Below are 57671 nucleotides of genomic sequence, written 5' to 3' on the forward strand. Positions count from 1 at the left end.
TATGACCAGCGGGTCATCGCCGAGCAGCTGTCGGTGGAGATACCCGACAACTCCTTCACCGTGATCGTCGGCCCCAACGCCTGCGGCAAGTCCACACTGCTGCGGGCCCTGTCCCGGATGCTGAAGCCGTCGCAGGGTCGGGTGCTGCTCGACGGCCAGGTCATCCAGTCGATGCCCGCCAAGAAGGTGGCGCGGACGCTCGGTCTGCTGCCGCAGTCCTCGATCGCGCCCGACGGGATCACCGTCGGCGACCTGGTGGGCCGGGGCAGGTACCCGCACCAGGGGCTGCTGCGGCAGTGGTCCCCCGAGGACGAGCGGATCGTGCGCGAGTCGATGGAGTCGACCGGGGTCGCCGAGCTGGCCGACCGTTACGTCGACGAACTGTCCGGCGGCCAGCGCCAGCGTGTCTGGATCGCCATGGCGCTGGCCCAGCAGACGCCGCTGCTGCTGCTCGACGAGCCGACCACCTTCCTGGACATCCAGCACCAGATCGACGTGCTCGACCTGTGCGCCGAACTCCACGAGGAACAGGGCCGCACGCTGGTCGCCGTGCTGCACGACCTCAATCACGCCGCCCGTTACGCCACCCACCTCGTCGCCCTGCGCGACGGCTCGGTGATCGCGGAGGGCGCCCCCTCCGAGATCGTCACGGCCGAGCTGGTCGAGGAGGTCTTCGGACTGCGCTGTCAGGTCATCGACGACCCGGAGACGGGGACGCCGTTGGTGGTGCCGGCGGCCCGCGTGGCACGGATCGGTGCCGGGCGGATCGTGGAGTCGGCCGCTACAGCAGCTTCCTGAGCTGGAGCAGGTCCCGGAACCCCGCCTCCAGCTTCACCCGGCCGGAGCCCCAGGCCTTGGCGAAGTTCAGTTCGCCGCCGACGAGGGCCACGAGGTCGTCGCCCGTCATGGCGAGCCGGATCTGGGCCTTCTCGGCGGGCGGTCCCTGGAGGGTGTCGTGCACCTCGATGCGCCCGTCGCGCATGCGTCCCACGAAGGTGACGTCGAGATCCCTGACATGGCAGCTGACCGAGCGGTCGAGGGCCGTCGCCTCGCCCACGTGTCCCTGGGCGCCTGCCATGGTGTCCGAAAGCTTTTCGAGTGCGGCGCGGCACTCCTCAATCGTTGCCATCGCGGTCGACGGTACCCCAGAGCTTCGCGGTAGCGTCTGGGCATGAGCGACTCTTTGCCCGAGGTCGAGGCCGGGGTGGAAGCGGTGGTTCCGGCGGCGGCCGGCGAGTCCGTCCCCGCGTCGGAGCCCCGGGTCGCCGAACCCGGGGACGACCCCGCCGGCCCGGCCCCGCTGAACGTGCCCCGCACCCCCACCGGCCACCCCGAGGTCGACACGGCCCTCGACCGGCTGGCCGACGCCGACCACCTCGCGACCGACGGCCATGTGGAGGTGTACGAGGATGTACACCGGGGGCTGCGCGACGCGCTCACCGCGCTCGACGCCCGCCCGGGACCTCCGGGGCCCCCACGGCCATACGAGAGCAGGAGCTGAACCCACCGTGGCAGGAGTCGCACGCCGCCGTCTGGACGCCGAACTGGTCCGGCGGAAGCTCGCGCGCTCGCGTGAGCACGCGAGCCAGCTGATCGCCGCCGGGCGGGTCACCGTCGGCAGGACCGTCGCGACGAAGTCCGCCACCCAGGTGGAGACCGCCGCCGCGATCGTGGTCGTGGCCGACGACGGCGACCCGGAGTACGTGTCCAGAGGCGGCCACAAGCTCGCGGGCGCCCTCGCCGCCTTCGTGCCGCGTGGGCTGGCCGTCGAGGGCCGCCGCGCGCTGGACGCCGGCGCCTCCACCGGCGGCTTCACCGACGTCCTGCTGCGGGCCGGCGCCGCGCAGGTCGTCGCCGTGGACGTCGGATACGGACAACTCGCCTGGAGTCTGCGCAGCGATGAACGCGTCACTGTCAAGGACCGTACGAACGTACGCGAGTTGACGCTCGAAGCGATCGATGGGGAGCCTGTGGATCTTGTCGTGGGGGATCTGTCCTTCATCCCGCTCGGCCTGGTACTGCCCGCACTGGTGCGGTGCGTGAAGCCGGACGCCGATCTGGTGATGATGGTCAAGCCGCAGTTCGAGGTGGGTAAGGAGCGGCTGGGCAGTGGGGGAGTGGTACGGAGTCCGGAGCTGCGCGCCGAGGCGGTGCGCGGGGTGGCCCGGCGGGCCGGGGAACTGGGGCTCGGGGTGGCGGGTGTGACGGCCAGTCCGCTGCCCGGACCCTCGGGCAATGTCGAGTACTTTCTTTGGCTGCGTGCCGGCGCTCCCGCGCTGGACCCGGCCGACGTCGACCGAGCAGTGGCGGAGGGGCCGCGTTGAGCAACGACCGATCTCGAACCGTTTTCCTGCTGACCCACACCGGGCGGCCGGCGGCGATCCGCAGTGCCGAACTCGTCGTCAAGGGGCTGCTGCACCACGGCATCACGGTGCGTGTCCTGGAGCACGAGGCCGAGGACATCCCGGTGCCGGAGGAGGTGGAACTCGTCAAGGAGGCCACCCCGCAGTGCCTCGACGGGTGCGAGCTGCTGATCGTCCTCGGCGGTGACGGCACGCTGCTGCGCGGCGCCGAGTTCGCCCGCGCGTCCGGGGTGCCGATGCTCGGCGTCAACCTCGGCAGCGTCGGCTTCCTCGCGGAGGCCGAGCGGGACGACCTCGACAAGGTCGTCGACCGGGTCGTCACCAGGGCGTACGAGGTCGAGGAGCGGATGACCGTCGATGTCGTCGTTCATCAGAACGGGAACATCGTCCACACGGACTGGGCCCTCAACGAGGCGGCGGTGCAGAAGGCGGGCGCCGAGAAGCTGCTGGAAGTCGTCCTGGAGATCGACGGCCGGCCGGTGACCGGGTTCGGGTGCGACGGGATCGTCCTGTCGACGCCGACCGGGTCCACGGCGTACGCGTTCTCGGCGGGCGGGCCCGTGGTGTGGCCCGAGGTGGAGGCGCTGCTGATGGTGCCGATCAGCGCGCACGCGCTGTTCGCCAAGCCGTTGGTGACGTCACCGGATTCCGTGCTGGCGGTGGAGGTCCTGCCGCACATCCCGCCGGGGGTGCTGTGGTGCGACGGGCGGCGGACCGTGGAGCTGCCGCCGGGGGCGCGGGTCGAGGTGCGGCGAGGGGCTGTGCCGGTGCGGCTGGCCCGGCTGCATCACGCGTCGTTCACGGACCGGCTGGTGGCCAAGTTCGCGTTGCCCGTTTCCGGGTGGCGGGGGGCTCGGCACTAGCGCGAGGTGAGGGGGCGGGGACCGTCGGGACCGCGAGCTCGTCGTGGTGGTTCGCGCCCGCGCGGCGGAGCCGCGTATCGACGCAGTCCCGCGCCCCTTCCCGAGCGCGCTGTAGCTCTCCGGGGTGACATAGGTGCCGGGGCGCGTCGCGGTCCGCCTCCCCGACCTCGTATGGTCGTGTCCGTGTTGGAGGAGATGCGGATACGGTCGCTCGGAGTCATCGACGACGCTGTCGTCGAGTTGTCGCCCGGCTTCACCGCCGTGACGGGTGAGACGGGCGCGGGCAAGACCATGGTGGTCACCAGCCTCGGCCTGCTGCTCGGCGGGCGGGCGGATGCGGCGCTCGTGCGGATCGGCGCGAAGAACGCCGTCGTGGAGGGCCGGATCACCGTGCCCGAGGGCGCGTCGGCGATTCTGCGGGCCGAGGAGGCCGGGGCCGAACTCGACGACGGGGCGCTGTTGATCAGCCGTACCGTCTCCGCCGAGGGTCGGTCGCGGGCTCACCTGGGCGGGCGTTCGGTGCCGGTGGGCGTGCTCGCCGAGCTGGCCGACGAACTGGTCGCCGTGCACGGGCAGACCGACCAGCAGGGGCTGCTGAAGCTGTCCCGGCAGCGGGCGGCGCTCGACCGGTACGCGGGGGACGCGGTCGCCGTGCCGCTCACCAAGTACGGCGAGGCATACCGCCGGCTGCGGGCCGTGGCCGGCGAACTCGACGAGATCGTCACCCGCGCGCGTGAACGGGCCCAGGAGGCCGACATGCTGCGCTACGGCCTCGACGAGATCGCCGGGGTCGAGCCGCGGGCGGGTGAGGACGTGGAGCTGGCCGAGGAGGCCGAGCGGCTCGGGCACGCGGAGGCGCTGGCGTCCGCCGCCACGGCCGCGCACGCGGCGCTCGCGGGCAACCCCGAGGACCCGGAGGGCGTGGACGCCACCACGCTCGTCGCGGGCGCGCACCGGGCGCTGGAGGCCGTGCGGTCGCACGACCCGGCGCTCGCGGCGCTCGCCGAGCGGATCGGGGAGATCGGGATCCTGCTGGGCGACGTGGCGGGGGAACTGGCGGGATACGCCGACGACCTGGACGCCGACCCGCTGCGGCTGGCGGCCGTGGAGGAGCGCCGGGCCGCGCTCACCGCGCTGGCGCGGAAGTACGGCCAGGACATGACCGCCGTGCTGTCGTGGGCCGAGGAGAGCGCCCAGCGGCTCACCGAACTCGACGGCGACGACGAGCGGATCGAGGAGCTGACCGCCGAGCGGGACGCGCTGCGGGGGGAACTGGGCGGACTCGCGCAGGCCCTGACCGACGCGCGCACCGAGGCCGCCGACCGGTTCGCCGCCGCCGTCACCGCGGAGCTGGCCTCCCTCGCGATGCCGCACGCGCGCGTGTCGTTTCAGATCCGGCAGAGCGACGATCCCGAGGGCGTCGAGGTGGACGGGCGTACGGTCGCGTACGGGCCGTCGGGCGTCGACGAGGTCGAACTGCTGCTCGCCCCGCACCCGGGGGCGCCGCCCCGGCCCATCGCCAAGGGCGCGTCCGGGGGTGAGCTGTCGCGGGTGATGCTGGCCGTCGAGGTCGTCTTCGCGGGGACCGACCCCGTGCCGACGTACCTCTTCGACGAGGTCGACGCCGGTGTCGGCGGCAAGGCCGCGGTCGAGATCGGCCGGCGCCTCGCCCGGCTCGCCCGGTCGGCGCAGGTCGTGGTCGTCACCCACCTGCCCCAGGTGGCCGCCTTCGCCGACCGGCAGCTGCTGGTGGAGAAGACCAGCGACGGGTCCGTGACCCGGTCCGGTGTGAAGGTCCTGGAGGGCGAGGAGCGGGTGCGGGAGCTGTCGCGCATGCTCGCCGGCCTGGAGGACTCCCAGACGGCGCGCGCACACGCGGAGGAGCTGCTGGCGGCGGCCCGCGCGGACGCGTAGGGCCGGACTCCGGCCGCCGCTCCGTCGGCCCTGAGCGAACAGGGCCGGGGGCAGGGCGGGAAGGAGCGCGGCGGGAGGGGCGCGGAGGGGCAACCTCGTACGGGAGTTCACTCGTGTGGGTGACCCTGGGTCCGAGGTTGCCCGCCCTTCCGGTTCTCCCGCCGTCCGGCTGTGCCGGAACACCCTTGCGACCTGGCATCCTTGGACAGGAGCGACGTAGCAGGACGTGCCGCGTGGACCGTGCGGAAGTACCTCGAACGGTCCACCCCCCACCGGCCGGTCCTTCGATACGTTTCTTCGTGACCGTCCGACCCCGAGCCAGGAGCCCCGGCCACGTGAGCCACGTGAGCAGCCACTCACCGCACGGCCAGTCGCCGCTGCGAACCGTACAAGTGCTCGGCGGTGGCAGCGCGGTGAGCAGTGCGCATGTGCGGTCGCTGGCCTCGGGACTGGTCGCCCGGGGCGTGCGGGTCACCGTGTGCGCCCCCAGTGACGCCGACGGCCGGTACGACTTCACCGGCGTCGGTGCCCATCACGTCCACGTGCCCCGCAGCAGCGACCCCGCCTCGGTGGCCAGCCTGCGCAGCGCCTGCGCGGACGCCGACCTGGTGCACGCGCACGGCCTGCACGCCGGCTTCCGCGCCACCCTCGCGCTCGGCCGGCGCACCACCCCGCTCGTCGTCACCTGGCACACGCGTTCGTACGCGGAGGGGGCGCGGGCGCATCTGCTGCGGCTGCTGGAGCGCCGGGTCGCCAAGGCCGCGGCCGTGGTCCTCGGCACCTCCTCCGACCTGGTCGACCGGGCCCGCAGCCGGGGCGCCCGCGACGCCCGGCTCGCCGCCGTCGCCCTGCCCGGGCCGGGCCGGACCGGCACCGGCGACGACCAGGACCGGCCCGCCTGCAAGGTCCGGGCCGAACTGGGTGCCACGGCACGCCCGTTGCTCATGGCCGTCGGTGCGCTCGACCGCCACCGGGGATATGACACCCTGCTCGACGCCGCCCGGGCCTGGCGCGGCCTCGACCCGGCGCCGCTGCTCGTCGTCGTGGGCGAGGGGCCGCTGCGGAGCGTCCTGCAGCGCCGTATCGCGCAGGAGGAGCTTCCCGTACGGCTGGCCGGGCGGCGCGACGACGTGGCCGAGCTGATCGCGGCCGCCGACCTCGCGCTGCTGCCCGGCGGCCCCGAGGCCCGCCCCGTCCTCGCCCAGGAGGCGCTCCGCGCGCGCGTGCCGCTCGTCGCCGCCGCCGTCGGATCGGTGACCGACCTGGTCGGCGACGGCGCCGAACTCGTCCCGTACGGCGACGCGGGGGCGCTCGCCGCGGCCGTCACGCGCCTGCTCGACGACCCGGCCCGCTGTGCGGGGCTGCGTGAGCGGGGCACGCGGCAGGCCGCCACCTGGCCGACCGAGGACGAGACGGTGGCCCAGGTGCTCAGCGTCTACGACGAGCTGACCCGGCCGCGGCCCCTCGGCTGACGCACACCGGCCGATCCGCACCCGAGGGGGCGCACCCTCAGGAGACGTGCCGACGGGCCCGCAGGGCCAGGCTCAGGGCCAGGACGGCCTGCGGGTCGTCCAGGTCGGTGCCGAGGAGTTCGCCGATGCGAGCGAGGCGGTTGTAGAGCGTCTGGCGGTTGAGGTGCAGTTCACGGGCCGTCTCCGCCTTCCTGCCCGCGTGCGCCAGATAGGTCTCCAGGGTCGGCAGCAGCGAGGGTTTGGCGCGGTCGTCGTGGTCGCGCAGCGGACCGATCGCGCGGTCCACGAAGGCGGCGAGGTCGGGGTGGTCGCGCAGCCGCCACAGCAGCAGGTCGATGTCCAGGCGCCGGGCGTCGTACCAGGGGCGGTCGGCCAGGCCCTGGGCGGCCGTCGCGGTCTCCGCCGCGTGCCGCAGGCCCGCCGAGGCGGCCGTCCAGCCGCCGGGCACGCCCACGACCACCACGGGCGGCCGCCCGCCCGGCCGCCGCATCCCGGCCCGCTCCGCGCCGGCCCGCAGCGCCGCCGCGGCCCGGTCGGCGACCGCCGTGCGCTCCGACTCCGCGCGCAGGCCCAGCAGCAGCGGGACGCGGCCCTCCACGGGGCGTACGCCGAGCAGGAGGGGCGCACCCACGCAGGCCAGCTCCTCGGCGACCGCGCGGGCGAGGACGGCCCAGCCACCCCCGTCGGGGGCGAGACCGTCGGCGAGCTTCATGACGACCGGGAGCAGGGGACCCGAGCCCGGCCGGAAGCCGAGGACGCGGGCCTGCGCGGGCGCGTCCTCCGCCCGGACCCGGCCCTCGGCGAGATCGGTGAGGAAGTCGCCGCGTCCGCGCGCCGCCAGCTCCTCCTCCTGCCGGGCCTGCATCAGGACGACGGCGAGGACCCCGGCCGCGCGCTCGGCCGCCATCCGGTGCACGGGGGCCAGGGGGCCGACGACCGGGAGGAGCACCAGGCGGGCCCGGACCGAGCCCGTGGCGGGGCCGCCCCCGGGCACGTCGACGAGGGTCGTCCCGGCCGGCGGCGCGTCCTGGTGCCGGTCACGCACCCCCTCCCACACCTGGAGCGGATCGGTGTCCGCCGGGCCGGTCCCGGCGGCGTACAGGAGCTGGCCGTCGGCGGTCTCCAGGAAGACCGGGTTGCCGCTGAAGGCGGCCAGGATGTCCAGGACCTGGGGGATGCCGCCCCCGCCGAGCAGGGCCTCGGTGCAGCGGCGGTGCACCTCCTCGGCCTGCTGGAGGAGCGCGTAGTGGCCGTTGACGATCTCGGTGTGGATCTCCTCGGTGACCGTCACGAAGGCCACCTCGCGGTGCAGCTGGACGAGGGGCAGGCCGGCCGAGCGCGCCGTCTCCACCAGGGCCGCCGGGAGCCGGGCGAAGCGCGGGCCCAGCTCGACGACCAGGGCCGAGATGCCGCGCTCGGCGAGGGTCCGCACGAACGCGCGCTGGTCGGCGGGGCGCGTGCCGAGCCCGTACCCGGTGGTCAGCAGCAGCTCGCCGCCCTTGAGGAGCGAGGCGATGTTCGGGACCTCGCCCGCGTGCACCCAGCGCACGGTCCTGTCCAGCCGGTCGGCGCCCGCCAGGACCTCCGGCAGCCCGCCGCGCAGACCGGGCAGCTCCAGGGCCCGCCGCACGGTGATACCGCCCTGCGCCTCGCGGCCGTCACCTGGTGCGCGGCTGTCACGGGTGTCCATGCAGCGGACGGTACCCGGTCGTCAGGCCGGGGGGATGTTGTGGTTGTAGCGGAAGACGTTGTCGGGGTCGTACCGGGCCTTCACCGCCGTCAGCCGCCGGTGGTTGTCGACACCGACACCGGCCACCACACGGTCGACGCCCTCGTCGCCGACGAAGTTGAGGTAGACCGCGCCGGTGCTCCACGGCCGTACGTCGGCGCGCACGTCTCGTACCCACCGCACGCACCGTTCGTCGTCCGCCGGATCCGACCAGACGCCGAAGGGATGCACGACCCAGGGGGCGTCGCGGTAGGGCACGGGGTACTGGCGGGGGCCGTCGGCGATGGCGCCGCCCAGGGGGAAGAGCACGTGCTGGGTACCGGTCGGCACGGGCATCGACCAGGCGCGGGCGGTGAAGACGTCCACCACCGCGTCCGGCAGACCGGTCAGATGCTCCGCCGACCAGTAGTTCCGCATCCCCGGCGGGTCGTCGATCATGCACTGCACGTCCGCGTACGGCATCGCGCCGACGATCTCGGCCTCGTGCGGCATCGCCAGCAGCGGCTGGGCGGTCTTGAGCATGTCGTCCTCGGTGCCCGCGTACGTCAGCAGGACGCCGCAGACCAGCCTGCCCACGAGGTGTTCGGGCACGAACTCCTCGGGCGGGCCGGTGAAGTACAGGACACCGCCGCTCGCCTCCCGCGGGCCCGTCTCGATGACCTCGCGGTAGACACGCATCACCTCCGGGCCGTGTTCCGGGAGGTAGAGCAGCAGGGCGATGGCGAACGCGGGCAGTTCGTGCAGCCGGAGGGTGAGCGTGGTGGCCACGCCGAAGTTCCCGCCGCCGCCGTGCAGCGCCCAGAACAGGTCCGGGTTCTCCTCGGCGCTCGCGTGGACCGCCTGACCGTCGGCGGTCACCAGGTCGACGCCGAGCAGGTTGTCGACGGCGAGCCCGAATGTGCGGTCCAGCCAGCCGCTGCCGCCGCCGAGGACGAAACCGCCGACGCCCGTGGTCGACGCCCGGCCGCCCGTGGTCGCCAGGCGGTGGGGTTCGGTGGCGCGGTCGAGATGGCTCATGGTGGCGCCGCCTCCGACGCGGGCGCTCAGGGAGCCGGGATCGACCGTGACGGCGTGCATCCGGCGCAGGTCGATGACGAGCCCGTTGTCGTTGAGGGCCATGCCGGCCACGCTGTGACCGCCGCCGCGCACCGCGATCGGCAGGTCCAGGTCACGGGCGAAGCGCACGGAACGGACGACGTCGGTCTCGTCCGCGCACTGCGCGATCACGGCCGGACGCCGGTCGATCATGGCGTTGAAGACCGTACGGGCCTCGTCGTACCCCGGATCCTCCGGCGCGAACACGTCGCCGGTCAGGTCCTCGCGCAGCGCGGTGAGAGCCGCGCGCGCCTTCGAGAGGGGAGCCATGGTGAGCCGCCCCCTTTCGTTCGGGGGACTGGGCTCCTTCCAGGCTAGGCGGGGGCGGTGGATCGGTCCTGTTCGGCGGAGCCACCTGTGCCGACGGGCGCGAACGGTTGCCGTACGCGCCCGCCCGCGCACGGGACCGCCGCCGCGCGCCCCGGTCCGCCGCCGTGCGCGCCGGACCGGAGGGCGCGTTCAGCCGCCGTACGCCCCCGAAGCGGTCAGCCGCAGGGCCGTGTCGATGAGGGGGACGTGGCTGAAGGCCTGCGGGAAGTTGCCGACCTGGCGCTGGAGGACCGGGTCCCACTCCTCGGCGAGGAGACCCAGGTCGTTGCGGAGGGAGAGCAGCTTCTCGAAGAGCTTGCGGGCCTCGTCCACGCGGCCGATCATCGCCAGGTCGTCGGCCATCCAGAACGAGCAGGCGAGGAACGCGCCCTCGTCGCCGGGCAGCCCGTCCACGCCCTCCTGCGCGCCGGAGGTCGGGTAGCGCAGGATGAAGCCGTCCGGGGTCGACAGCTCGCGCTGGATCGCCTCGATGGTGCCGATGACCCGCTTGTCGTCCGGCGGCAGGAAGCCCATCTGCGGGATCAGCAGCAGCGAGGCGTCCAGTTCCTTGGAGCCGTACGACTGGGTGAAGGTGTTGCGCTCCTTGTCGTACCCCTTCTCGCACACGTCCCGGTGGATGTCGTCGCGCAGCTCGCGCCACTTCTCCAGCGGGCCGTCCGCGTCACCGGACTCGATGAGCTTGATCGTGCGGTCCACCGCGACCCAGGCCATGACCTTGGAGTGCACGAAGTGCCGGCGCGGACCGCGCACCTCCCAGATGCCCTCGTCCGGCTCGTCCCAGTGGTCCTCCAGGTAGCGGATCAGCTTCAGCTGCAGGAGGGCGGCGTAGTCGTTGCGGGCCAGGCCCGTCATGTGGGCCAGGTGCAGGGCCTCGGTGACCTCGCCGTACACGTCCAGCTGGAGCTGGTGCGCGGCGCCGTTGCCGACCCGGACCGGGCCCGAGTTCTCGTACCCGGGCAGCCACTCCAGCTCGGCCTCGCCCAGCTCCCGCTCACCGGCGATGCCGTACATGATCTGCAGGTTCTCCGGGTCGCCGGCGACGGCCCTGAGCAGCCACTCGCGCCAGGCGCGGGCCTCGTCGCGGTAGCCGGTGCGCAGCAGCGAGGAGAGGGTGATGGCCGCGTCCCGCAGCCAGGTGTAGCGGTAGTCCCAGTTGCGGACGCCGCCGATGTGCTCCGGGAGCGAGGTGGTCGGCGCGGCGACGATGCCGCCGGTGGGCGCGTACGTCAGGGCCTTCAGCGTGATCAGCGAGCGGACCACGGCCTCGCGGTACGGGCCGTGGTACGTGCACTGGTCCACCCAGTCGCGCCAGAACTCCTCCGTGGCGACGAGCGAGGGCTCGGGCTCCGGCAGCGCCGGGGGCTGCTTGTGCGAGGGCTCCCAGGAGATCGTGAAGGCGATCCGGTCGCCGGGCGTCACCGTGAAGTCGGCGTAGGTGGTCAGCGCCTTGCCGTACGTCTCGCACTCGGTGTCGAACCACACGGAGTCCGGTCCGGCCACGGCCACCGTGCGCCCCTCGTGCTTGTGCACCCAGGGCACCACCCGGCCGTACGAGAACCGCATGCGCAGCGCCGAGCGCATCGGCACCCGGCCGCTGACGCCCTCCACGATCCGGATCAGCTGCGGGGCGCCGTCACGGGGCGGCATGAAGTCCGTCACACGGACCGTGCCGCGCGGGGTGTCCCACTCGGATTCCAGGATCAGCGAGTCGCCGCGGTACCGGCGGCGGGAGGCCGTCGGCGGCTCGGCGTCCGACGCGTGCGCGGGGCCCAGTCTCCAGAACCCGTGTTCCTCGGTGCCGAGCAGTCCCGCGAAGACGGCGTGGGAGTCGAAGCGGGGCAGGCACAGCCAATCGACCGTGCCGTCCCGGCAGACCAGCGCCGCTGTCTGCATGTCTCCGATGAGTGCGTAGTCTTCGATGCGCCCGGCCACGTGCAACTCCAGTCGAACGGCCACGTCGTCGCCCCCCGAGGGGCGGTCGCTGTGCGGTGTGCGGTCAAGGGACCCATGGGATCGGCAAAGGAACCATGTTTCCAGAGTGATCCAAGGGACGGTGTCATGCGATGTCGCTCAACGATCCTCAACGCATAGGAGGCGATCGTTGCTCAACGGACTGACGAACTCTTGTGATTGCCGGAGACGGGCTGGGGTGGTGCCGTCGCGCCGGCCGCGCTCGGCAGCGAGTGTCCGAAGAGGATACGACGCGCCGGAGGGCTCCGCGTGCCGCTCCAGGCAACACAAGTGGGCCGAACGGGTGAGCCAAGGGTGGAGGCCGGCCCAGGTTCACCGACTGTCGTAAGAGCTCCGTGTCGGCCCGTGCGCGGAGCGTGGCCGGAAGCGATCGTGTTCTGTCGCTGATACCCTGGTAGCCCGTGGACCGGTGGGCGCCCCAGTCGAAAAAAGTCGCACGAGGAACCCCCGAACCGCAGCGAAGGCACCCCCGACGGATGAGTTCGGGCGGCGGCCGACCCGCATACCGAACCGCGACCACGGGAGCCCCCTCTTGGCCATGCCGCCCGCTGCTTTTCGAAACACGACGACCAAGCACATCTTCGTCACCGGGGGTGTCGCCTCCTCGCTCGGCAAGGGTCTGACCGCCTCCAGCCTCGGCATGCTGCTCAAGGCCCGCGGTCTGCGCGTCGTGATGCAGAAGCTCGACCCCTACCTGAACGTCGACCCGGGCACGATGAACCCCTTCCAGCACGGTGAGGTGTTCGTCACCAACGACGGCGCCGAGACCGACCTGGACATCGGCCACTACGAGCGCTTCCTCGACCGTGACCTCGACGGCTCGGCCAACGTCACCACCGGCCAGGTCTACAACACGGTCATCGCCAAGGAGCGGCGCGGCGAGTACCTCGGCGACACCGTGCAGGTCATCCCGCACATCACCAACGAGATCAAGCACCGCATCCGGCGCATGGCCTCCGACGAGGTCGACGTCGTCATCACCGAGGTCGGCGGTACGGTCGGCGACATCGAGTCGCTGCCGTTCCTGGAGACCGTCCGGCAGGTCCGCCACGAGGTCGGCCGTGACAACGTCTTCGTCGTCCACATCTCGCTCCTGCCGTACATCGGGCCGTCGGGAGAGCTGAAGACGAAGCCGACCCAGCACTCGGTTGCGGCCCTGCGCAACATCGGTATCCAGCCGGACGCGATCGTGCTGCGCTGCGACCGTGAGGTGCCGGCCGCGATCAAGCGCAAGATCTCCCTGATGTGCGACGTCGACGAGGACGCCGTGGTCGCGTGCCCCGACGCCCGGTCGATCTACGACATCCCGAAGACCGTGCACCGCGAGGGCCTGGACGCCTACGTGGTCCGCAAGCTGGACCTGCCGTTCCGTGACGTGGACTGGACGACCTGGGACGACCTGCTCGACCGCGTCCACAACCCGCTCCACGAGATCAACCTCGCGCTGGTCGGCAAGTACATCGACCTGCCCGACGCCTACCTCTCGGTCACCGAGGCCCTGCGCGCGGGCGGCTTCGCCAACAAGGCCCGCGTGAAGATCAAGTGGGTCACCTCGGACGACTGCCGGACCCCGGCCGGCGCCGCGGCCCAGCTCGCCGACGTCGACGCCATCTGCATCCCCGGCGGCTTCGGCGACCGGGGTGTCTCCGGCAAGGTCGGCGCCATCCGGTACGCCCGCGAGAACAGGATCCCGCTGCTCGGCCTCTGTCTCGGCCTGCAGTGCATCGTGATCGAGGCCGCGCGCAACCTGGCCGACATCCCGGACGCCAACTCCACCGAGTTCGACTCCGCCACCGCGCACCCGGTCATCTCCACCATGGCCGAGCAGCTCGACATCGTCGCCGGTGAGGGCGACATGGGCGGCACCATGCGGCTCGGCATGTACCCGGCCAAGCTGGCCGAGGGCTCGATCGTGCGCGAGGTGTACGACGGCAAGGAGTACGTCGAGGAGCGCCACCGTCACCGCTACGAGGTGAACAACGCCTACCGCGGGGAACTGGAGAAGAAGGCCGGCCTGCAGTTCACGGGCACCTCGCCCGACGGCAAGCTCGTCGAGTACGTCGAGTACCCGCGCGAGGTCCATCCCTACCTGGTCGCGACCCAGGCGCACCCCGAGCTGCGCTCCCGTCCGACCCGCCCGCACCCGCTGTTCGCGGGGCTGGTGAAGGCGGCCGTGGAGCGCAAGACCGGTAAGTAGAAACCGGGCGGCGCCGGAGCTTGTACGGTGACCGGGGTACGCGTCTTTCGGGACGTGTGCCCCGGTTTCTTTTGTGCAGGTGTGGGAGGACGAGTCGACATGACGATCAAGGACATCGCCGAGCAGTGGGAGGTCCGGGCGAGCGAGACGCCGTTCGTCGGCAAGAAGACCTCCGTGCGCACGGACGACGTGGTCATGCCCGACGGGTCGGTCGTCCGCCGCGACTACCAGGTGCACCCCGGGTCCGTCGCCGTCGTCGCCGTCGACGACCAGGACCGGGTGCTGGTCATCCGGCAGTACCGCCACCCCGTCCGCGAGAAGCTGTGGGAGATCCCGGCCGGGCTGCTGGACGTGCCCGGCGAGAACCCGCTGCACGCCGCCCAGCGCGAGCTGTACGAGGAGGCGCACGTCAAGGCGGAGGAGTGGCGGGTGCTGACCGACGTCTACACCACGCCCGGCGGCTGCGACGAGGCCGTGCGGATCTTCCTGGCCCGGGACCTCTCCGAGGCCGAGGGCCGGCGGTTCGACGTGGAGGACGAGGAGGCCGACATGGAGTTGGCCCGGGTGCCGCTGGACGAGCTGGTGCGGGGGGTGCTCGCGGGGGAGCTGCACAACAACTGCCTGGTGGTGGGCGTGCTTTCGCTGGTGGCGGCGCGGGCGCAGGGCGGCGTCGAGGGGTTGCGCCCCGCCGAGGCGGCCTGGCCTGCGCGACCCTTCGAGGCGTAGGGCGCACGGGGTCGTCGCCCCCTGCGAGGGGATGCGAGCCGTCTTCGCGGCATCCCGTGGGCACCGGTCGTACGATCTGCTGATCCGATCGAGCGACCTCACCGCCCTGCTCCACCCGGATCGTCGCAGAGCGTGAACTAGGCTCGGGAATCGCCCGCACCGGAGTCCCGGCGGGCTTGCTCGTGCGGTGGGACGGGAGAGTGGCCCGTGGCGGATCAGGCGGTGGACCTCGGGGGTGCCCGGGTGTCCGGTACAGGGCGGCCCCCGGCTGTCGAGGCCGCCCCCACGGACAGTCAGTTCCTCGGCCGGGCACGCGAGTTGAAGGAACTGCGGGCCGACATCGACCGCGCGGGGCTCAACACCCTCGCCGGCCGCAAGGCGCCCCACGCGCGCGTGCTGCTCATCGCCGGCCGGCCCGGTTTCGGCCGCACCGCGCTCGCCGAGGAACTCGTCCGGCAGGTTACCGATGGTTACCCCGACGGGGTGCTGCGGACCCGGCTCACCGAGCCCGATGGCACCCGCGTGCCCGTCGAGCGCGCGGCGCGGGAACTGCTCGGGGAGCTGGGGCTGGCGGCGCCGGCCGGCGCCGACGAGGACGACCTCAGCGAAGCCCTGCGGGAGGCGCTCGCCGACCGCCGGGTGGTGCTCCTGCTGGACGACGCGGCCGACGCCGAACAGGTCGACGCGCTGCTGCCGGACACCCCCGACTCCCTGGTCGTGGCGGTCTCCGGGGGGCCGCTGACGGGCATCTCCGACGTCCGCCCCTGCACCCTGGGCGGACTGGACACCAAGTCCGCCGTGGAGCTGCTGGAACGCTTCAGCGGCTCGGTGCGCATCACCGTGGACCCTCGCTCGGCCGAGGGGCTCGCCGAGGTGTGCGGGTCCCAGCCCGCCGCACTGCGGCTCGCCGGCGGCTGGCTGGCCGCCCGGCCGACCGTGGCCGTCTCCGACCTGGCAAAGCAGCTGCGCGCCGAGGACGACGACAGTCCGCCCCTCGCCCGGGTGCTCAAGCTGGCGTACGCCTCGCTGCCGCCCGCCGCCGCCCGGATACTGCGTCTGCTCGCCCTCGCCCCGGCGGGCCTGGTCGACCCGCACATCGCCTCCGGGCTCGCCGGCTGCTCGGTCGGCGCGGCCCGCACCACGCTGGACGACTTCGTCGCCCTCGGCTTCCTGCACCAGGCCGACACGGCGCTCCCGCAGTACGAGATCCCGGGCTGCCTCCAGCCGCTGCTGTGGTCCCTCGCCGAGAGCCAGGAGCGGCCGGGTGAGCTGCGGCTCGCCCGCGCGCGGATGCTGGAGCGGACGGTAAGGCTGCTCCAGTCCTGCCGGGCCGTCACCGAGACCGACAGCCCGCTCGCCCGCGAGAAGCTCCTCGCCATGCCCAAGGCGCTGCGGTTCCCGACCCCCAGGGCCGCCGAGGAGTGGCTGCGCGCCCGGCGGCCCGCGCTGCTGGCCGCCGCACGGCTCGCGGTCGCCGACGGGGAGCTGGACACCCTCGCCCGGCGGCTGATGTCCCAGCTGGTCCGGGCCATGGTCGCGCACTTCGGCACCCAGGCCGCGGCCCCCGATCTGTACGGCATCCACGGGCTCGTCCTCGATGTCGCCGAGCGCCGCGCCCTGCCCCGCGAAGAGGCGGCGGCCCTGCTGAACCTCGGTGACCTGGACGCCCGCACCGGCCGTACGCGGGCGGCACTGGCCCGCTACCGGGCCGCGCTCGACGCCGGACGGCGGGCGAACGACCCGTACGCGACCGGCCGCGCGATGGAATCCGTAGGCGGTGCGCACCAGGAGCTGGAGGACTACGACCGGGCCGCCGACTGGTTCGGCCGCGCGCTCGCCCAGCGGCTCGCCCGGGACGAGCGCGAGGACGCCGCCCGGCTGTACGGCCGGATCGCCACCGCGCACACCTACGCGGGCCGCTACGGCGAGGCGCTGCGCAACTGGAGCTCGGCGCTCACCGGCCACCGCAGACTCGGTGATGTGGGCGCCCAGGCACGGGCGTTGGGCGAGATGGCGCGCGTCCAGGAGTACGCGGGGCGGCCCGAGGAGGCGCTGCGGACGTGTGAGGAGGCGGCTCAGTGGGCCCGGCGCGCCGACGACACCCGGTTGCAGGCCGCGATCCAGCTGCGGACCGCCGACACCCTGGAGCGGCTCGGCGATCCGGCGGCGGCCCGGCTGCACCGGGCGGCCGCCGAGCGGCTCCTCGGCGACGGGGCCCCGGACCCCGAAACCCATGAGATCGAGCCGGAACAGGACGCTAACGCCTGCGAAATCCGTAGTGCATCCGCGAAAGATTGATGCATTGAAAGGCTAGACAGCGGGGACACCTTCATTAAACTGGCTACGCCGCCGGTTCTCCTGCGGTGTCTCCCGGTGCGCTCCGATGCGTACGGGTATGTCCTGCACTGCGTGGGCATGTGCCGCTGTACGGGCGAGCCCCCACACACCCTCCGAGTCAAGGACCGTGATCGACGTGAAGGTCGGCATCCCCCGCGAGGTCAAGAACAACGAGTTCCGGGTGGCCATCACCCCCGCCGGTGTGCACGAGCTGGTGCGCCACGGCCATCAGGTCGTCATCGAGCAGGGCGCCGGTGTCGGCTCGTCGATCCCGGACGCCGAGTACGTCGCCGCCGGCGCCGAGATCCTGGCCACGGCCGACGAGGTGTGGGCCACCGCCGACCTGCTGCTCAAGGTCAAGGAGCCCATCGCCGAGGAGTACCACCGCCTCCGCAAGGACCAGACGCTCTTCACCTACCTGCACCTGGCCGCCTCCAAGGAGTGCACCGACGCCCTCGTCGAGTCGGGCACGACCGCGATCGCGTACGAGACCGTCGAGCTGCCGAGCCGCGCGCTGCCGCTGCTGGCACCGATGTCCGAGGTCGCCGGCCGGCTCGCCCCGCAGGTCGGCGCCTACCACCTGATGCGTGCCAACGGCGGCCGCGGGGTGCTGCCCGGCGGTGTGCCGGGGGTCCTGGCCGGCCGGGCCGTCGTCATCGGCGGTGGCGTGTCGGGCTGGAACGCGGCGCAGATCGCCATCGGCATGGGCTTCCACGTGACCCTGCTCGACAAGGACATCAACAAGCTCAAGGAAGCCGACAAGATCTTCGGCACGAGGATCCAGACGGTCGTCTCCAACGCCTTCGAACTGGAGAAGGCCTGCCTGGAGGCCGACCTCGTCATCGGCGCCGTCCTCATCCCGGGCGCCAAGGCGCCGAAGCTGGTCACCAACGAGCTGGTGTCGCGGATGAAGCCCGGGAGTGTCCTTGTCGACATCGCGATCGACCAGGGCGGCTGCTTCGAGGACTCCCGGCCCACCACCCACGCCGAGCCGACCTTCCCGGTCCACGGATCGGTCTTCTACTGCGTCGCCAACATGCCCGGCGCGGTGCCCAACACCTCCACCTACGCGCTGACCAACGCCACGCTGCCCTACATCGTGGAACTCGCCGACCACGGCTGGGCCGAGGCGTCGCGCCGCGACCCCGCGCTGGCCAGGGGCCTCAACACCCATGACGGCAGGGTCGTTTACCGCGAGGTCGCCGAGGCGCACGGGCTGGAGCACGTCGAGCTGGCGTCGCTGCTCGTCTGACCCGCCGCCCGGCGCGAGCCGTCGCGGGAGCCGCCCGGCGCGGGCCGCCGACCCGCCGGTGACCTGGCGCGGGGCGGATCCCGACCGGCTGCTTCAAGTCACCTTTCGGTAAAAGGCGATACGTCAACACAGGTCGTCAACAGCACCTTCCCGGCCGGATCTTGCCCGACAAGGTCCGGCCGGATGTGTGTATGGTCACTTTGCGACACTCGCGCAACTCGCCTCGAACGTAACCGTTCGGATGTTTCGCGCACCGGTGAATCCTGCCGTGCGACGGCCCTACGCCCTTGACAGCCGCATGTTTCATTGCCGACACATCGGGCCGGGTCCGGCGGATTGTGTTGCTGCGGACCGCCGACACGCCATAGAGTCGCCAGCTGTCGGCATGGTGCCACGCTGACCTATCTAGAAGTTTCCTGGTCACCAAGGAGGTAAGACGACTTGTGAATGAGTCGACATTTACTCCCGGGGGTGGTCAACCAGGAATGCCTGCGCCGGTCTCGGGTCCCACGGGGTTCGCGGCTGTCGGCTCGGTCGCTGTCCGCACCTTCGCGGCCCACCAGAGTCAGCAGCCGGCCGGGCTAACTCCGACAGCACTCCAGAGCATGGATGGCCAACACGTGAACGCCATGGCCGGCGACGGAAGTGGCGGGGTCCACAACCACTTCGCCGACTACGACGAGCTGCCCGACGGGCACTTCTACGACCCCGACGCCGAGTACGAGCCCGATCCGGAGTACGCGGCCACGCTCGCGCCCGACGCGGCCCGCCAGCGCCGCGAGCGCATCGGTCCGACCGGTCGCCCGCTGCCGTACTTCCCGATCCCGGGCCCGCTGACCGACCACGGTCCCGCGAAGATCATCGCGATGTGCAACCAGAAGGGCGGCGTCGGCAAGACGACGTCGACCATCAACCTGGGGGCCGCGCTCGCGGAGTACGGCCGCCGGGTCCTGCTCGTCGACTTCGACCCGCAGGGTGCCCTCTCGGTCGGCCTCGGTGTGAACCCGATGGAGCTCGACCTCACCGTCTACAACCTGCTCATGGAGCGGGGCATGTCGGCGGACGAGGTCCTGCTGAAGACCGCGGTACCCAACATGGACCTGCTGCCGAGCAACATCGACCTGTCGGCGGCCGAGGTCCAGCTGGTCTCCGAGGTCGCGCGCGAGTCCACGCTGCAGCGCGCGCTCAAGCCGCTGCTGGCCGACTACGACTACGTCGTGATCGACTGTCAGCCCTCGCTCGGCCTGCTCACCGTGAACGCCCTGACGGCCGCCCACAAGGTGATAGTTCCCCTGGAGTGCGAGTTCTTCGCACTGCGCGGGGTCGCGCTGCTGACGGAGACCATCGAGAAGGTCCAGGAGCGGCTCAACCCCGACCTGGAGCTCGACGGCATCCTCGCCACCATGTACGACTCCCGCACCGTGCACAGCCGTGAGGTTCTCGCGCGCGTCGTCGAGGCGTTCGACGAGCACGTCTACCACACGGTCATCGGGCGCACGGTCCGCTTCCCGGAGACCACGGTCGCCGGTGAGCCGATCACCACGTACGCCTCCAACTCCGTCGGCGCCGCCGCCTACCGCCAGCTCGCCAGGGAGGTGCTCGCCCGGTGTCACGCCGAGTGAGTCTGCCGGGGGCCGACGAACTCTTCCGTACGACAGGGGGAATGGCGCTGCAGCCGTCCACTCCCCGGCGGGGGGCCAACGGAGAAGCCCGTGTGCCCGCTCCCGCCGGGGACAGCGACGGGGCCGCCGCCGCGGAGGACGCTCCACCGTCCGTGCCCGTGCGGGGCGGTGACGGCGAGGGGGCCGAGCATGTGGCCGCGGACGCCGAGTCCGACGGCGAACAGCCGCGCAGTCGCTCCGCCGCCGCCGGTGCCGAGCGGGCCGCCGCGGCCGGACGTCTGCCGAAGCCGCAGGAAGGTTCAGCCGCCGCCGGACCCCGCAAGAAGGGGCGGGCCTCCGGGCGCCGGCCCAGCGGGCGGGAGCGGCACGACGAGAAGATCACCGTGTACGTCTCCGCCGAGGAGCTCATGGATCTCGAACACGCGCGGCTGGTGCTGCGCGGGGAGCACGGGCTGGCCGTGGACCGCGGGCGGATCGTGCGGGAGGCCGTCGCCGTGGTGCTGGCGGATCTGGAGTCCCGGGGAGACGCGAGCATCCTCGTCCGACGGCTTCGTGGGCGTTAGGGGTAGCCTGCGGGGGCTATGACCTCGTTCGACTCCTCTGGCCCGGCTTCCGGTGGTTCTGCCGGTCGTCGCCGTGCGCTGGGTCGGGGGCCGTCGGCTGCGCCGGTCGAACAGGCTGAGCCGGCCGAGCAGGTCGAGGCGTTGTCGTCGGCCGACGACGGTGGGTCGCACGCGATGGAAGCGGAAGAGGTGCTCCCCGCCGAGGAGGCACCCCCCGCCGAGGAGGCGCTCACCGCCGTCGAGCCCCAGGAGCCGGACGCGCCCGACGACGGGGTCTTCAAGGTCCGGCTGGCCAATTTCGAGGGCCCCTTCGACCTCCTCCTCCAACTGATCTCCAAGCACAAGCTGGACGTCACCGAGGTCGCGCTCTCCAAGGTCACCGACGAGTTCATGGCGCACATCCGGGCGATGGGGCCGGACTGGGACCTGGACGAGACGACCGAGTTCCTCGTCGTCGCCGCCACCCTCCTGGACCTGAAGGCGGCGCGGCTGCTGCCCGCCGCCGAGGTCGAGGACGAAGCGGATCTCGCGCTCCTCGAAGCCCGGGACCTGCTCTTCGCCCGGCTGCTGCAGTACCGCGCGTACAAACAGATCGCGGAGATCTTCAACCGGCGGCTGGACGAGGAGGCGCGGCGCTATCCGCGGACCGTCGGGCTGGAGGCGCAGTACGCGGAGCTGCTGCCCGAGGTGGTCATCAGCATCGGGGCGGAAGGATTCGCCAGGCTTGCCGTGAAGGCGATGCAGCCGAAGCCCAAGCCGCAGGTGTACATCGACCACATCCACGCGCCGCTGGTGAGCGTGCAGGAACAGGCCGGGATCGTCGTCGCCAGGCTGCGGGTGCTGGGGGAGGCGTCGTTCCGGGTGCTCGTCGAGGACACCGACGACACCCTCACCGTCGTCGCCCGCTTCCTCGCGCTGCTGGAGCTGTACCGGGAGAAGGCCGTGGCCCTCGACCAGGAGACGGCACTCGGGGATCTGCTCGTGCGGTGGACCGGTGGGGACGGGGGCGCGGAGCCCGTGGTCACCGACGAGTTCGACCGGCCGCCCGAGCCGCCTATGTCGCCAAAGTCGCCAAAGTCGCCTAAGTCGCCGGAGTCGTCCGAGGAGGAGAAGGCGTGAGCGAGGAGAGAGCCGGCGGGCCCATGGGCCCGCGCACCGTCGCCGACCTCGACCTCAAGCCCGCCCTGGAGGCCGTCCTCATGGTCGTGGACGAGCCCGCGACGGTGGAGCACCTGTCGAAGATCCTGGAGCGCCCCAAGCGGCAGATCGCCAAGGCGCTCAGGGAACTGGCCGACGACTACGCGGTGCAGGGGCGTGGTTTCGAGCTGCGGCTGATCGCCGGGGGCTGGCGGTACTACACCCGGCCCGAGTACGCCGCCGCCGTCGAGCGGTTCGTGCTGGACGGTCAGCAGGCCCGGCTGACCCAGGCCGCGCTGGAGACGCTGGCCGTCGTCGCGTACCGGCAGCCGGTGAGCCGGAGCAGGGTCTCCGCCGTGCGCGGAGTGAACTGCGACGGGGTCATGCGCACCCTCCTCCAACGGGGTCTGGTCGAGGAGGCGGGCGCGGAACCCGAAACAGGTGCGATCCTGTACAGGACGACGAACTACTTTCTGGAGCGGATGGGCCTGCGCGGCCTGGACGAGCTCCCGGAGCTCGCGCCCTTCCTCCCGGAGGCTGAGGCGATCGAGGCCGAGACACTGGAGGGGGTCCCGTCGTTCGATCCGGACGCCCCGGATTCCGAGGACGCAGACGACAAGACGGAACTTTGATGCGAAGCAGCAGCGGCAGGAACAGCAGCGGAAACAACGGCGGGAGCCGTGGTGGCAACAGCGGCGGCCGCGGCGGGAGCAGCGGTGGCCGCGGTAACAACCGCGGTGCCGGGAACGACCGCGACGACAGGCAGGGCGGCCGGCCGAAGAACCCGCGCCCGGAGGAGCGGCGCTACGACGTGGGCCCCGGCGCCTCCCCGGAGGGGCCGAAGTCGGGCCGCGGCGCGTCCGCGCGCGGTGGCGCCAAGGGCGGCCCCAAGCAGTCCCCGGGCAGCGGGCGGGGCCGGTGGGCCCCGGCGACCTCCCGCGAGTACGACGCGCGGGCGGAGGAGCGCAACCGGGAGCGGTACGCGGGCAAGAAGGACGTCAAGCCGCCCAAGACCTTCCCCGGCGCCGAGCAGGAGGGCGAGCGGCTGCAGAAGATCCTCGCGCGCGCGGGCTACGGTTCCCGGCGCTCCTGCGAGGAGCTGATCGAGCAGGCGCGGGTCGAGGTCAACGGCGAGATCGTGCTGGAGCAGGGCAAGCGCGTCGACCCGGAGAAGGACGAGGTCAAGGTCGACGGGCTGACCGTCGCGACCCAGTCGTACCAGTTCTTCTCGCTGAACAAGCCGGCCGGTGTCGTGTCCACGATGGAGGACAACGAGGGCCGTCAGTGCCTCGGCGACTACGTGACCAACCGCGAGACCCGCCTCTTCCACGTCGGACGGCTCGACACCGAGACCGAGGGCGTCATCCTGCTCACCAACCACGGTGAACTGGCACACCGCCTGACGCACCCCAAGTACGGCGTGAAGAAGGTCTACCTCGCGCACATCGTGGGCCCGATCCCGCGCGACCTGGGCAAGCAGCTCAAGGACGGCATCCAGCTGGAGGACGGGTACGCGCGCGCGGACCACTTCCGGGTCGTGCAGCAGACCGGCAAGAACTACCTCGTCGAGGTCACCCTGCACGAGGGGCGCAAGCACATCGTGCGCCGGATGCTGGCGGAGGCCGGTTTCCCGGTCGACAAGCTGGTGCGCGTGGCCTTCGGGCCGATCACCCTCGGCGACCAGAAGTCCGGCTGGCTGCGCCGGCTGTCGAACACCGAGGTCGGGATGCTGATGCAGGAGGTCGACCTCTAGGTCCACCGTCGCGTACGAGCAGTGGGGCCGGTCCCGGGTTTGCCTTCGGGGGCGGCCCTTTGCCGTTCCCGGTGCCGGTCATGGTGTTCCCTTCCCCGTAAAAGGGTTGTGCCGTCACGCCCCGTCCTTTTATAGTCGTTCTGACTATTAGTCACGGTGACCATAAAGAGGGTGGTGGACATGACCTCACCGGCGGGCTACGACAAGCACGCGTACGAACCCTTCGCCGTCACCGTCGACCTGGCCGTCTTCACCGTCCGCGCGGGCACCCTCCAGGTGCTGCTCGTCGAGCGCGGGCAGGAACCGTACGAGGGCCGCTGGGCGCTGCCGGGCGGGTTCGTGCTGCCGGGCGAGTCCGCGGAGGAGGCCGCCTGGCGCGAACTCGCGGAGGAGACCGGGGTCTCGGACGTCCCCGGCCTCCACCTGGAGCAGCTGCGGACCTACAGCGAGCCGGGGAGGGACCCGCGGATGCGGGTCGTCACCGTCGCGTTCGCCGCGCTGTTCCCGGACCCGCCCGTCCCGCACGGCGGCGGCGACGCGGCCCAGGCCCAGTGGCTGCGGTTCAACGCCATAGGTCCGCTCGCCTTCGACCACGACCGCATCCTCGCCGACGCACACGAACGCGTCGGCGCCAAGCTGGAGTACACCTGTCTCGCCACCTCCTTCTGCCCGCCCGAGTTCACCCTCGGCGAGCTGCAGCAGGTCTACGAGACCGTGTGGGGCACTCCGATCGACCGGCCCAACTTCCGGCGCAAGGTGCTGGCCACGCCGGGCTTCGTCGAACAGGTGCCCGGCGCCGCCCGCCTGACCGGCGGCCGCGGCAAGCCCGCCGCGCTGTACCGAGCGGGCGGGGCCACCGCCCTGCACCCGCCCCTGCTGCGACCCACCACGGAAGGACGGCCCTGATGACCATGACGCTGCGTACGAAGCGCTCCGCCACCGGCTCCCTGCTCGGTCTCGCGCTCGGAGACGCCCTCGGCTTCCCGACGGAGTTCGACGACGTCCCCTCGATCCTCGCCAAGTGCGGACCCTGGCGGAAGATGGCGCTGCCGAAGCCCGCGATCGTCACCGACGACACCCAGATGACGCTGGCCCTCGGGCACGGGCTGCGCGCGGCCATGGACCGGGGGTCGCTCGGCCCCGAGACCCTGGAGCGTGCCGTCCGCAAGGAGTTCGTCAAGTGGTCCCGCTCCCCGGAGAACAACCGCGCCCCCGGCCACACCTGCCTGGTCGCCTGCGACCTCCTCGCGGTCGAGCGACACCCCTGGCAGTTCGCCAGCCAGATCCACTCCAAGGGCTGCGGCGCCAACATGCGGGTCGCCCCGCTCGGTCTGATCGGCCCGCTCAGCGACGAACAGCGCGCCGGCGCGGCCCAGTTGCAGGCCGCCCTCACCCATGGCCACCCCACCGCCCTCGCCGCCTCCGACCTGACCGCCCACGCGATACGCCTGCTCTCCCAGGGCGCCGACCCGATGGGCCTCGTCGGCCGGCTGCGGTCGTACGCCTACGAGAACCGCGCCCACTACCACGCGCGGTGGCTCGGCGACCTGTGGACCTACAGCCAGGACCCCTCGCCCGAGCACTACATCTCCCGGGGCTGGGACGAGTGCCTGGAGGCCCTGGACCGTCTCCAGCAGGCCCTGCGGCTCCCGTCGCCCGAGACCGACCCCTGCGCGGCCACGGGGGAGGGCTGGATCGCCGAGGAGGCCCTCACCACCGGGCTGCTGTGCTTCCTGCTCTTCGTCGACGAGCCCGTCACCGCGCTGCGCCGCGCCGCCTGCACCTCGGGCGACTCCGACTCCATCGCCTGTCTCGCCGGGGCCTTCGCGGGCGCCTACCACGGCCCGGACGTCTGGCCCGCCGAGTGGGCCGACCGGATCGAGTACCAGGGCGATCTCGTGTCGCTGGGAGCTCTCTGGGACGCTTGAGGGATGACCGACGCCCTCGACATCGATCTTGCCCCCGTGGTGGCCGAACAGCCCGACCCGCTGCTGTTCGCCACCGTCTCCGGAGCCCACCTGTACGGCTTCCCCTCGCGCGACTCGGACATCGACCTGCGCGGTGCGCATCTGCTGCCCGCGGCCGAACTGGTCGGGCTGCGCGAGCCGGAGGAGACCCGGTCGAGGATGTGGGACCGGGACGGCGTCGAGATGGACCTGGTCACGCACGACCTGCGCAAGTTCGCCCGGCTGATGCTGCGCCGCAACGGCTATGTGCTGGAGCAACTGCTCTCCCCGCTCGTCGTGCACACCGGCGAGTGGCACCGCGAACTGGTCGCGCTCGCCCCCGGGGTCCTCACCCGGCACCACGCCCACCACTACCGGGGCTTCGCCATCACCCAGTGGCGGCTCTTCGAGAAGACCGGTGAACTCAAGCCGCTGCTCTACACGTTCCGGGTGCTGCTCACCGGCATCCACCTCATGCGCAGCGGCGAGGTGCAGGCCCATCTGCCCACCCTGGTGCCGGAGACCGCGGAGGCCCCCGCCTATCTGCCGGACCTCGTCGCGGCGAAGGCGGCCGAGGAGCACGGCAAGGCGGACGTCGACCAGGAGCGCGTGGCGGCGGACGTGGAGCGGCTCCAGGGGGTGCTGGAGGAGGAACAGGCCCTGTCGGCGCTGCCCGAGAACCCGGCCGCGTCCGACGCCTTGCACGACTTCGTCGTCCGCGTCCGGCTGGAGGGCCTGAAGGGCTGACGCGATCCAACGGGGCCGAGGCCCCGCTCGGCGGGGGATGCCGCCCGGCGCAACGATTCCGTGCGGCTCAACGATCCGGTGCGGCTCAACGATCCAGTGCGGCTCAACGATTCCGTGCGGTGCTCAGGGCCGACGCGCGCCGGGTCCGTACGACGAAGTCCTCGACCCCGGCCAGGTCCGGTTCCGCCGGCAGAGGGCTGCGGTCCGCCGCGTCCGCGGCCTCCGTGGCCAGCCGGGCCATCCAGGTCTCGACGTGGGCCCACGGCACCTCGCCGCGTTTCACCGCCAGCAGGGGCTCGCGCTGATCGCCCACGTCGACGGTCAGCTCGCCCGTGCGCAGCAGGTCCCGGCAGCTCATCAGGAGGCGGAGCAGATGCATCGCGTGCTTCCAGCGGGGGGCGCCGTGGGTGCGGACGTCCGCGTCGAGCTTCTTGCGCTGGCCGAGGGCGTAGCGGGCGAACGTCTCGTGGGCCCGGCGGGACAGGAACGCCCCGCGCAGGGCGAGCAGTTCACGGCCCGTGGCGTCGACGTGCTCCACCAGGGGGGAGTGCAGGCACTCCAGGATGTTGGGGTTGGCGCGCAGGGCCAGATGACAGAAGCGCTCCAGCTCCCAGCCGAACTGCTCCTCCGCGGGGCCCTCCACGTGTGTGGGCGGCTTCTCGAAGCGCCAGAACAGCTCGGTGGGGGCCAGGAAGACACCCCGCCGGTCCGTGTCGCTGTCGTCCGTCGCGAGACCGAAGGCCCGGGACCCCATCACGCAGGCGTAGATCGTGTGGTTGCGGACCAGGTCGTGGGGGTGCGGGGGCTGCATGCCCGGAGCGTACGGGGTGGATCAGGGCCGCAGAATCGAATTTCCGGCGACGGTGATCTTCTCCGCGGGCAGCGGCTCGGTGGCCGGTCCGTGGACCACGGCCCCGTCCGCGACCTTGAACTTGCTGCCGTGGCACGCACAGTCGATCGTGCCGTCCGAGACGCTGCTGACGATGCAGCCCATGTGGGTGCAGACCGCCGAGAAGGCCTTGAAGTCGCCCTCCGCGGGCTGCGTCACGACGATCTTCTGCTCGTCGAAGATCTTGCCCCCGCCCACCGGGATGTCGGCCGTCTTCGCCAGTTCCTCGCCGCCGTCCGCGGCGGTGCCCCCGGGGGAGGACCGCTCCGTGGTGTCGCCGCCGTCGTCCCCGCCGTACTCACCGCACCCCGTGAGCAGCGCCGCCGTGCCCGCCGCGCCCGTGGTCAGCACCGTGCGCCGCGTGGAACCCATCGTCATGTCGTCACTCCGAACGTGCGGAAGAACCAGAGGGCGGAGGACAGCCAGACGACCGTGAGCGCGGTGAAGACGAGACCGCCGACGATCGGCAGGAGCCAGCCGGGGAGTCGCTCCGAACGGAGCAGCAGCATCTTCGCACTGAATCCACCGAAGAAGAAACAACCCAGGAGAGAGTGCCACAAAACGCGTGTTTCGTACGTCTGGAAGCCGAGGGCGTACAGACAGTGCACCGCCACCGGCACCGCGAGCAGGAACGCCGCCCGCCCCGACCAGCGGTGCAGCACCGCCGACCACCTCGGGCCCGGCAACCTGCCGTACATCATCAGCGCCGACGTCAGCTGTATGAGCGCGAAGCCGAACGCGGCCGTCGCCAGCCATGACTTCACCGCGCCCGTGCTGCTGAAGCCCGCGAGGTTGAACGCGGTGCCCGCCGGCTCGTGCGCCCTGCCGTAGACGCCGAGCGCGACCGCCACCGCGCAGGCCACGAGGGCCGGCACCAGATAGCGGGAGGCGCCGGCGGGGGCGCGCGCCGGGGTGGGCGGGGAGGGGAAGCCCTGGGTCGCGGCGTTCGGATCGACGGTCATGAGCTGCCCTCCGGGGTGACGGGGCGGGCCGTGAGCTGTTCTCCGTCGACCGTCACGGTGCCGGTCGCGGGGTCGATCTCCGGAGCCGCTGCGGGCTCGCCGTCGCGCTTGAGGATGCCGACCTGGCGGCCGTCCGGCAGCACGATCCAGCCGCCGTCGACCCTGGCGCCACGTACGTTGCCCGTCGCGCGGTACAGCCCCGAGGGCTCGGCGGTCCTCGGGGCCGTGAAGCCGTATGCGTGACCGGCGATGTCGACCGTGCCGGTGACGCTCCCGCCCTTCAGGGTGCCGTTCAGCTCGGCGCCGTCCCCGCCCGTGAGCCGCATGCCGCCGTCGTCCCGTACGTCGCCCTTGAGCCATGCCTCCTTGTCGCGGCCGTCGCAGAAGTAGGCGACCGCCCTGCCGTCGCGCAGGGTCACCGCGACGGCGGCCGAGTCGTCGTCGGTGCGGCCCGTGTAGTCGGCGTCGGCCGGCGGGGCGGGGGCCGGTGACGGCGAGGTCCTCGCCGACGGGCTCGGCGGCGGGCTCGGCGGCGGACTCGGGGTCGCCGAGGCGGGCGGTGGGTCGTTCGTGGCGGACGCCGAGCCGGCGCGGGTCCCCGTCGTCGCGTTGAGCGACAGCATGAACAGGGCCAGCAACAGCCCGCCGAGAAGGGTGAGAAGTGGTCCGGAGCGCTTCATGGGAGCCTCCCCCGAGGCGTGGCGCGGACGGCCTCCTTCATGGAAGCGGACGCACGGGACGCCGTCCAGGGGCGTACCGGGGTGTTTCGACCCAAGTGGCGGGACAGTGACGTTCGCATGACATTGTCCGGGTCTGCGGCGGTGATCCGTCCTCGTGGTCGCCTTTCGGCCAGGCTTTCGGCAGGCGGGCGACGCGCACCGGCCCCGGCCGGATGACTAGGCTGGTCGTACTAGGCCGGGATGTACAGCAGTGAGGAGCAGAGCCGTGGCGGTACGAGCGGTCCGGGGCGCCGTCCAACTCGAACGGGACGAGGCGGGGCACATGGACGAGCAGGTGGGCGAGCTGCTCACCGCGGTCCTGGAGCGCAACGGCCTCACCCCGGACGACCTGATCAGCATCTGGTTCACGGCCACCCCCGACCTGCACAGCGACTTCCCGGCCGCCGCCGCGCGCAAGCTCGGCATCGTCGACGTCCCGCTGATCTGCGCGCAGGAGCTGGACATAGAGGGCGCCCTGCCCCGGGTCGTACGCATCCTCGCGCACATAGAGTCGGACCGGCCGCGCTCGGACATCGCGCACGTGTACCTGGGGGCGGCGGCCGCACTGCGCAAGGACATCGCCCAGTGAGAACCGCACTCGTCATCGGCACCGGGCTGATCGGCACCTCCGCCGCCCTCGCCCTCGCCCAGCGCGGTGTCACCGTCCACCTCGCCGACCACGACCCCGAGCAGGCCCGTACGGCCGCCGCGCTGGGCGCCGGCACCGACGAGGCGCCCGGGGGCCCGGTGGACCTCGCGATCATCGCGGCCCCGCCCGCGCACGTGGCCGCGACCCTCGCCGACGCCATGCGGCGGGGCCTCGCACGCGGCTACCTCGACGTGGCCTCCGTCAAGGGCGGCCCCCGCCGTGAGCTGGAGGAACTGGGTCTCGACCTCACCTGCTACATCGGCTCGCACCCCATGGCGGGCCGGGAGAAGTCCGGCCCGCTGGCCGCCACCGGTGACCTGTTCGAGGGCCGGCCCTGGGTGCTCACCCCCACCCGCGACACCGACACCGAGGTCCTGAACCTCGCCCTGGAGCTGGTCTCGCACTGCCGGGCCGTCCCGGTGGTCATGGACGCGGACACCCACGACCGGGCCGTCGCCCTGGTCTCGCACATGCCGCACCTGGTGTCCAGCCTGGTCGCCGCGCGGCTGGAGCACGCCGACGAGTCGGCCGTACGGCTGTGCGGGCAGGGCATCCGGGACGTGACCCGGATCGCGGCCTCCGACCCGCGCATGTGGATCGACATCCTCTCCGCCAACCCCGGCCCGGTCGCCGATCTCCTCACCGACGTCTCCGCCGACCTCGACGAGACCGTCCAGGCCCTGCGCGCCCTCCAGGCCGGCGACGAGGCCAAGCGCCGCGAGGGCGTCACCGGCATCGAGGACGTCCTGCGCCGCGGCAACGCGGGCCAGGTCCGCGTCCCCGGCAAGCACGGGTCCGCGCCACGGGTCTACGAGGTGGTGGCGGTACTGATCGACGACCAGCCGGGCCAGCTGGCCCGCATCTTCGCCGACGCGGGCGCCGCCGGAATCAACGTCGAGGACGTCCGCATCGAGCATGCCACCGGGCAGCAGGCCGGTCTGGTGCAGTTGATGGTGGAGCCGAAGGCGGCGGTGGTGCTGACGGGGGCGTTGCGGGAGCGGGGTTGGGCGATCCGGCAGTAGGGGGTGGTGGGCCGGCGGTCGGAGGCCGGCGCAGGCGACGGCGGCGGTGGTGCCGACCGGGGTTGGGCGATCCGGCAGTAGGGTCCGGCGGCCGTGGGGGCCGGGGCGGTGGTGGGCAGGGCCGGACGGGGCATGCGCACCCAGTACCCTTGTCCGGGGCGCTTTCCGTCCCGCCCCACCACCTCGGACCAGGAAAGGTGCTCCCCAGTGGAACGCGCCACAGTGATCGTTGCCATCGACGGCCCCTCCGGCACGGGCAAGTCGAGCACCTCGAAGGCCGTGGCCGCGCAGCTCGGGCTGAACTACCTGGACACGGGCGCCCAGTACCGGGCGATCACCTGGTGGATGGTCAACAACGGCATCGACATAGAAGACCCCACGGCGATCGCGGCCGTGGCCGGCAAGCCGGACATCGTGTCGGGGACGGACCCGTCCGGGCCGACCATCACCGTCGACGGCACGGACGTCGCCGGGCCGATCCGCACCCAGGAGGTCACCTCCCGGGTCAGCGCGGTCAGCGCCGTCCCCGAGGTGCGGGCGCGGATCACCGAACTGCAGCGGACCATCGCGGCGGACGCCGCGAACGGCATCGTCGTCGAGGGCCGCGACATCGGTACGACCGTACTGCCGGACGCCGACCTCAAGATCTTCCTCACCGCCTCTCCCGAGGCACGTGCCGCCCGCCGCAGCGGCGAGCTGAAGGGCGCCGACGTCCAGGCGACCCGCGAGGCACTCCTCAAGCGGGACGCGGCCGACTCCAGCCGCAAGACCTCGCCGCTCGCCAAGGCGGACGACGCGGTCGAGGTGGACACCTCGGACCTCACGCTCCAGCAGGTCATCGAGTGCGTGGTCACCCTCGTCGAGGACAAGCGGGCGGGCGAGTGAGCGAAGCCGCCACGGGCCGGGCCGCGTCGCCCGAGGTTCCCTCGCCGCTCGGCGCCGAGGTGGGCCGGCGTATCGGCGTGGGCCTGATGTACGGGCTCTGGAAGCCGCGCGTGCTGGGCGCCTGGCGGGTCCCCACGACCGGCCCGGTGATCCTCGCCCCCAACCACTCCCACATCGTCGACGGCCCCATGGTCATCGGCGTGGCGCCCCGGCCCTCGCACTTCCTGGTCAAGAAGGAGGCGTTCGTCGGTCCGCTCGGCCCGTTCATGCGCGCCGTCGGCCAGGTGGAGGTCGACCGCTCGACCGCCGACCGCACCGCCATCACCCGCGCTCTCGCCGTCCTGGCGGGCGGTGGTGTGCTGGGCATCTTCCCGGAGGGCACCCGGGGCGAGGGCGACTTCGCCTCGCTGCGTGCCGGGCTCTCCTACTTCGCCGTGCGCAGCGGAGCGCCGATCGTGCCGGTGGCGGTGCTGGGAAGCACCGAGCGGCGCGGACGGTTGGTGAAGGGGCTGCCCCCGCTGCGCTCCCGCGTCGACGTGGTCTTCGGTGACCCGTTCGAGGCGGGCGACGGCAGCGGACGGCGTACGCGCAAGGCGCTCGACGAGGCGACCGTGCGCATCCAGCAGCAACTCGGCGCGCACCTGGAGCATGCCCGGCGGCTCACCGGCCGCCGGTAAAACGCCGGGCGTCCGATCGGGCGCTGGGCGACACTGAGTAGTGGACCATCCGACGACGAGCCGGGTGTTCCACCGATCACCACGATGAACTACGAGGTACGGACTTCATGAACGACCAGTTTCCCTCCGAGCACGAGCACGGAGAGCTTGGCGACGCCGAGTACGCGCAGTTCATGGAGCTCGCCGCGGAAGAGGGCTTCGACATCGAGGACGTCGAGGGCGCGATCGACGAGGCGGGCCACGGACCGCTGCCCGTCCTCGCCGTCGTCGGCCGTCCGAACGTCGGCAAGTCGACGCTCGTGAACCGCATCATCGGCCGCCGTGAGGCGGTCGTCGAGGACAAGCCCGGCGTCACCCGCGACCGCGTCACCTACGAGGCGGAGTGGGCGGGCCGCCGCTTCAAGGTCGTCGACACCGGCGGCTGGGAGCAGGACGTCCTCGGCATCGACGCCTCCGTCGCCGCCCAGGCCGAGTACGCCATCGAGGCCGCCGACGCCGTCGTCTTCGTCGTGGACGCCAAGGTCGGCGTCACCGACACCGACGAGGCCGTCGTCCGGCTGCTCCGCAAGGCCAACAAGCCCGTGGTGCTCTGCGCCAACAAGGTCGACGGCCCGAGCGGCGAGGCCGACGCGACCGCTCTGTGGTCCCTCGGCATCGGCGAACCGCACCCGGTCTCCTCGCTGCACGGCCGCGGCACCGGCGACATGCTGGACGCCGTACTGGAGGCACTTCCCGAGGCCCCCGAGCAGAGCTTCGGCACGGCGGTCGGCGGTCCGCGCCGTATCGCCCTGATCGGCCGCCCGAACGTCGGCAAGTCCTCCCTCCTGAACAAGGTGGCGAACGAGGAGCGCGTCGTCGTCAACGAGATCGCGGGCACCACCCGTGACCCGGTCGACGAGCTGATCGAACTCGGCGGTGTCGTCTGGAAGTTCGTCGACACGGCGGGCATCCGCAAGCGCGTCCACCTCCAGCAGGGCGCCGACTACTACGCCTCGCTGCGCACCGCGGCGGCCGTCGAGAAGGCGGAGGTGGCGGTCATCCTCATCGACGCCTCCGAGACCATCTCGGTCCAGGACCAGCGCATCGTGACGATGGCGGTCGAGGCCGGCCGCGCGATGGTCATCGCGTACAACAAGTGGGACACCCTCGACGAGGAGCGCCGCTACTACCTGGAGCGGGAGATCGAGACCGAGTTCGGCCAGGTCGCCTGGGCGCCCCGGGTCAATGTCTCGGCGCGCACCGGCCGGCACATGGAGAAGCTGGTCCCGGCGATCGAGACGGCGCTGGCCGGCTGGGAGACCCGCGTCCCGACGGGCCGTCTGAACGCCTTCCTCGGCGAGCTGGTCGCCGCCCACCCGCACCCGGTCCGGGGCGGCAAGCAGCCCCGCATCCTGTTCGGCACCCAGGCCGGCACCAAGCCCCCGCGCTTCGTCCTCTTCGCCTCCGGCTTCATCGAGGCGGGCTACCGCCGCTTCATCGAGCGCCGGCTGCGTGAGGAGTTCGGCTTCGATGGCACCCCGATCCACATCTCGGTGCGGGTGCGCGAGAAGCGCGGCAAGAAGAAGTAGTCCCGCCGTCGTCGGCGCACACATGTGAGGAGGGCGGCTGTCCGAAGGTCCGGTGACCTCGGGCAGCCGCCCTCCTCATGTGTCCCTGCGCGCCGCTTCGCGTATCTACGTGGTCAGAGACCTCGGCGCGGGTTCGGGGGCAGGGGCGACGGGATGTGGTGCATCCCGGTGTGTCCGGTGGGGATCCGCCCGACCGGCTGCCACACGGCCGCCGTGCCGGACGTGTGGCCGGGCTGGTTCTCGCGCTGGGTGGCGAGGTGACCCGCCGCGTGCCGGTTGGCGTACGAGGCGGAGGTGTACGACCCGGTGGCGCGCGGCCCGCCCGAGCCGTGCGACAGGTTGCCGAAGCCCGTGAACCCCATGTCCTCCTCCCCGTGCCGATCACCCGGCAGGGTGCGGTAGGTCCTGACCCACTCCGCGTAGAGCGTGTCGTAGATGGGTGTGGACGAAGGGTCCTGAGTCGGCCGCATGGACGGGATCGACTGATAGGACGGGCGGCGGGGAACCTCGTATGCGTGCACGCCTGTGCCAACGACCCCGTCCCGGAAGGGATGCGCTACCTCAACCATTCAGCCTCCGGGAAGGGATCGCGCCCCGAGGGGGCGGGTCGTCACGGCTTCGGCGGGTGGACGCTCAGGTGCCGGCCAGCGGCAGGGTCGCCGCCACCAGCTTCCCGTTCGCCGCGGCCTTGTCGAGCGCGTCCCGCAGCAGGTCCTCCCGCGGCTGCCGCCCGATCGAGCCCACCGGCGCCGCGAACATCAGCACCTGCTGGTGCTTGTTGGCGGCGGCCCGCCACGCGTCGGCCACCTGCAGCGCCTGGTGGGCCTGCCACCACGCGACCGGTGAACCACCGGTGGTGCCCGGCTGCAGGATGGCGTGCAGCTGACCCATGGCGAGCAGGACCGACCAGCCGTGCAGCACGGGCGGTACGGAGTCGATCTGGGGGAGCGGCATGAAGCCCTGCTCGATGAGCAGCGGCAGGAAGTCGTCGCCGGCGCCGGTCGTGCCGGGGCGGGCGATGGGGGCGGTCGGCTCGACGACCAGCGCCGGGTGCAGCTCGCCGCTGAGCAGGATCAGTCCGCTGGTGACGCCGAGCACGGCCTGCTCGGGCGCGGCCTGGGCCGGGCTGTCCCCGGCGATGGAACGGGCGGCGCCCTGCAACTGCTCCTCGGTGACCTGGACGACCTGGGAGGGCAGACAGGTGGAGTGGGCGAAGGCGAGCACGGCTGTCTCGTCGCCGACGAAGAGGACGGTGCTGGTGCGCTCCTGCTCGGAGTCGCCGGGGGTGCGGCACGACGTGCAGTCGTAGCCGCCGGGGGCGTTCTCTCCGGCGAGCAGCCGGTCGGCCTCTTCGTCGCCGATCTCGGCGCGTACCTCGTCGCTGACCTCGAGCATGCGCGGCACGGGTGGCTCCTCGGGATGCGGTGCGTGTCGGTGCCGGGTGGCGCCCGGCCCCATGAGCGCGGAGGTTCCGGCTCATGCGATGACAACGGACGATCTGTGGCCGGAGTCACGCCCGAGGACGAACGGAATCGAACCAACCGCAGCGCAGGGTGAACTCGTGGGTGGAATCGGTTACTCCGCGCCAACTTCGCCGCGGTCCGGGGAAGTTGATCCGGTGAAGTGGGTCACAGGCTATCGGGCCACCTGGTCGACATATCCGGAAATCAGGGAATGAAATGGGTGGCCGGATCTGGCTGCTACTCACGGTAACGGTGAACTGGCCTCGTACGACGGACGATTGCTTGCTGACAGGTCGTCAACCTCTCTACATTCCCGGCCGTGTGCAACGAGCACCGCTCGGGTACGTCCGCCGGTCGCGCAGAGCAGGACAGCGCGCAGCACCACCGCGGCGGACGGGGCGGAGCGCGACACCCGCGTCCATGCGCGGGAAGCGCCCCGCCTTGGGGGACCCCGGGTCCGTGGAGAGGGATCTTCATGTCCGAATGTGCCGACACCACGCGCGGCAGCGCCCGGAAGACGCGTACGACGGCGGTCCTCGCCGGGGCGGCGCTGCTCGCCCCGCTGGGCCTCCTGGCCCTCACCGGCACCGCCTCGGCGGCCGACAGCGGAGTGTGGGACCGCATCGCCAAGTGCGAGAGCGGCGGTGACTGGCACATCAACACCGGCAACGGCTACTACGGCGGACTCCAGTTCGCCGCCTCCACCTGGCGCGCGTACGGCGGAACCGCCTACGCGGCGACCGCGGACCGGGCCTCCCGGGCCCAGCAGATCGCGGTGGCCACCAAGGTCCAGCGTGCCCAGGGTTGGGGAGCGTGGCCCACCTGCTCCCGTCGCGCCGGCGCGGCCGGCAGCGCTCCCGGCGCACCCTCCGCCGACGCGGCCGCGACCGGATCGACCCGGCGGGTCACCCCCGCGCGCCCGCAGAAGTCCGTCGAGGCGGCCCCGTCGCGGCCCGTCGGACACGCGGACCGGGGTTCGTCCCGCGGCGACTACACCGTCCGGCAGGGCGACACGCTGAGCGGGATCGCCGCCCGGTACGGGACCACCTGGCGGCAGGTCTACGCGGCCAACAAGGCCGTCATCGGCGGCGACCCCGACATGATCGTGCCGGGCCGGCGCCTCGACCTCTGACCCCGCCACCCGCAGGTCCGCCCTCCCGCCGGGCGAGTTCGGCCGCCTCGCCGCCGAACGCCAGACTCCCGCGCCGCAGTTCGTACACCAGGACGCCCGGTACACCGCGCAGCTCAGGCGGCAGGCGCTGTTCGGCGACGACCACACACGCGTCGAGGCGGCTCAGCAGTGCGTACGTGCGGGCCGCGACGGCCGGTGACATGCCCTGGGTGGGTTCGTCGACGAGGACGACCCGCCCGGGGGCCGACAGGGCACGGGCGAGGGCGAGCATGCGCTGCTCTCCCCCGGAGAGGGTGCCGGCGCGGCGGGGGAGCAGGGCTTCCAGCCGTGGGTAGGCGTCCAGGGCGTACGAGAGGTCCCGCGCGGCCAGTTCGAGGTTCTCGCGCACGGTGAGCGAACCGAAGACGGCCCGCCGCTCGGGCACGAGGACGAGACCCCGCCGGGCCCGCTCGTACGCCGGCGTCCGCGTGACGTCGGCCCCGTCCCACACGACGGCGCCGCCGGAGAGCGGGACCGTGCCGGCGAGGGCCCGCAGCGCCGTCGTACGGCCTGAGCCGTTGCGGCCGAGCAGCACGGTGAGGCCGGGGCCCGGGGCGGCGAGGGTGACGCCGTGCAGGGCCTCCAGGGGGCCGTAGCGGACGCGGGCGTGGCGGAGGGCGAGGAGGGTCATCGGTCCACCGCCGGGTCGAGCGGGTCGAACGTGCCCGGTGTGCGCAGGACATGATCGGCGGGGCCGGAGGTGACGATCCGGCCCGCCGCCATGACGTGCACGACGTCCGCGAGGTCCGCGACGAGGTCGAGGTCGTGCTCGACGACCAGCAGTGCCATGCCGTCGTCCGCGAGGGCCCGTAGCACCCGGGCCAGGGCGGCCACCTCGGCCGTGTCGAGTCCGGCGGCGGGTTCGTCGAGCAGCAGCACACGCGGGCCGCCGGCGAGGGCCCGCGCCAGCTCGACCCGCCGCAGCGTCCCGGTCGGCAGTCCGGCCGCCGGCGCCGTCCGCACCGCCCCGTCCAGCCCGAACAGCCGCAACACCCGCTCCACGGCCGCCGGATCGGCGCGCCGCCCCTGCTCGGCGCCCACCCGTACGTTCTCCGCCACGGTCGACGAGGGGAAGACGGCCGGCTGTTGAAACGTCCGGGCGATGCCGAGCCGGGTGCGGGCGTGCGCCGGCAGCCTCGTGATGTCCCGCCCGCCGAGCCGCACCCGCCCCTGCCCCTGCCGCAGTGTCCCGGCGAGACAGTGGAGGAGAGTGCTCTTCCCGGCGCCGTTGGGCCCCACCACCGCGCTGACCCGACCCGGCGGCACGTCGAGATCGACACCGTCGAGGGCCGCGAGGCCGCCGTGGACCAGACGGAGGCGGCGGGCCCGGAGGAAAAGGGGTGCGGGAGGGGTGCCTGAGCGGTCCGCGGGCTGTGCCGCGCGCCCCTCCGCGCCGCGTTCGGCCCCGGCGGGGCGGAGAGCACCGCCCGAGCGGGGTGGGTGTCCGGCTCCCTGCGCGGGGCGGGGGGTCGCGTACCCGCCCTGGTCCGCCTCCGTCGCGCCCGGTCCGCCCCGGCCCGCCTCGGCCCGGCCGCCCGTCGAGGCCGCCGAGGCCCCGCTCATGCCCCGACCCTCACTCGCGGCGCTCCCGCCGACCGCCATGCCCGCGCGTACCCGTTCCCGGGCCCGTGCCCCCGTCGGCGTCAGCTCGTGACGGTGGTCCGGCCCCGGCCGGAGCCGGGCGAGGGCCGCTCGTACCGCCTCCTGGGGGCCGCCGGGGAAGCGGCCTGCCAGGACGGCCAGGACGCCGATGAGTGCCGCCGCGACGCCGCCCTTCGTGCCCGCGTCCAGACCCACCAGGAGGGCGGCCGCCGCGAGGGCGCCGAGTGTGCTGTCGGCGCCCAGGACGACGATGGCGGCGAACCAGAGGAGGCCGCGGACAGGGTCGTAGGCGCCGGGGTCGAAGGCGCGGACGCCCATGGTGAGCATGCCGCCGCCGAGGGCGGCCAGGGCGGCGCCCGTCACGAACGCCGCCAGCTTCAGCGACGGGACGGGCACGCCCGCCGCCGACGCGCCCGACTCGTGGTCCCGCAGGGCGGCGAGGGCCCGGCCGGTGCGGCCCCGGCGCAGGGCGTGGGTGGCCAGCAGGGCCAGGGACAGCAGCCCCAGCTCCAGGACGTAGTACGCCCGGTCGCCCTCGAACCCCGGGGGGCGCGTCGGGGTCAGCCCCGAGGTCGCGTACGGCTGGGCGAGGACGAAGCGGCTCACGCCGACGCCCACGGCGAACGTGGCGAGGGCCAGCGCCAGACCCTGGCGGCGGATGGCGGGCCAACCGGTCAGCAGGCCGAGCGGGGCCACCAGAAGGACGGCGACCAGGAGGGCGGTCAGTTCGGGGAGCGCGGGGAGCAGGGGGAGGCGGCCGGCCGACAGCAGCGCGGTGAAGAGCGCGCCCAGACCCGCGTACGCCGCCTGGCCCAGGGAGATCTGGCCGCCCCGGCCCGTCACGACCACCAGGGAGAGCAGGACCACGCCCAGCGCCGGGACCTGGACGGCCGTGTGCAGGTCCTCGCCCGCGAAGCCCAGCGGGATCAGGAACAGCGCGAGCGCCACGATCCACGCGCCGACGGGGGTGCGGACCCGCGCGGTCGCCGTGCGGGGCAGCGCTTCGCGGGTCCCCACGCCGGGCAGGACGAGGGCCGCGACCAGCAGGGCGACCACGAAGAGGTTCGCGCCCACGGCCTGGAGCAGCGGTTCCGCCCGGCCCGACGGGTGGAACCGGGTCAGCTGGCTCTGGGCGACCCCGATCCCCAGCGCGACCGGCACGGCCACCCCGACACGGCGCATCCGGGCGGCGACCGCCACGGCGACCACCTCCATCACCAGCAGCGGCAGGCCGTACGGGTCGAGGCGGACGTAAGGAGCCAGCAGCACGCCCGTCAGGCCCGCCGTGAAGGAGCCGAACGCCCAGCCCGCGGCGGCCACCCGGTCGGCGTCGATACCGCCGAGGACGGCGAGGGACCGGTCGTCGACGACGGCGCGCAGCTCACGGCCGAAGCGCGTCCAGCGGGTGAGCGCGCCGACGGCCGCCGCGACGGCCACGGCCACCGCCAGCTGCCCCCAGGGGTCGGCGGACAGCACGGTCGGCACGTCGTCCCGCGCCCCCTGCCCCCACATCAGCACGGCCCCGCCGACGAGGAGGACGAAGACGCCGATCGAGGCGACCAGCGTCTGCGCCGGGTCGCCGCCGAGCACGGCGAGCGGGCGGAAGACGAGGCGCTCCAGGGCCAGGCCGAGGGCGGGGGCGACCAGGAACAGGGTCACGAGGGTGCCGAGCCAGAGCGGCCACCCCCACTCCACGGTGAACTGGCGCAGCAGATACGCGCACACCATGGCGATCGCCCCGTGCGCGAAGTTGAGCACACCCGTGGCCCGGTACGTCACGATCAGGCCGATGCCGGTGAGGGCGGCGGCGCTGCCGACCGACAGTCCCGCCAGCGTGAGGTCGTACGTCAGCGAGGCCATCAGCTCTCCGCGGGCCCGGCGGGGTCGCTGCCGGCGGGTGCCTCGCAGATGGGGCAGGGGCGCAGTTCACCGCCGGCCAGGACGCGCGAGTCCACCGGCACCGCCTCCGCCTTGCCGGCCACCAGCGGGCAGTCCGCGCGGTGCCACAGGGTGCCGCCGGGCACCATCAGCAGCCTGCCGCTGACGGCGAGCGGGGCGGTGGCCGCCTGCCCGGACGCCTCGGCGCCGGACGGTTCGGCGGCGACCAGGAGGCCGTACAGCTCCTCCACCCGGGAGGCGGCCAGGGCGCTCTTGCCGTGGGCGAGGAGGATCGCGCCCGCGATGATCAGCGCGGCGCCGGGGGCCGTGCAGGAGGCCAGGTAGGGGAGCTGGCGTTCGGCGAAGCGTTCGCCGGAGACGCCGTACCAGCCGACGACGCACAGCACCGCCCCGCCGGCGAGCGCGGCCCAGCCGGCCCAGAGAGCCCACAGAAAGGGCCGCACGCTCCGCGGTCGGGCTGTCCGCATCCGGGCCTCCACACGTCGTGTGTCTGTCCATCTCAGCCGATGGCTTGCACTATGCCCCCTGCAACCTGACCCTGAAAGCACCGGGCGTCGACCGCCCGGACCGACACCCGGTGGTGAGCCAGATGGTTCTCGGGAGCGACCTCAGGCGGGCGAGCGGGCGCGGGCCCGCGGCGGCGGGACGGGGCACGGCCTTGGCGGCCGCCCTGGTCCTCCTCCTCGCCCCGGCCCTCGCGGCGTGCAGCGACGACAGCGGCGTGGGCGGTGACACGACGCCGCCCACGCCGACCGTGGAACGGACGACCGAGGAGCCCGGCGAAACGACCGTCACCGCGAGCGGGCCCGGGGACACGGCGGCGGCCGAGAAGCAGATCAAGGAGAACTGGAAGACGTTCTTCGACCCGGCCACCTCCACCAAGCAGAAGCAGGCCGTGCTGGAGAACGGCGACGAGATGGGCCCGGTCCTCGCGGCCTTCAGCGGGGACGAACGCGGCGGGCAGGTGGAGGCCGAGGTGCGGAAGGTCACGTTCACCTCGGCGACCGGGGCGGACGTGACGTACACGCTGCTGCTGGAGGGTGCCACGGCCCTGCCGGACGCGGCGGGCACGGCCGTCGAGCAGGACGGCACCTGGAAGATCTCCGTCAAGACGCTGTGCGGACTGGTCGCGCTGAGCGGCAATGCGACACCGGGTCCGGGCTGCTGAGACGGCCGCCGCGGGCCTGCTGCTCCTGCTGGTGACGGCATGCGGCAGCCGGCTCCCGGAGAGCGACTTCGAACGCCGGGACGGCACCACGGCGTCGGCGGGCGCGGAGCCGCTGCGCGTCGGGATCATCACCAGCGTCACCAGCCCGGTGGGCGGCACCGCGTTCACCGGGCCGCGCGACGGGGCGAAGGCCTACTTCGCCGCGCTCAACGCGCGCGGGGGCATCGACGGCCGCCGGGTCGAGGTGCGGGAGTGCGACGACGGGGGCAGCGGCGTCGGCAACAACGAGTGCGTGCACCGGCTCGTCGAGGAGGACGGCGTGGTGGCGCTCGTCGCCACCACCGCCCTCGACTACGCGGGCGCCTCCCGCGTCGCCCGCGCGCGCGTGCCCGACATCGGCGGCCAGCCCATCGGCCCGGCCTACGACACCTACCCGTACCTCTACAGCGTCTACGGCAGCCTCGCGCCCCGGAACGGCACGACGGGCTGGGACGGGAAGCAGTACGGCGGCACCGAGGTCTACCGCTACTTCGCGCGTGAGCAGGGCGCCCGCACCGCCGCCGTGGTCTCGTACAACCAGCCCGCGTCGGCGGCGTACGCGCGCCTGGTCGTGCGGGGGCTCAGGGCCGAGGGATACGAGGTGATCACCGAGCAGGTCGACTTCGCGCTGCCAAACTTCCGCGCGGTGGCCGCCGACATCAAGGAGCGGGACGTGGACCTGGTGTTCGACGCCATCGACGGCCACGGCAACGCCCGGCTCTGCGCGGCGCTGGACGCGGCGGGCGTCGAACTCACCGCCAAGGTCACCCACGTGCAGAACTGGACCTCCACGATCGCCGAGGACTACGCGGACGCCCCGCACTGCCGCAACGCCCTGTGGGCCACCGGCTCCAGCCGCAACCACGCGGACGGCCAGGACCGGGCCGTACGGGAGTTCCGCGACGCGACGAAGGGTCTCAGGACGCACTCCCAGTGGCAGTTGGAGGGCTGGGCCGCCGCGATGTGGTTCACGGACGCGGCGCGCTCGTGCGCCGGGAGCGGGGAAGGCGTCACGCGCGCGTGCGTCGACCGCTTCATGAACCGCGACGAGCCCTACAGCGCCGACGGGCTGCTCGTGCCCGTCCGCTTCGAGCGGCTCACCGAGCCGCCGAGGACCCGCCGGACCTGTGTCTCGGTGGCCCGCTGGCAGGACGGGAAGGGGTGGACGGGCCAGGGGGACATGAACGACACCTGCTTCGACGTTCCGCAACTGCCCTATAGCCCCTGATGCGTTGAGCGGCGAACAGGTTCCCTCATCCGGCTATCGATCGGGCAACCGTTGCAGCACAAGTTGATGATGCCTTCCAACCATTCCCAGGGATGCCGGGTCTAAGCGGGTGGTGGTGGACCAGCACCGCCATGAACGGATGACCGGGGAAATCAACGGATGACCAGGGAAATCAGAGGTTCGGGGGACGCATGCACATTTCTTTCCTCATACACAACGCGTATGGCATCGGGGGAACGATCCGGACGACGTACAACCTCGCGAACACCCTGGCCGAACAGCACGACGTGGAGATCGTCTCCGTCTTCCGCCATCGTGACGAGCCGGTGTTCGACGTCGATCCGAGGGTGCGGCTGCGGGGCCTCGTCGACATCCGGCAGGGCGGCGCGGACAAGGGGCACCCCGACCTGCGGCGCCCCGCCAAGGTCTTCCCGCGCGCCGAGGGCCGCTACGGCCAGTACAGCGCCATGACCGACCGGCGCATCGCCGAGCACCTCGCCTCGGTCGACGCCGACGTCCTGGTCGGCACCCGCCCCGGGCTGAACGTGCACATGGCCCGGCAGACCCGACGTGGGCCCGTCCGTGTCGGCCAGGAGCACCTCACGCTCGACAGCCACTCCCCGGCCCTGCGCGCCACCCTGCGCGGCGCCTACCCGCGGCTCGACGCGTTCACCACGACCACCGAGGCGGACGCGCGCGCGTACCGCGCGAAGATGCGGCTGCCCGGCGTCCGCCTGGAGGCCGTGCCCAACCCGGTGCCCGCGCCGGGCATCGACCCGGCCGACGGCTCCGGCAAGTGGGTCGTCGCCGCCGGGCGGCTCGCGCCCGTCAAACGCTACGACCTGCTCGTCAAGGCCTTCGACAAGGTCCGTCAGGAGCGGCCCGACTGGCGCCTGCGGATCTACGGCGGAGGCAAGCAGAAGGACAAACTCCGCTCACTCGTCGACAAGTTGGACCTCTACAACCACGTGTACCTGATGGGGCCCGCCACCCCCATCGAGCCGGAGTGGGCCAAGGGTTCCATCGCGGCCGTCACCTCCAGCCTGGAGTCGTTCGGCATGACGATCGTGGAGGCCATGCGCTGCGGACTGCCGGTGGTCTCCACCAACTGCCCGCACGGCCCCGGCGAGATCATCGAGGACGGCGTCGACGGCCGTCTGGTCGAGGTCGGCAGCGTCCCGGCCATCGCCGACGGTCTGCTGGAACTCATCAACGACGACGACAAGCGGCGGCAGATGGCGCACGCCGCGCTCCAGGACTCCGAGCGCTTCGACCCGTCCCGCATCGCCGAACGCTACGAGACGCTCTTCGGCGACCTCCTCGCCCGGGGCGGTGCCTCGCCATGGGGCCGGGTGCGCGGCTCACTGCACCGCACCCGTGGTGCTCTGCTCGGCAGTGCGTACACCGTTCGGGGTGCCGGACGCTCCGCCCGCTCCGCGATCAGGAAGGCCCGGACCGCATGATGACGCTGGCTCCGCGGCGGCCCACGCACCGCGACGACCAGGAGGACAGGGCCGTGCCCCCGCGCGCCGACTGCGTCGCCGACTTCGCCGGCGGCCTGACCTTCGACCTCGCAGGCAAGGGCGTGACGGACGCCGCCCACCTCGTCCTCCTCCTGCGCGACAGTGACCGGAAGGTGCGCCTGCCGCTCACCCCGGCCGGGGACGGCCGCCTGCGGGCCGCGTTGCCCAGCAGCATGGACGTCCCCGAGGGCCGCTGGGACGTCTACCTCCAGGTCGCCGACGACGAACCGCACCGGCTCTTCCCCGGCCTCAACGACCTGCGCTCCCTCGTCGACCGCGCGCCCGCGGCCACCACCGGCCGGGTCGCGGTCCGCATCCCGTACGGCACCAAGCACGGCAACCTCAGCATCCGCAGCTGGGAGCGCTCCCCGCACGCCGAGGCGGGCGCCCTCCACGTGGGCGACGACGGGCTGGAGGTGACGGTCCGGGCGTACGGCGCCGAGCCCACGCCCGAGGCGTACGCCGAGGTCACCGACCGGGCGGGGGCAGCGCCCCCCGTCCGGGCCGACCTCGTCCCGGACGACCGGGGCGGCCTGCGTTTCACCGTGGCCTACGGCGAGCTGCGGCCGGGCACCTGGGACCTGTGGCTGCGCCTGCGGGGGGAGTCCGGCCCGCGGGCGCGCGTGGCGCGCCTGCTCGACGACATCGTCGAGAAGGCACCCGTTCTCGTCTACCCCGGGAAGCGGGTCGAGACCGGGCACGGCCCGGTCGAGGCCGTGCCCTGCTACACGGCCGACAACGACCTGTCCGTCACGGTCGTCGCCGTGAGCTGAACCGACCGCATGTCGAGCTGAACGGAGCGGGCCGGTTCAACGGTCTTCAGCGGTCGAGGACACGACCTGTCCTCGACCGCTGACAGACTCGCCCCATGTCGGAGACATCGGCACGGCTGCTACGACTGCTCTCGCTCCTGCAGGCCCACCGCTGGGGGCACCGCCCACGCCCTTCAGGCAGTGGGGGAGGTCCGGCTCGGACCTGGCCGGCCGCCTCGGGGTCACCGCGCGCACGGTCCGCCGCGACGTGGACCGGCTGCGCGAGCTGGGCCACCCCGTCAACGCCAGCCCCGGCACGGGCTGGCTACCAGCTCGGCGCCGGGGCCGAACTGCCGCCGCTGCTCCTCGACGACGAGGAGGCCGTCGCGGTGGCCGTCGGGCTGCGCTCGGCCGCCGGGCAGGGCATCGACGGCATCGGCGAGTCCTCCGTGCGCGCCCTCGCCAAGCTCGAACAGGTACTGCCGCACCGCCTGCGCCGCCGGGTGGGCGCCCTGAACGCCTTCACCGTGCCGCTGCTGCGCGGCCCCCGGCTCTCCGCGATCGACCCCGGGGTGCTCACCGGACTCGCCAACGCCTGCCGGGACGCCGAGCGGCTGCGCTTCGAGTACCGCGACCTCCCCCAGTCCCGAACCTGCTCGACCGGGGGCCCCATCGGCGCCGCCACCCGCCGTACCGTCGAGCCGCACCGCCTGGTGTGCACGGAGCGCCGCTGGTACCTGGTCGCCTGGGACGTCGACCGGGTCGGCTGGCGCACCTTCCGCGTGGACCGGGTCACACCCACGCCGCCGCACGGCCCGCGCTTCACCCCGCGCGAGCCACCGGCCGAGGACCTCGCCGCGTACGTCTCCCGAGGGGTCTCCACGACGGTGTACGCCTCGCACGCCGTCGTACGGCTGCTGGTGCCGCTGCACGAGGCGGCCGAACTGATCTCGCCCTCGGCGGGCACCCTGGAGGCCTACGACGAGCACAGCTGCCTGCTGCGCACCGGGGCGCCGAACCTGACCGGCACCATCAGGACTCTCCGGGACCGCCTGTCGGCCGCTCTTGACCGAACCGGGGATGCGGCGTCCGCCCCTGGCCCTTCCGGGTCTGGGGCGGCGTGATCGCCGCGAACCTCGGATGGTGCAGGTCGAACGCCGGCGCCTCGGAGCGGACCCGGGGCAGCGTCACGAAGTTGTGGCGCGGCGGCGGGCACGAGGTCGCCCACTCCAGCGACCGGCCGTAGCCCCACGGGTCGTCGGCGTCGACCGGCACGCCGTACCGGGAGGTCCGCCAGACGTTGTAGAGGAAGGGGAGCGTGGACATGCCCAGCAGGAACGCGCCGATCGTCGAGATCGTGTTCAGCGCCGTGAAGCCGTCGGCCGCCAGATAGTCGGCGTACCGCCGTGGCATGCCCTCGGCGCCCAGCCAGTGCTGCACCAGGAACGTGGTGTGGAAGCCGACGAAGAGGGTCCAGAACTGGATCTTGCCGAGCCGTTCGTCGAGCATCTTGCCGGTGAACTTGGGCCACCAGAAGTAGAACCCCGCGAAGGTCGCGAAGACGACCGTGCCGAAGACGACGTAGTGGAAGTGCGCGACCACGAAGTACGAGTCGGTGACGTGGAAGTCCATCGGCGGGGAGGCCAGGATCACCCCCGTCAGACCACCGAACAGGAACGACACCAGGAAGCCGGTCGCCCACAGCATCGGTGTCTCGAACGACAGGGAGCCCTTCAGCATCGTCCCCGTCCAGTTGAAGAACTTCACCCCCGTCGGCACGGCGATCAGGAAGCTCATGAACGAGAAGAACGGCAGCAGCACCGCGCCCGTGGCGAACATGTGGTGGGCCCACACGACCACCGAGAGTCCGGTGATCGCCATCGTGGCCCCGACCAGCGTCAGATAGCCGAAGATCGGCTTGCGGCTGAAGACCGGGATGATCTCCGTGATGATCCCGAAGAAGGGGAGGGCGATGATGTAGACCTCGGGGTGCCCGAAGAACCAGAACAGGTGCTGCCACAGCAGCGCGCCTCCGTTGGCGGCGTCGAAGACCTGCGAGCCGAACCGCCGGTCCGCCTCCAGCACCAGGAGCGCGGCGGCGAGCACCGGGAACGCCATCAGGATCAGGATCGACGTGAACAGCGTGTTCCAGGTGAAGATCGGCATCCGGAACATGGTCATGCCGGGCGCGCGCATCCCGATGATCGTGGTCAGGAAGTTCACCGCGCCGAGGATCGTCCCGAAGCCGGCCAGCGCGAGCCCCATGATCCACATGTCGGCCCCGATCCCCGGCGAGCGTTCCGCACTGTTCAGCGGCGCGTAGGCGAACCACCCGAAGTCGGCGGGCCCCGACGGCACCAGCAGCGAGCCCATCACGATGAGCCCGCCGAACAGGAACAGCCAGTACGACAGCATGTTCAGCCGGGGGAAGGCCACGTCGGGCGCGCCGATCTGCAGCGGCATGATCTCGTTGGCGAACCCGGCGAAGGTCGGTGTCGCGAAGAGCAGCAGCATGATCGTGCCGTGCAGGGTGAACAGCTGGTTGAACTGTTCGTTGTCCACGATCTGTGTGCCCGGCCGGGCCAGTTCGGCCCGCATCACCAGCGCCATCAGACCGGCCGCCAGGAAGAACAGGAACGACGTGACCAGGTAGAGATGGCCGATCTTCTTGTGGTCCGTCGTGGTCAGCCAGTCGACCACCACCCGCCCCGGCGTCCTCGCCCCCATGGGTCGTGCCACCGCCTGTACGGTCTCGGTCCCCATCGCTCGCCCCTTCGCCGCCGCGTCCTGGGCCCGTGCCGCACGCCATGATGCTCGCGCCCCCGTCGCGCCGACAGGGGGCGTACGGGGGAAGTGTGCGGGAACCGTGTATTTCCCATGAGGCGGGAGCTTTTGGCAGCCGTCCGGTAATCGGTGGGAAAAGGCTGGACATGCACCGGACACACACGGCCCGGACAGCTTTCCGACGGGCTATTCGCGATGGTGCCGAAGTGCCCGGGAATTCCGTTCGACAGCACGAGGAAGGTGTAAGGAACCGCTCGTACGTGTGACTGTGTTGGGCCGAAACGGGTGTCGTGGTTCTGTGACAGAAGCGTGACGGCGGGGGGACAGCGGAGCTCCGGCCGCCTACCGTGGCGGTCATGGCACCGATTCCCACCCCCTCAGAAGAACCCCGGGACGACCCCGGCGCGTACGTCGGACTCCAGGCGCCGGACGCCGAGCGCCGAGCCGTGGAACACGGCTGGTCCACCGTCAGAAAGCTGCCGCCAGGAGCGATCATCACCATGGAGTACCGCTTCGGGCGGCTGAACCTGGAGGTCGAGGACGGCCGGGTGAGACGCGCCTGGAAGGGCTGAGGGCCGATGTCGCGGACCCGGGACGAGAGGCCCCCGGTCCAGGTCGCAGGCCCTGAGGCCCGGGACGGACGAAGGCCCGGCTCGTGGCGAGCCGGGCCTTCGTCCGTGCGGGGCATGGGCTGTGCGTACCGGGCCCCGCTGCCTCGTGTCAGCCGCCCGCGACCGGGCGGGCCGGGGTCGCGTTGTGCGCGACGCGGTCGGCGTGTGGCGGCCGGCGGGAGCCGGTCGGGGTGACCGGGGCCCTCTCCGACCTGGCCAGATGGGGTCCGGTGGACAGGTGCAGCGGCATGATCGGCGAATGGGCGGCGCGGGCCGCGATGCCGGTCTCCCGGACGGTCGCGGGCTCCTCGACGTGCCCTCGCGCCACGGCCGTTCCCACCGCTGCGGGGGCGGGTGCGGGCGCCGGAGCCGACGCGGGTGCCGTACGACGGTCGCGCAAGCTGTCGCGCAGCGAGAAGATCCAGACCTCGGCGCGGGCGATCAGCGGCTCGAACCAGGGCAGGGCCAGCATGATCAGCAGACCGGCGGCCCAGCCCAGCAGGACGTCGCTCAGCCAGTGCGTACCGAGGTACACCGTGGTGAGGCCGACCCCGAGCGAGATCACGGCGGACAGCGCGGACAGCCAGCGCCTGGCCCTCGGCGTCGACGCCAGATAGGCCAGGATGCCCCAGGTCACCACGGCGTTGGCGGTGTGTCCCGAAGGAAATATGTCGCCGCCGAGCCACATCTCGTTGGCGCCGATCTCGGTGGCGTAGTGCGGGCCGAGCCGGCCCATGCCGATCTTGGCGGCGCCGACCGTGATGTTCAGCAGCAGCAGCGAGACACCGAGCGCCAGCATCGGGCGCAGGGTGTGCTGTCTCCACGAGCGCCAGCCCAGCCAGGCGGCGACCATCACGGCGGTGGGGCCGCGCTGGCCCAGGACGACGTAGTAGTCCAGGAAGGCGTGGATCTGCTGCCACTGCTGGTACGGCCGGAAGAACATGATCTGCCAGTCGAGCCGGACCAGCCACGAGGTGATCACGACGGCCCACACGATGGCCACGTAGAAGGCCAGGGTGGAGGCGAAGAGCACCACCCGGTGCCGGGTCATCCCCGGCACATCGATGTGAGCCGGTCGTTCCGGCTCACGGTCCAGCCTGGAGAAGACCCGGTCCAGACGGGTCGGCTTAGGTTCGGTACGCACTCAATCGACGTTACAGCGAGTGAGCTCCGACGCGGCGTGAATCACCGGCTTTGTGATGACGCCGTGATGTGGGATTCCTCTCATATTGATGTTTATTTCTGCTGAATGATAAATCGTTGCGCCACTTGGCCTTCAATTCCATGGCCGAATACGGACCGGTCGTTTTGCGACCCTTTTGAATTCGTTCACCGAATGCTTGCGTGGAATTACCCGTTCGCTCGCGGTCCGTGGCCGGCCGGTCAGGGCGGACCCGAGCCGTTCAGCCAGAACGCCCCGTAGAGGGCCGACACCACCCCGGCGGCCCCGACGATCGCCGCTGACCTGGCGGTACGCGCTCCGGCGAGGGCCCGGGCGAGGGGCAGCAGCAGGGGGAAGGCCGGCATCAGCAGCCGGGGCTTGGAACCGAAGTAGCTCGACGCGCACAGCGCCAGCGCGGTGACGACCCCCGCGTAGACCAGCAACGACAGCGGCTGCCCCTGCCGTACGCACACCGCGTACAGCCAAATGATCAACGCCACTCCGATGATCAGTCCGACACCCGCCAGGGCCGAGGGGAACGACGTGAACTTGTCGGTGACGAAACGCGCGAAGGCGTAGCCGCCGTCGAAGCCGTTGCGCCACCCCGCTTGAACCTCGAGGTAGCCGAGCGGCCCCTTGCCCGTGTGCCGGCCGACCCACAGGACGTACCCGACGGCCCCCAGGGGTGCGAGGAGCATCCCGAGGGCGCGTGGCCAGTGCCGAGCGCCGTCCGACGCCTCGGCACTCCGGCTCCGTTCGGCCGGCGGAACGGGTGCGTGTCGCCGGTCCCGTACGTACGACGCGATCGCCGCCGCCCAGAGTGCCGCGACCACCGCGAGCCCCACCGGGCGGGTCAGCCCGGCCAGGGCGGCCAGGGCGCCCGCCGTCACCCAGCGGCCGGTCAGGACGGCGTACAGCGACCAGGCGGCCAGCGCGGTGAACAGCGACTCCGTGTACGCCATCGACTGCACGATCCCGACCGGCAGCACGGCCCACAGCAGGACGGCGCAGACACCGACCCGCCTGCCGTACACATGGCCGGCGACCGCGAAGATCCCCCAGGCCGCGGCGAGCGAGGCCAGTGTGCCCACCACCAGGCCGGCGTGGGCGTACGACAGCGGGGTCACCGCCGACACCGCCCGCTCCAGCCAGGGGAGCAGGGGGAAGAACGCCAGGTTCGAGTGGACGTCGCCGTTCGGCAGGCGCACCTCGTAGCCGTAACCGAGTTCGGCGACGCGCGTGTACCAGAGCGAGTCCCAGCGGGCGGACAGCAGCGTCCACGCGCTCTTGTCGCGTGCCGCGCTCCACCCGGCGAGGGCGACGAGGCCCAGGGCGCGCACGGCGGCGTACCCGAGGAGCGCGGGGGCGGCCCGCCTCCAGGAGGGCGGCGCCGGGCGCGTAGCAAGATCGGTCACGCGCTCGATTATCGGCGGAGCCGGGAACCGGTCGGGACGTCACCGCGTGGTGGGCCGGGGTGGACGGCGGCGGCGAGCCGCAGGGGAGCCACGGACGAGTGATGAAGGAGTCGGGGAGGACCGGTGGACGGCTCGGGGCGTGGCGTATGCCACATGTCACATGAGGGTTCCATGAGACACCCGCCACCCTTCACCGGCCGGGACTCGCGTACGCTGACGGCTCGCTCGCCTTTCGTTGCGCGGGTCCGGGACGCCGCTCCTTCCGGGCCGTGGCCGCAGGGGAGTCCCCACCCCGTGGTTCCGCCGAACGCGAGAGCATTCTGGGAGGTACGTACATGTCCGGGACGCCCACGGCCGCCGCACGACGCCGTCCGGGCACCGGGGCCGATGCCAACCGCTGGGTCGTCCTCGTCGTCCTGTGCGTCAGTCTCCTGCTGGTCGCCGTCGACGCCACCGTGCTGCACGTGGCGGTCCCCGCCGTCACCGAGGACATCAGGCCGAGCGGCATGGAGCTGCTCTGGATCGTCGACGTCTACCCGCTGGTCTGCGCCTCGCTGCTGATCCTGTTCGGCACGCTCGGCGACCGGGTCGGCCGCAGACGGATCCTCCTTCTCGGATACACCCTCTTCGGCGTCGCCTCCGGCCTCGCCGCCTTCGCCGACAACCCCCAGGTCCTGATCGCGGCCCGCGCCCTGCTCGGCGTCGGCGGCGCGATGATCATGCCCGCCACGCTGTCGATCCTGCGCCAGGTCTTCCCCGACCGGCGCGAACGGGCGCTCGCCATCGGCGTCTGGAGCGCCGTCGCCGCCGTCGGCGCGGCCGTCGGACCGCTGCTCGGCGGATTCCTGCTGGAGCACTTCTGGTGGGGCTCGGTCTTCCTGGTCAACATCCCGCTGATGCTCGTGAGCCTGCCCATCGGACGGCTGCTGCTGCCCGAGTCCACGGGCGACCGCGACGGACCCTGGGACGTGATCGGCGCCCTGATGGCGGCCGTCGGTCTCTTCGGCGTCGTCCTCGCGGTGAAGCGGCTCGGTGGCGGACACCCGCCGTTCGACCCGGGCACCGCGCTCGCCCTCCTCGGCGGCGCCGGCCTGCTGACCGCGTTCGTACGACGGCAGCGGCGCCGGACGCATCCGCTGGTCGACCTGCGGATGTTCGCCCGCCCCGCGTTCAGCACCTCGGTCGGCTGCATCGTCCTCGCGATGCTCGCGCTGGTCGGGCTGGAGCTGATCGCCGCGCAGTATCTGCAACTGGTCCTCGGGCTGTCCCCCCTGGAGACCGGGCTGCGCCTGCTGCCGCTGACCATCGCCGCGATGACCGCCGGGCTCGTCGGCTCCCATCTGCTGCACCGCTTCGGGCCGCGCCGCATGGTCTGCGCCGGCTTCTGCCTCACCGCCTTCGCGGTCGTCCTGCTGACGGCCATGGGGCGCCACGACAACGCGGGCCTGCTGCTCGCCGGATTCGTGCTGCTGGGCTTCGGCCTGGAGACGACCCTCTTCGGCGCGTACGAGTCGATGCTGAGCGAGGCGCCGGCCTCCTCGGCGGGCGGAGCGGCGGCGATCGGCGAGACCTCGTACCAGCTGGGCGCCGGTATCGGGATCGCGCTTCTCGGGAGTGTGATGAACGCGGCGTACACACCCGGGCTTTCGTCCGTGCCGGGGGTGCCGTCGTCGGCCTCCGCCGCCGCCGGGCACTCGCTCGGCGAGGCGTACGAGGTCGCGGACCGCCTCGGCGGCCCCTCGGGCGAGGCGCTGCGGCACGCCGCCCGGGACTCCTTCGTCCATGGGCTGCACATGACGCTGCTGGTGAGCGCGGCGCTGCTGGTGCTCGGCGCGGTGATGGCCCTCAGGCTGCCCCGGGGGATGGAGTGCGGGGCCGCCGCGGACCTGCCGGGTCCGCGGGAGGCCAAGGCGGCGCCGTCCGTGCGCGCGGAGTCGATGCGCTGAGCCGCGGCGGCCTCCCGGCGTCGTGGTCCGGTGGAGTCGGGGCGCCCGGTCCATGGGTAATGTGCTGAGCACCGCTAGTTTTACGAGCCGGAGGTTTCCCCATGGCCGCGCCCGCGAAGTCGCCGTCCTTCGACCCCGCCGATTTCCTCGGCCTCGACGATCTGCTCGACCCCGAGGACCTCGCCGTGCGGGACACCGTGCGCAGTTGGGCGGCGGACCGGGTGCTGCCCCGGGTCGCCGAGTGGTACGAGCGGGGGGAGCTGCCCGAGATCCGGGAGCTGGCCCGGGAGTTGGGCGCGATCGGGGCGCTCGGGATGTCGCTCCGGGGGTACGGGTGCGCCGGGGCCAGTGCCGTGCAGTACGGGCTCGCCTGTCTGGAGCTGGAGGCGGCGGACTCGGGGATCCGGTCGCTCGTGTCCGTGCAGGGGTCGCTCGCGATGTACGCCGTCCACCGCTTCGGCAGCGAGGAGCAGAAGGGGGCGTGGCTGCCGCGCATGGCCTCCGGCGAGGTCATCGGATGCTTCGGCCTCACCGAGCCCGACCACGGTTCCGACCCGGCGTCGATGCGGACGTACGCCAAGCGCGACGGCGGCGACTGGGTCCTGAACGGGCGGAAGATGTGGATCACGAACGGGTCCGTCGCCGGGGTCGCCGTGGTGTGGGCGCAGACCGAGGAGGGCGTGCGGGGGTTCGTCGTGCCCACGGACACCGCAGGGTTCTCCGCGCCGGAGATCAAGCACAAGTGGTCCCTGCGCGCCTCCGTCACCAGTGAACTCGTCCTGGACGACGTGCGGTTGCCGCAGGACGCCGTACTGCCGGAGGTCAGGGGACTGAAAGGCCCCTTGAGTTGTCTTTCGCACGCCCGCTACGGAATCGTGTGGGGGTCGATGGGCGCCGCGCGGTCCTGTTTCGAGTCGGCCGTCGCCTATGCCCGGACCCGGGAGCAGTTCGGGAAACCGATCGGCGGATTCCAGCTCACCCAGGCCAAACTCGCCGACATGGCGGTCGAGTTGCACAAAGGGATTCTGCTCGCCCACCATCTGGGGCGGCGGATGGACGCGGGACGGCTCCGTCCCGAGCAGATCAGCTTCGGCAAGCTGAACAACGTACGAGAGGCGATCGAGATCTGCCGTACCGCCCGGACGATTCTCGGCGCGAACGGGATCTCCCTGGAGTACCCGGTGATGCGGCACGCGACGAATCTGGAGTCGGTGCTCACCTACGAGGGCACCGTCGAAATGCACCAACTGGTGCTGGGCAAGGCGCTCACCGGTCTCGACGCCTTCCGGTGAGCCGCGTCGGACGATCGCGGACCGGGGGGCGCGCCGGCGAGCGGCCCTGCCTCAGCTCTGGTTGAAGAAACCGTCGACCGGACGGCTCGCGACCTCGCCGCTGACGATCTCCGTGTCGGCCGGGGTCAGCAGGAACACGCGGTTGGACACCCGCTCGATCGAGCCGCGCAGACCGAAGATCAGGCCGGCCGCGAAGTCGACGACCCGCTTGGCGTCGGCGGCGTCCATGTTCGTGAGGTTCATGATGACCGGGACGCCGTCCCGGAAGAGTTCGCCGATGTGCCGGGCGTCGCGGAAGCTGTCCGGCGTGACCGTGCCGATCCGGCGGCCGTGGTCCTGCGGGGACTCGGACGCCACCTTGACGCGAGGGTCGGTGACCCAGGCCTCGCCGGAGCCGGACTCCCGCTCATCGGCGTAGTCGTCGTCGTAGTAACGCTCGTCATCGTTGTCGTCGACGAGGCCAAGCCAGGCACTCGCCTTGCGCACCGATCCCATGGACGCCTCCTCTCGCAGCGGTCTTTCGTGCTTTCCGCATCCCTATCGTCGTCCATGATGCGGATGTCTCGCCAAGTGGATAGACGCCGCACGGGGGTTTCGTGACGGTACTGGTGCAGAACGAATTCGTCGAGAGTCCATGTGCCCCAAGGGCTTCGCTGTACACACCTGCTGACAGTGAGTGAAATAATATTGTTCGCGGCGTATGGGTGAGTCGGGGGCCGACCGGGTGAACGTTCCGGCGGCTACGATGCCGCGACGCCGGCGGGCACGCGGCGGCGCGCGAAGACACGGGGGAGTGTCGTGTTCGGAATAGTCAGGCCCTGCGGTCATCGCCTCGGCGAAGGATTCCGTGCGCAATGGATGGCGCATCTGTGCGGTCTGTGTCTCGCATTGCGCACGGACCACGGGCAGTTCGCCCGGGTTGTCACCAATTATGACGGCCTGCTGGTCTCGGTTCTGACGGAAGCTCAGGCCGGGCCCACCACCGGACGGCGGCGCACCGCCGGGCCCTGCCCGCTGCGCGGGATGCGCACCGCCTCCGTCGCCCAGGGCGAGGGCGCGCGGCTCGCCGCCGCCGTCTCGCTGGTGCTCGCCTCCGCGAAGGTCCGCGACCACGTCGCCGACGGGGACGGAATGCTCGCGCGCAAGCCGGTGGCGCACGCCGCGCGCCGGATCGCGATGAACTGGGGGCGCGCGGGGGCGCGTACGGGATCCGACCTCGGGTTCGACACGGTCGTGCTGGTCGACGCCGTGGACCGGCAGCTCGGCATCGAGGCGCTCGCCGGGCCGGGCACCCCGTTGCTGACGGTCACCGAGCCGACGGAGACGGCCACGGCGGCGGCTTTCGCCCACACCGCGATCCTGGCCGGACGGCCGGGCAACGCCGAACCACTCGCCGAGGCCGGACGGCTTTTCGGACGGCTCGCCCATCTGCTGGACGCGGTGGAGGACCGTACCGCCGACGCCGCCGCGGGCGCGTGGAACCCGCTGACCGCCACCGGGACCTCGCTCACCGAGGCCCGGCGGCTCGCCGACGACGCCCTGCACGGCATCCGACTCGCCCTGCGTGAGGCTGACTTCGTCGACGGCGGACTGGCCCATCTGTTGCTGGCGCACGAGTTGCGCAGGTCGGTGGACCGGGCCTTCGGCGCGGTGCCGGTGTGTTCGGCGCATCGGGGGAGCGGGGCGCGGGTGCCGGGTGATCCGTACGCCGGGGGCGGCGGGAATCCCTACGCGGGCGGCGCCGGTGGACCGTACGCCGGCGGGGGCGGCAATCCGTTCGCCGGTGGTGGGGGCTTCGGGGCAGGCGGGGGTGGTGGCTTCGGCGGGGTGCCGCAGCCGCAACCGCCGCGGCGACGGGGGTTCTGGGCGGGGTGCGGGATGTTCACCCTGCTGTGCTGCACCTGCCGGATGTGCTGTGCCAAGGAGTACGAGGGCCCCTGGTCCCGGAAGAAGCGCGAGGGCTGCTGCCGGGACTGCGACTGTGACTGCTGCGAGGCGTGCGAGTGCTGTGCTTGCGACTGCTGACACGGCAGCCGGACGGCGGGGAACATCGAGGAACAGGCGTACGCGAGGGGAGGCGTGCGTGTGTGAAGGCCAAGGACGAGAACGCGAACGGCGCCCCTCGGAATCGGGGCGCGCGGTGGGGTCGGCTCAGCTCAACAGGAGGAGGACCACACTCGACCGAAGTCGATGTGGGAGCGCTTGACCAGCCACTGCTGCGGATGCATGGAGCAAGTGGAACAGGCATCCGAGAGGGAGTCAACCGACGTGAGACGGAGCGCCCACAGTTCGGACACCCTTGACAGTGAGGGGAAAGGTCGCCGTACTCTCGGCGCAGACCGCTGCTGAGGGGCTCGGTCCCCCGCGTCCGCCTCCATCGACGCACTCCGTGTGAAGGCACCCGTGTTCGACTCGGACATCACGGAGCCTTTCGCATGCCGTCTGCCTCTTCCTTCCCCTCCTCTCCTTCCTCTCCCCACTCTGCTTCCGCCCCTCACCCTCCTTCCTCCCCTCACGCCACGTTCTCCGCGCGCCCGTCCCTGGTGATCGTCGGAGCCGGGCCGCGTGCCACCGGACTGGTCGAGCGGATCGCCGCCAACGCCGGTGAGCTGTACGCGGGCACGGGCTTCGACATCCATCTCGTCGATCCGCACCCGCCGGGGGCCGGGCGCATCTGGCGGGCGGACCAGTCGCCGCTGCTGTGGATGAACTCGCAGGCCGAGGACGTCACCATGTTCACCGACGAGACGGTGCGGATGGACGGGCCCGTACGGGAAGGGCCCACGCTGCACGAGTGGGCGGGGCTCGACGGGCGGCTCTTTCCCGACCGGCGCATACAGGGCGAGTATCTGCGCTGGGTGCACGAGAACGCCGTCGCCGATCTTCCCGAAGGGGTCGCGGTCCACCATCATCCGCGGCGGGCACTCCGGGTGAGCGGACCGGCCGAAGGGCGTCAGCAGGTGTGGCTGGAGGGCCGCTCACGGCCGCTGCCGGCGGATCTCGTCATCCTCGCGCTCGGTCACCTGGACGCCGAACTCGACGACGAGCAGCGGGAACTGGCGGAGTACGCCCGCGCCCACGGGCTCGTCCACCTGCCGCCGGACTTCACCGCCGACAGCGACCTGTCGCTGCTGGCCCCCGGGGAACCGGTGCTCGTGCGGGGCTTCGGGCTCGCCTTCGTCGACCTGCTGGTGCTGTTGACGGAGGGGCGCGGCGGGCGGTACGAGCGCCACGAGGGGGACGCGGACGAGGAGTTGACGTACCACCCGTCCGGGCAAGAGCCCGTGCTGTACGTCGGGTCGCGGCGCGGGGTGCCGTACCACTCGAAGATCGGGTACGACCTGGACGGGGAACGGCCGCCCCTGCCCAGGTTCTTCGGACCGGCCGAGGTCGACGCACTGCTGGCACGGGCGGCCGGGTTCGACTTCCGGGGCGATGTGTGGCCGTTGGTGGAGAAGGAGCTGGGGTTCGCGCACTACCACCGGCTGTTCACGGCGCATCCCGAGCGGACGGCCATGGCCTGGGCGGACTTCGAGGAGAAGTACGCGGCGGCGGACGCGGGTGAACGGGCGGTGCTGGTGGCGTCGGCGGTGCCGGACGTGGCCGACCGGCTGGACCTGGCCGCGCTGGACCGTCCGCTGGAGGGCGTGAGATACGGGTCGCACGAGGAGTTCCAGGACGGGCTGCGCGGTTATGTCGAGGCCGACCTGGCCCGCCGCCACGATGACTCCTTCAGCGCCGACCTCGGGGTCTTCTTCGGGCTGCTGTCCGTCTACGGGCAGTTGATCCGGCTCGGTGACGTCGGGACCTGGTGGCACGGATTCTTCAGCTTCCTCGCCTCCGGGCCGCCGGGTCCCCGGCTGCGGCAGCTGCTCGCCCTGTCGCGGGCCGGCGTCCTGCACTTCGTCGGCGCGGACATGGGTGTGGCCGCCGAGGGCGGGGTGTTCCGGGCGTCCAGTCCCACCGTTCCCGGGGGCTCGGTCGAGGCGAGGGCGCTGGTCGAGGCGCGGTTGCCGGAGCCGACGGTGGCCCGGGTCCGCGACGGGCTGCTGCGCGGGCTGTACGACGAGGGGGGTGTCGTCGAGACGGCGGAGGGGCTGGTCGCCGTCGACCCCGCGGACGGGCGCGTACTGGACCGGGCCGGACGCCCCCACCCCCGGCGCTTCGCGCTCGGGCCCTACACGAACAGCCGTACACCGGGGGCCTTCACCCGTCCGCGTACCGGTGG

General features: G+C 72.3%; 49 protein-coding genes and 2 pseudogenes (2 of these 51 cut by a window edge). 34 read left to right on the forward strand and 17 right to left on the reverse strand.

The features are described 5' to 3' along the window. Positions 1-798, forward strand: the 3' portion of a protein-coding gene (locus STRBO_RS0114395; RefSeq protein ID WP_005484901.1) for an ABC transporter ATP-binding protein. It extends 147 nt beyond the left edge of the window; the window shows 798 of its 945 coding nt (coding positions 148-945); the start codon falls outside the window, past its left edge; it ends in the stop codon at positions 796-798. On the opposite strand, the gene STRBO_RS0114400 is transcribed toward STRBO_RS0114395, so the two are convergent. Beyond that, complete coding sequence (locus tag STRBO_RS0114400; protein ID WP_028796649.1) at positions 782-1129, reverse strand: SCP2 sterol-binding domain-containing protein; 348 nt, start codon at positions 1127-1129, stop codon at positions 782-784. The genes STRBO_RS0114395 and STRBO_RS0114400 overlap by 17 nt on opposite strands. A gap of 42 nt (positions 1130-1171) precedes the next feature. On the opposite strand from STRBO_RS0114400, the gene STRBO_RS0114405 reads away from it, so the two are divergent. From STRBO_RS0114405 to STRBO_RS0114425, 5 genes are all read left to right on the forward strand, one after another. Then, positions 1172-1501 (forward strand): hypothetical protein, encoded by a 330-nt coding sequence (locus STRBO_RS0114405; RefSeq protein ID WP_028796650.1) that lies wholly within the window; start codon positions 1172-1174, stop codon positions 1499-1501. A gap of 7 nt (positions 1502-1508) precedes the next feature. Continuing rightward, positions 1509-2324, forward strand: a complete 816-nt coding sequence (locus STRBO_RS0114410; protein ID WP_005484905.1) for a TlyA family RNA methyltransferase — start codon at positions 1509-1511, stop codon at positions 2322-2324. Next, positions 2321-3226 (forward strand): NAD kinase, encoded by a 906-nt coding sequence (locus STRBO_RS0114415; RefSeq protein ID WP_005484906.1) that lies wholly within the window; start codon positions 2321-2323, stop codon positions 3224-3226. The genes STRBO_RS0114410 and STRBO_RS0114415 overlap by 4 nt, the downstream gene beginning before the upstream one ends. Before the next feature lie 171 nt (positions 3227-3397). After that, positions 3398-5140, forward strand: a complete 1743-nt coding sequence (recN, locus tag STRBO_RS0114420) for a DNA repair protein RecN (RefSeq protein ID WP_005484908.1) — start codon at positions 3398-3400, stop codon at positions 5138-5140. Positions 5141-5475: 335 nt separating this feature from the next. After that, positions 5476-6612, forward strand: coding sequence for a glycosyltransferase family 4 protein (locus tag STRBO_RS0114425; protein WP_028796651.1), 1137 nt, complete (start codon positions 5476-5478; stop codon positions 6610-6612). 37 nt (positions 6613-6649) lie between these two features. Here STRBO_RS0114425 and STRBO_RS0114430 read toward each other — a convergent pair whose 3' ends face one another. The 3 genes from STRBO_RS0114430 to STRBO_RS0114440 all read right to left on the reverse strand — a co-directional run bounded on the left by STRBO_RS0114430 (position 6650) and on the right by STRBO_RS0114440 (position 11698). Further along, a complete protein-coding gene (locus STRBO_RS0114430) occupies positions 6650-8302 on the reverse strand; it encodes a PucR family transcriptional regulator (RefSeq protein ID WP_005484913.1) in 1653 nt (550 codons plus the stop codon). A gap of 21 nt (positions 8303-8323) precedes the next feature. Next, entirely contained in the window at positions 8324-9706 is a 1383-nt protein-coding gene (locus STRBO_RS0114435) for an FAD-binding oxidoreductase (RefSeq protein ID WP_005484916.1), read from the reverse strand. Positions 9707-9895: 189 nt separating this feature from the next. Continuing rightward, on the reverse strand, positions 9896-11698 hold the full coding sequence (locus STRBO_RS0114440; RefSeq protein ID WP_020114360.1) for a glycoside hydrolase family 15 protein: 1803 nt from the start codon (positions 11696-11698) through the stop codon (positions 9896-9898). Positions 11699-12275: 577 nt separating this feature from the next. Here STRBO_RS0114440 and STRBO_RS0114445 point away from each other — a divergent pair. From STRBO_RS0114445 to STRBO_RS0114500, 12 genes are all read left to right on the forward strand, one after another. Next, positions 12276-13934, forward strand: coding sequence for a CTP synthase (locus tag STRBO_RS0114445; protein ID WP_005484920.1), 1659 nt, complete (start codon positions 12276-12278; stop codon positions 13932-13934). A 99-nt stretch (positions 13935-14033) separates the two neighbouring features. Continuing rightward, entirely contained in the window at positions 14034-14660 is a 627-nt protein-coding gene (locus tag STRBO_RS0114450) for an NUDIX domain-containing protein (RefSeq protein WP_020114361.1), read from the forward strand. A gap of 207 nt (positions 14661-14867) precedes the next feature. After that, positions 14868-16958, forward strand: coding sequence for a tetratricopeptide repeat protein (locus STRBO_RS0114455; RefSeq protein ID WP_005484922.1), 2091 nt, complete (start codon positions 14868-14870; stop codon positions 16956-16958). Positions 16959-17124: 166 nt separating this feature from the next. Then, positions 17125-18249: an alanine dehydrogenase gene (gene ald / locus STRBO_RS0114460; RefSeq protein WP_005484924.1), complete on the forward strand. Its 1125-nt coding sequence runs from the start codon at positions 17125-17127 to the stop codon at positions 18247-18249. Between the two features lie 485 nt (positions 18250-18734). After that, the gene (locus STRBO_RS0114465) at positions 18735-19871 is read left to right on the forward strand and encodes a ParA family protein (protein ID WP_078531617.1); all 1137 of its coding nucleotides are present in this window, start codon (positions 18735-18737) and stop codon (positions 19869-19871) included. Continuing rightward, entirely contained in the window at positions 19856-20434 is a 579-nt protein-coding gene (locus tag STRBO_RS0114470; RefSeq protein ID WP_005484927.1) for a hypothetical protein, read from the forward strand. The genes STRBO_RS0114465 and STRBO_RS0114470 overlap by 16 nt, the downstream gene beginning before the upstream one ends. 18 nt (positions 20435-20452) lie before the next feature. Next, entirely contained in the window at positions 20453-21553 is a 1101-nt protein-coding gene (locus STRBO_RS40140) for a segregation and condensation protein A (RefSeq protein ID WP_005484929.1), read from the forward strand. Between the two features lie 23 nt (positions 21554-21576). Then, positions 21577-22203, forward strand: coding sequence for an SMC-Scp complex subunit ScpB (gene scpB / locus STRBO_RS0114480; RefSeq protein WP_005484931.1), 627 nt, complete (start codon positions 21577-21579; stop codon positions 22201-22203). Beyond that, positions 22203-23324, forward strand: coding sequence for a pseudouridine synthase (locus STRBO_RS0114485; protein ID WP_005484936.1), 1122 nt, complete (start codon positions 22203-22205; stop codon positions 23322-23324). The genes scpB and STRBO_RS0114485 overlap by 1 nt, the downstream gene beginning before the upstream one ends. 180 nt (positions 23325-23504) lie before the next feature. Continuing rightward, the gene (locus STRBO_RS0114490) at positions 23505-24230 is read left to right on the forward strand and encodes an NUDIX hydrolase (RefSeq protein WP_020114365.1); all 726 of its coding nucleotides are present in this window, start codon (positions 23505-23507) and stop codon (positions 24228-24230) included. Further along, positions 24230-25252: an ADP-ribosylglycohydrolase family protein gene (locus STRBO_RS0114495; RefSeq protein ID WP_005484938.1), complete on the forward strand. Its 1023-nt coding sequence runs from the start codon at positions 24230-24232 to the stop codon at positions 25250-25252. Before STRBO_RS0114490 ends, STRBO_RS0114495 begins: the two co-directional genes overlap by 1 nt. A gap of 3 nt (positions 25253-25255) precedes the next feature. Beyond that, complete coding sequence (locus STRBO_RS0114500; RefSeq protein WP_005484939.1) at positions 25256-26017, forward strand: nucleotidyltransferase domain-containing protein; 762 nt, start codon at positions 25256-25258, stop codon at positions 26015-26017. A gap of 103 nt (positions 26018-26120) precedes the next feature. On the opposite strand, the gene STRBO_RS0114505 is transcribed toward STRBO_RS0114500, so the two are convergent. The 4 genes from STRBO_RS0114505 to STRBO_RS0114520 are packed head-to-tail and all read right to left on the reverse strand — an operon-like array spanning position 26121 to position 28548. Next, complete coding sequence (locus tag STRBO_RS0114505; RefSeq protein ID WP_005484940.1) at positions 26121-26828, reverse strand: nucleotidyltransferase domain-containing protein; 708 nt, start codon at positions 26826-26828, stop codon at positions 26121-26123. 21 nt (positions 26829-26849) lie between these two features. Beyond that, on the reverse strand, positions 26850-27284 hold the full coding sequence (locus STRBO_RS0114510) for a Rieske (2Fe-2S) protein (RefSeq protein WP_005484944.1): 435 nt from the start codon (positions 27282-27284) through the stop codon (positions 26850-26852). Continuing rightward, the gene (locus tag STRBO_RS0114515) at positions 27281-27868 is read right to left on the reverse strand and encodes a DUF6529 family protein (RefSeq protein ID WP_005484946.1); all 588 of its coding nucleotides are present in this window, start codon (positions 27866-27868) and stop codon (positions 27281-27283) included. Before STRBO_RS0114515 ends, STRBO_RS0114510 begins: the two co-directional genes overlap by 4 nt. Beyond that, a complete protein-coding gene (locus tag STRBO_RS0114520) occupies positions 27865-28548 on the reverse strand; it encodes a hypothetical protein (RefSeq protein WP_005484948.1) in 684 nt (227 codons plus the stop codon). Before STRBO_RS0114520 ends, STRBO_RS0114515 begins: the two co-directional genes overlap by 4 nt. 265 nt (positions 28549-28813) lie before the next feature. Here STRBO_RS0114520 and aroH point away from each other — a divergent pair, with 265 nt between their 5' ends. The 5 genes from aroH to der all read left to right on the forward strand — a co-directional run bounded on the left by aroH (position 28814) and on the right by der (position 33388). Next, a complete protein-coding gene (gene aroH / locus STRBO_RS0114525) occupies positions 28814-29176 on the forward strand; it encodes a chorismate mutase (protein ID WP_005484950.1) in 363 nt (120 codons plus the stop codon). Further along, positions 29173-30258 (forward strand): prephenate dehydrogenase, encoded by a 1086-nt coding sequence (locus tag STRBO_RS0114530; RefSeq protein WP_005484951.1) that lies wholly within the window; start codon positions 29173-29175, stop codon positions 30256-30258. The genes aroH and STRBO_RS0114530 overlap by 4 nt, the downstream gene beginning before the upstream one ends. Before the next feature lie 207 nt (positions 30259-30465). Further along, positions 30466-31143 (forward strand): (d)CMP kinase, encoded by a 678-nt coding sequence (cmk, locus tag STRBO_RS0114535; protein ID WP_005484953.1) that lies wholly within the window; start codon positions 30466-30468, stop codon positions 31141-31143. Continuing rightward, entirely contained in the window at positions 31140-31820 is a 681-nt protein-coding gene (locus STRBO_RS0114540) for a lysophospholipid acyltransferase family protein (protein ID WP_005484956.1), read from the forward strand. Before cmk ends, STRBO_RS0114540 begins: the two co-directional genes overlap by 4 nt. 107 nt (positions 31821-31927) lie before the next feature. After that, on the forward strand, positions 31928-33388 hold the full coding sequence (gene der, locus STRBO_RS0114545; protein ID WP_005484958.1) for a ribosome biogenesis GTPase Der: 1461 nt from the start codon (positions 31928-31930) through the stop codon (positions 33386-33388). Between the two features lie 113 nt (positions 33389-33501). Here der and STRBO_RS0114550 read toward each other — a convergent pair whose 3' ends face one another. Next, positions 33502-33858, reverse strand: a complete 357-nt coding sequence (locus tag STRBO_RS0114550) for a hypothetical protein (protein WP_005484959.1) — start codon at positions 33856-33858, stop codon at positions 33502-33504. A gap of 163 nt (positions 33859-34021) precedes the next feature. Further along, the gene (locus tag STRBO_RS0114555; RefSeq protein WP_020114366.1) at positions 34022-34792 is read right to left on the reverse strand and encodes a hypothetical protein; all 771 of its coding nucleotides are present in this window, start codon (positions 34790-34792) and stop codon (positions 34022-34024) included. A 534-nt stretch (positions 34793-35326) separates the two neighbouring features. Between STRBO_RS0114555 and STRBO_RS0114560 the strand changes: the two genes are divergently transcribed. Then, the gene (locus tag STRBO_RS0114560; protein ID WP_020114367.1) at positions 35327-35983 is read left to right on the forward strand and encodes a LysM peptidoglycan-binding domain-containing protein; all 657 of its coding nucleotides are present in this window, start codon (positions 35327-35329) and stop codon (positions 35981-35983) included. Here the strand turns inward: STRBO_RS0114560 and STRBO_RS0114565 are convergent. From STRBO_RS0114565 to STRBO_RS0114575, 3 genes are read right to left on the reverse strand one after another with little or no spacing between them, the layout of a single operon-like run. Further along, positions 35931-36653 (reverse strand): ABC transporter ATP-binding protein, encoded by a 723-nt coding sequence (locus STRBO_RS0114565; RefSeq protein ID WP_005484962.1) that lies wholly within the window; start codon positions 36651-36653, stop codon positions 35931-35933. The genes STRBO_RS0114560 and STRBO_RS0114565 overlap by 53 nt on opposite strands. Further along, the gene (locus STRBO_RS0114570) at positions 36650-39484 is read right to left on the reverse strand and encodes an ABC transporter permease subunit (protein ID WP_020114368.1); all 2835 of its coding nucleotides are present in this window, start codon (positions 39482-39484) and stop codon (positions 36650-36652) included. Before STRBO_RS0114570 ends, STRBO_RS0114565 begins: the two co-directional genes overlap by 4 nt. Beyond that, positions 39484-39990, reverse strand: a complete 507-nt coding sequence (locus STRBO_RS0114575; RefSeq protein WP_028796654.1) for a hypothetical protein — start codon at positions 39988-39990, stop codon at positions 39484-39486. Before STRBO_RS0114575 ends, STRBO_RS0114570 begins: the two co-directional genes overlap by 1 nt. A gap of 122 nt (positions 39991-40112) precedes the next feature. Here STRBO_RS0114575 and STRBO_RS0114580 point away from each other — a divergent pair, with 122 nt between their 5' ends. The 5 genes and pseudogenes from STRBO_RS0114580 to STRBO_RS40145 all read left to right on the forward strand — a co-directional run. Further along, positions 40113-40691, forward strand: coding sequence for an MTB12 C-terminal domain-containing protein (locus STRBO_RS0114580; RefSeq protein ID WP_202499967.1), 579 nt, complete (start codon positions 40113-40115; stop codon positions 40689-40691). Next, positions 40666-41958, forward strand: coding sequence for an ABC transporter substrate-binding protein (locus STRBO_RS0114585; protein WP_005484967.1), 1293 nt, complete (start codon positions 40666-40668; stop codon positions 41956-41958). Before STRBO_RS0114580 ends, STRBO_RS0114585 begins: the two co-directional genes overlap by 26 nt. Positions 41959-42149: 191 nt before the next feature. Next, the gene (locus tag STRBO_RS0114590; protein WP_005484969.1) at positions 42150-43421 is read left to right on the forward strand and encodes a glycosyltransferase family 4 protein; all 1272 of its coding nucleotides are present in this window, start codon (positions 42150-42152) and stop codon (positions 43419-43421) included. Next, a complete protein-coding gene (locus STRBO_RS0114595) occupies positions 43421-44254 on the forward strand; it encodes a hypothetical protein (RefSeq protein ID WP_020665548.1) in 834 nt (277 codons plus the stop codon). Before STRBO_RS0114590 ends, STRBO_RS0114595 begins: the two co-directional genes overlap by 1 nt. Positions 44255-44349: 95 nt before the next feature. Then, positions 44350-45423: pseudogene (locus STRBO_RS40145) on the forward strand (helix-turn-helix transcriptional regulator); the annotation flags it as partial. Position 45424: 1 nt separating this feature from the next. Here the strand turns inward: STRBO_RS40145 and ctaD are convergent. Beyond that, positions 45425-46996, reverse strand: a pseudogene (ctaD, locus tag STRBO_RS0114605) (aa3-type cytochrome oxidase subunit I); the annotation flags it as partial. 377 nt (positions 46997-47373) lie between these two features. Between ctaD and STRBO_RS0114610 the strand changes: the two are divergent. Then, the gene (locus STRBO_RS0114610) at positions 47374-47589 is read left to right on the forward strand and encodes an I78 family peptidase inhibitor (RefSeq protein ID WP_020114372.1); all 216 of its coding nucleotides are present in this window, start codon (positions 47374-47376) and stop codon (positions 47587-47589) included. Positions 47590-47737: 148 nt separating this feature from the next. Here the strand turns inward: STRBO_RS0114610 and STRBO_RS0114615 are convergent, their stop codons facing one another. Both STRBO_RS0114615 and STRBO_RS0114620 read right to left on the reverse strand, forming a co-directional pair. Next, positions 47738-48772 carry a phosphatase PAP2 family protein gene (locus STRBO_RS0114615; protein ID WP_005484974.1) on the reverse strand — a complete coding sequence of 345 codons (1035 nt, stop codon included), beginning with the start codon at positions 48770-48772 and terminating at the stop codon, positions 47738-47740. A 239-nt stretch (positions 48773-49011) separates the two neighbouring features. Beyond that, complete coding sequence (locus STRBO_RS0114620; RefSeq protein ID WP_005484975.1) at positions 49012-50205, reverse strand: glycosyltransferase family 39 protein; 1194 nt, start codon at positions 50203-50205, stop codon at positions 49012-49014. A gap of 335 nt (positions 50206-50540) precedes the next feature. Between STRBO_RS0114620 and STRBO_RS0114625 the strand changes: the two genes are divergently transcribed. Together STRBO_RS0114625 and STRBO_RS0114630 are read left to right on the forward strand one after the other, a co-directional pair. Further along, positions 50541-52151, forward strand: a complete 1611-nt coding sequence (locus tag STRBO_RS0114625) for an MFS transporter (protein ID WP_005484977.1) — start codon at positions 50541-50543, stop codon at positions 52149-52151. A gap of 101 nt (positions 52152-52252) precedes the next feature. After that, positions 52253-53443 (forward strand): acyl-CoA dehydrogenase family protein, encoded by a 1191-nt coding sequence (locus STRBO_RS0114630; RefSeq protein ID WP_005484978.1) that lies wholly within the window; start codon positions 52253-52255, stop codon positions 53441-53443. A 51-nt stretch (positions 53444-53494) separates the two neighbouring features. Here the strand turns inward: STRBO_RS0114630 and STRBO_RS0114635 are convergent, their stop codons facing one another. Continuing rightward, positions 53495-53938 carry a cell division protein SepF gene (locus STRBO_RS0114635; RefSeq protein ID WP_005484979.1) on the reverse strand — a complete coding sequence of 148 codons (444 nt, stop codon included), beginning with the start codon at positions 53936-53938 and terminating at the stop codon, positions 53495-53497. 303 nt (positions 53939-54241) lie between these two features. On the opposite strand from STRBO_RS0114635, the gene STRBO_RS0114640 reads away from it, so the two are divergent. Beyond that, positions 54242-55468, forward strand: a complete 1227-nt coding sequence (locus STRBO_RS0114640) for a DUF5685 family protein (protein ID WP_078531619.1) — start codon at positions 54242-54244, stop codon at positions 55466-55468. 518 nt (positions 55469-55986) lie between these two features. Continuing rightward, positions 55987-57671, forward strand: the 5' portion of a protein-coding gene (locus tag STRBO_RS0114645; protein WP_005484983.1) for an FAD/NAD(P)-binding protein. The gene runs 82 nt beyond the window's last position; the window shows 1685 of its 1767 coding nt (coding positions 1-1685); it begins with the start codon at positions 55987-55989; its stop codon lies beyond the right edge, outside the window.

The sequence above is a fragment of the Streptomyces bottropensis ATCC 25435 genome (assembly GCF_000383595.1).
GTDB lineage: Bacteria > Actinomycetota > Actinomycetes > Streptomycetales > Streptomycetaceae > Streptomyces > Streptomyces bottropensis.

Excerpts from the sequence above, each read along its gene's own strand:
- STRBO_RS0114400 (WP_028796649.1), bottom strand. The coding sequence starts at position 1,129 with ATGGCAACGATTGAGGAGTGCCGCGCCGCACTCGAAAAGCTTTCGGAC.
- STRBO_RS0114405 (WP_028796650.1), top strand. The coding sequence starts at position 1,172 with ATGAGCGACTCTTTGCCCGAGGTCGAGGCCGGGGTGGAAGCGGTGGTT.
- recN (WP_005484908.1), top strand. The coding sequence starts at position 3,398 with ATGGTCGTGTCCGTGTTGGAGGAGATGCGGATACGGTCGCTCGGAGTC.
- STRBO_RS0114430 (WP_005484913.1), bottom strand. The coding sequence starts at position 8,302 with ATGGACACCCGTGACAGCCGCGCACCAGGTGACGGCCGCGAGGCGCAG.
- STRBO_RS0114435 (WP_005484916.1), bottom strand. The coding sequence starts at position 9,706 with ATGGCTCCCCTCTCGAAGGCGCGCGCGGCTCTCACCGCGCTGCGCGAG.
- STRBO_RS0114445 (WP_005484920.1), top strand. The coding sequence starts at position 12,276 with ATGCCGCCCGCTGCTTTTCGAAACACGACGACCAAGCACATCTTCGTC.
- STRBO_RS0114450 (WP_020114361.1), top strand. The coding sequence starts at position 14,034 with ATGACGATCAAGGACATCGCCGAGCAGTGGGAGGTCCGGGCGAGCGAG.
- STRBO_RS0114465 (WP_078531617.1), top strand. The coding sequence starts at position 18,735 with ATGCCTGCGCCGGTCTCGGGTCCCACGGGGTTCGCGGCTGTCGGCTCG.
- STRBO_RS40140 (WP_005484929.1), top strand. The coding sequence starts at position 20,453 with ATGACCTCGTTCGACTCCTCTGGCCCGGCTTCCGGTGGTTCTGCCGGT.
- scpB (WP_005484931.1), top strand. The coding sequence starts at position 21,577 with ATGGGCCCGCGCACCGTCGCCGACCTCGACCTCAAGCCCGCCCTGGAG.
- STRBO_RS0114485 (WP_005484936.1), top strand. The coding sequence starts at position 22,203 with ATGCGAAGCAGCAGCGGCAGGAACAGCAGCGGAAACAACGGCGGGAGC.
- STRBO_RS0114490 (WP_020114365.1), top strand. The coding sequence starts at position 23,505 with ATGACCTCACCGGCGGGCTACGACAAGCACGCGTACGAACCCTTCGCC.
- STRBO_RS0114495 (WP_005484938.1), top strand. The coding sequence starts at position 24,230 with ATGACCATGACGCTGCGTACGAAGCGCTCCGCCACCGGCTCCCTGCTC.
- STRBO_RS0114500 (WP_005484939.1), top strand. The coding sequence starts at position 25,256 with ATGACCGACGCCCTCGACATCGATCTTGCCCCCGTGGTGGCCGAACAG.
- STRBO_RS0114505 (WP_005484940.1), bottom strand. The coding sequence starts at position 26,828 with ATGCAGCCCCCGCACCCCCACGACCTGGTCCGCAACCACACGATCTAC.
- STRBO_RS0114510 (WP_005484944.1), bottom strand. The coding sequence starts at position 27,284 with ATGACGATGGGTTCCACGCGGCGCACGGTGCTGACCACGGGCGCGGCG.
- STRBO_RS0114515 (WP_005484946.1), bottom strand. The coding sequence starts at position 27,868 with ATGACCGTCGATCCGAACGCCGCGACCCAGGGCTTCCCCTCCCCGCCC.
- STRBO_RS0114520 (WP_005484948.1), bottom strand. The coding sequence starts at position 28,548 with ATGAAGCGCTCCGGACCACTTCTCACCCTTCTCGGCGGGCTGTTGCTG.
- der (WP_005484958.1), top strand. The coding sequence starts at position 31,928 with ATGAACGACCAGTTTCCCTCCGAGCACGAGCACGGAGAGCTTGGCGAC.
- STRBO_RS0114550 (WP_005484959.1), bottom strand. The coding sequence starts at position 33,858 with ATGCGGCCGACTCAGGACCCTTCGTCCACACCCATCTACGACACGCTC.
- STRBO_RS0114560 (WP_020114367.1), top strand. The coding sequence starts at position 35,327 with ATGTCCGAATGTGCCGACACCACGCGCGGCAGCGCCCGGAAGACGCGT.
- STRBO_RS0114565 (WP_005484962.1), bottom strand. The coding sequence starts at position 36,653 with ATGACCCTCCTCGCCCTCCGCCACGCCCGCGTCCGCTACGGCCCCCTG.
- STRBO_RS0114570 (WP_020114368.1), bottom strand. The coding sequence starts at position 39,484 with ATGGCCTCGCTGACGTACGACCTCACGCTGGCGGGACTGTCGGTCGGC.
- STRBO_RS0114575 (WP_028796654.1), bottom strand. The coding sequence starts at position 39,990 with ATGCGGACAGCCCGACCGCGGAGCGTGCGGCCCTTTCTGTGGGCTCTC.
- STRBO_RS0114580 (WP_202499967.1), top strand. The coding sequence starts at position 40,113 with ATGGTTCTCGGGAGCGACCTCAGGCGGGCGAGCGGGCGCGGGCCCGCG.
- STRBO_RS0114585 (WP_005484967.1), top strand. The coding sequence starts at position 40,666 with ATGCGACACCGGGTCCGGGCTGCTGAGACGGCCGCCGCGGGCCTGCTG.
- STRBO_RS0114590 (WP_005484969.1), top strand. The coding sequence starts at position 42,150 with ATGCACATTTCTTTCCTCATACACAACGCGTATGGCATCGGGGGAACG.
- STRBO_RS0114595 (WP_020665548.1), top strand. The coding sequence starts at position 43,421 with ATGACGCTGGCTCCGCGGCGGCCCACGCACCGCGACGACCAGGAGGAC.
- STRBO_RS0114610 (WP_020114372.1), top strand. The coding sequence starts at position 47,374 with ATGGCACCGATTCCCACCCCCTCAGAAGAACCCCGGGACGACCCCGGC.
- STRBO_RS0114625 (WP_005484977.1), top strand. The coding sequence starts at position 50,541 with ATGTCCGGGACGCCCACGGCCGCCGCACGACGCCGTCCGGGCACCGGG.
- STRBO_RS0114630 (WP_005484978.1), top strand. The coding sequence starts at position 52,253 with ATGGCCGCGCCCGCGAAGTCGCCGTCCTTCGACCCCGCCGATTTCCTC.
- STRBO_RS0114635 (WP_005484979.1), bottom strand. The coding sequence starts at position 53,938 with ATGGGATCGGTGCGCAAGGCGAGTGCCTGGCTTGGCCTCGTCGACGAC.